This window comes from Brevibacillus borstelensis (genome assembly GCF_003710865.1).
GTDB lineage: Bacteria > Bacillota > Bacilli > Brevibacillales > Brevibacillaceae > Brevibacillus > Brevibacillus borstelensis.
Genome location: NZ_RHHO01000056.1, coordinates 1 through 57,671 on the forward strand (window position 1 = coordinate 1; position 57,671 = coordinate 57,671).

Genomic DNA, 57,671 nt, shown 5'->3' on the forward strand with positions numbered 1-57,671 from the left:
CCTCCCGTCGTCTGTAATGCCCAACAGGAGTGTATTTTGATAAGGGGATGTTGGCAAGTGGTTTTTTAATTTATGCAGCCCCTACGGGTCTGCATAAATTAACTGCCATAACCTACATTTTTAGTCTGCCATAAACACTTATGAACGCAGTTATATGTTGAGACCTCCGCATGTGGGAACAGAGAGTTTTTCACGCTTAGACAATCTTTACGTACACCTCTAATTTACCTTTATTTAAGGAGAATCATAATGTCAAAGGACTATGAAATCACAATTGATGCACATCCAAATATATACAATGACTTCTCACCGAGAAAGTTGAATATATATTTTTCTGAGCCGGACAAAGGAATTAATAATGAAACAGGACTTTTCCTGTTCATTCCAGGATTTGGGGCAAATGCGAATTCGAGAGTCTACAAAAAAATGCGTTCTGTTTTTTCTGATAAATATAATGTCGTTACGATACAATGTGACTATTTTGGCTGGGAGTTTATGCAACAGGAGAATTTGGAGGAAACATCCAAAAATTTTAATGATATGGGGATAATGCAAGCTCTTGACAACATAACTGCGGTAATCATTGTTTCTGAAATCATCAAGGATAATAAATACACCTTTAATAATAGTAAAATAATCGCTTACGGACATTCGCACGGTGCATATTTAGCGTATTTATGTAATGTTTTTGCACCTAACTTGTTTTCTTTAATTGTTGATAATTCTGCATGGATATTTCCTGCTTATTTAAAGGGAAACCGAGCCTTGAACATGAATGGAAAGATGACTTTATTTGATTACTATGCAAAGTCTATAATAAAAGATTTTGAAATACTGAATTTATCATCGTTATATAAAGATTTTAAAAACAATTGTATGATTCATTCGTTTCATGGAGAAAGTGATAGTTTAATATCCTTGGAAGAAAAGAGGAGCTTTTGTCTCTCGCTGGATAATTGTTTTTTACATGAGATAACGGAAGATAAAATTGATAATCATATCTTCAAATCTACCTTTCATGGTCTTAATGCAGATTTTTTATTACTTTTCGATTACCTATTATCCAATTTCAGCATTAGCTTTAATTACAAGAATGCTATTACATTGAAAGATCATCGATTAGACACAAAACTATATAGTTATGTTTTTGACTATAGTGGATTTGTACCAGTCTTAAACATATTTTCAAAATAAAAGGTAAAGGACATATCTGAGTAACGGAGCTAAGAAAGGAGGGCAGTTTCACGATGGAGGCGTCTGTGAAAGCTGTCCTTTGTTATTTACCAAACGCGGTCGAGGTTGAAACACTAAACGCCCTATTTTCATGGTTTTGTAAACTCCCTCTCGCATTCTGACGATAACAAAAGAGAGAAAGCTTCGTGCGATCCCGAGGGAGAGATGAACAATGAGAGTAAACTACCCCGCCTCTGCCAACCAAATTCAGCCCAATAGTGGTGTTCAGATACAAGAAAATAAAGGTGAATCCCAAGGGAGGACATTGGCGAACCGGCCTGCTATAGCCGGAGGGCAGCCTGACGTATCCAGCGTCTTGCGCGGCCTTGGAACCGATCCTACACCGGAAATGAAGCAGTCTGCAAAGATTCTGCTTGATGGCGGAATCTCTCTGAACGAGCAGGCAGTCCAGGATTTAAAGGAATTCATGGGGAAAGCTCCGGGAAGTCTGGATCAAAAGCTGGAAACAGTCCAAGCCTTGGCTGATAAAAAGCTGGATGTGTCGCTTGGGCAGCTGAAGGCTGTCCACGAAGCGCTGCACGGAAAGTCCGTGACCGGGGCTCTGAATGAGCTTGTTCAAAAGGGTGCTGGAAGTACGGATACCGAGATGGAATTTCAAGAAAGCTCTTTTTGTGAAAAAAAATCGGACTTCGACAAGACTGTGCAAAGGATACGCGAGCAAATGGCTGGGAGTCCGAAGGGAACGGCCGAAATGGGCGAGAAGCTCGGGAAAGTCCTGTATGAAGCGGTTCAACTTCATCAGTCGGGAAGAGAGCAGGAAGCCCGGCTGCTGCTCATGAACGCACTTGCCCAGCTAGGTGATGCGGACAGTGTCTTGAAGGTGGGACTGCCGGGAAATGCCTCTTTCGCAGCAAGCCCCGCGGAACTTCTTGCCCAGATGAAGGCAGCGTTGAATCAAGAGATGTCTTTGGATCAGTTGCTTGCAAAGTTTGGCGATCGCCTGCTCGATCTTTTGCAGAAAAACCAAGTGGCAGCCGGAACGCTTGAAAAAGGGCTTGATCAGGTGCAAAACCACATGTCCGGACATGCTGCATCGCCAGAGGAAACAGGCAATCCCGCTCCTTCTGCCGGAATTGCTTACGATGATCAAGCTGAGATGCACATGGCCTCATTTCTGACGACAAAGGATTTGGTCGTCACGGAAATTACGCAAAAGCTGAGTCAGGCCGCTGCCAACTTCCAAAGCGTAAAAAGGGAGATAGTCAGAAACATCGACAACATGCTGAAAGTTGCGGAAACCAATAAGGGGAACATTTTAGCCGGGGTAAAGCCTTTGTTGGAATCAACCATCGATGCGCTTGACAAAGCGATTTTGAAAAGCGAAATGATGATGCTGACGGACATGGAGACAGAAAAGCAGCTAATAAAGGCAAGCAGTGAATTGGCCGAAGCCAGAAGGTTCTTGGCGAAAGGGGAAAACAGCCAGGCGGCAGCAGTGTTAAAAGGAGTCCAAGCAAAGCTGGACGCACTAAACTGGAAGCCGTCCGATGTACGAGTCCAGCACTTTGCGACTGGCCAAAGCATCTTTGCAGAAAAAGTCCCGCATGCTTCCCGTCTGTTTAGCCAGATTGCAGAGACGGCTCAGCACTTTCAGAATCATCCGCCCTCTGCCCGCAATACGTTCGAATTTGTCCGTTCGCTCGGATTGAATTATGAAAGCGAGCTGGCGCAGTCGTTTACAGAGCGTCATCCGGGCGAACGGGGCCAGGGCCAGGGGCACGCTCAGGAGAATCTTCACAAGAACCTGAAGCATGCGCTTCTGCAGCTTGCCAAAGCGGGCGAAAAAGGCACGACCTCTGTCAGTGGCGGTCAAGCGGTAGAGCAAGCGCTGCAAAGCATAACGGGCCAGCAGCTGCTGAGCAAGCCGGATGCGGGCAACCAGCCCCAAAGCATGTTTATGCAGTTGCCGCTTTTGCTCCAAAACGGACTCGAAAATGTAAAGCTCTACGTTCAGTCAAAAAATGAGGGGCAAAAAGTCGATTGGGAAAACTGCAGTCTGTATTTTTTAATCGAGACAAAAAAACTGGGGCCGACAGGGATTCACATTACAGCGGTGGAGCGCAATCTGTCCATTGCGATTAAAAATGACCAGCCGCAAATCCGGGAGCGTTTGGATTCTATCATAGCCGGATGCAAGGAAAATTTGGCCCAGATCGGTTACAATGTAGTAGGTGTGTCATTTGCCAAGTTTACCGAGCAGAAAAAAGAAGAGCAAGTACCGGCAGGACAAAATACCGCTGCAAATACGATGCGACCAAATGAGCCTAACCCAGCCGCGAAAGGGTTTGATCTGAAGATATGATCCGCAAGTCTTTCAATCAAAAGCAGAGACAAGCTATAAATGGTCCCATGGCAGCAGTTATCCGCTATGATCAGGAAAACGATTTCGTTCCTGCCGTCATCGCGCAGGGAAGAGGCCACCTGGCTGAAAAGATCATCTCTATGGCCAAAGACAACGACATCCCTCTCCAGGAAGATTCTTTGCTTGTAAAGAATCTGATTGATATCGATCTGGGGGAAAATATACCGCCCCAACTGTATTCGGTAGTGGCCGAAATCCTTTTGCTCATCGAGGAAATGGAAAGATACAATGGGCGATAATGGGCGAGACAGACCAGATGCTGACAGAAAGGTACGGATATAAATGGAAGTAAACAAGATCGGGCAAATATCCGTTGAACAACGAAAGTCCAAGCAGGATGTACCAGCGGATCGCGTGGCTTTTTCGGAACTGATGAACAAGGGCCGGCAACAACTGAATACGGAACGTCTTCAAAAAATGATATCAGAGATTGAAGAGCAGGGAAAAATCCTTGCCGATACACGTACGGTAGGAGATCTTCGGAAATTTAAGTCACTGGTAAAGAGCTTTCTTGACGACGCGGTGAAAAACGGACTGAGCCTCGAGGAGCAGCAAGGCTACAACCGGAGAGGACGGTCCCGTATTTTCAAGATTGTCAAGGAAGTTGACAAGAAGCTGCTTGAACTGACCGATTCCGTCTTGAAAAGTCAGGAGCCCGGTTTGCGAATTCTGGAACGGGTAGGAGAAATCAAAGGATTGCTGATAAACACGTATGCGTAATGTCTTTCACAGGTAGAGAAGCGGGATCTGGCAGGTTATCCTCAGCAGGGAGTTACTCGTGATCCGCTCAAGGAAACGTACATTTCTGCATGCAGTGAAAAGCGATCCGCGAAGCGACAAAAACGGATATGGAGAACCAGTAGCCTAAAAACCAACCTCGCTTGCCAAAAGTAGGGTTGGTTTTTTGTATATCGTCGGCTCAACCGTATACAATCTGTTATCTGGCTTCTCCAACTTGTCGTCCAGACAGCTTATTCAAAACAGCATAACTCCATTACAAATTGAATAACAGCAAGACTCGGAAAGTAAAAGCTCATTTCATTTTTGTCTGCGCTTGTATTCACTATTGAATAAAAAGAAAAACCGCATATGGTTCAACAACGGCCATGCACCGCTGCAACCGCACCTATACCGTGAGAAAGCAACAAGCTCACTGCAAATGGCACAAAAATTGCAAGATAATTTGAAAAAATCAAAAATACGGAGGGGTCCATCTGATGAAAAAGAGCTTTTTTTCATTCTGCTCCACACTTCTGCTCATCGCGGCACTGGTCGGATGCAGCAGCAGTCCGCCTGCGCCGGCCGGTTCATCCCAGCAACCGGAAGCGTCCACAAAGCAAGAGGGAGGAAGCGGAGCGGAACAAATCCTGCAGATGAATGGCCGGGAGCCCAAAACGCTGGATGCGGGTCTTTCCAACGACGTCGCCTCGGGTGTCTACATCCGGGCCATTTACGATGCATTGGTCCGGTTGGACAAGGACGGCAAGCCGGTCAATTCCGTCGCATCCGACATCAAGATCTCGGAGGACAAAAAGACCTATACCTTTACCCTGCGAGAGTCGAAATGGTCCAATGGCGAGCCGCTGACGGCCAAGGATTTTGCCTACGCCTGGTTCCGGACACTTGATCCGAAGACGGCCAGCAGCTCCGCGTACAAATACTATCCGATCGTCAATGCAAAGGCTTTTAACCTGGGCAAAGCAAAGAAAGAGGATGTCGGGATCAAGGTCATCGACGACAAAACGATCGAAGTGCAGCTGGAAAACCCGACGCCTTACTTTTTGACGCTGGCAACCTTTTACTACCCCGTAAACCAAAAGGTCGTGGAGGGGAACGAGAAGTGGGCCAATGAAGCCGCCACCATCGTCACCAACGGTCCTTTCAAAATCGAGACCTGGGAGCACAAGAGCAAAATCGTCCTGGTGAAAAACGAGCATTACTGGGACAAGGAAGCCGTGAAGCTGGACAAAATCGAATTTTCTATGGTGGAGGATGCCAATACCGAGCTGGAGATGTTTAACCAGGGCGAGCTGGACTGGGCTGGCGGGCCGATCAGCAGTCTGCCGGTAGATGCGATTCCGGCGATGAAAGAAGAGGGCAAGCTGCAGGCGATGCAAAAGGCGCAGTCCTACTACCTGCTGTTCCAGACGGAGCAGGCGCCGTTTACAAACGAGAAAATCCGCAAAGCGTTTGCGTATGCCATCAACCGCCAGGAGATCGCGGACAATATTTTGCAGGGCGGACAGACAGCTCTGACCGGGCTGGTGCCGCAGTCGGCTTCCCTCAAGCCGGAGGGCTATTTCAAGGACAACGATGCGGAAACAGCCAAGCAGCTTTTGGCGGAAGGAATGAAGGAGCTGGGGATTGAAAAGCTGCCGGAAATTACGTACCTGTACTTTAATTCCGACGCCCAGAAGAAAATTGCCGAAGCTCTGCAGGGCCAGTGGAGAAAAGTGCTCGGCATTGAAGTGAAGCTGATCAACAAGGACATGAACGTGATGTTTGACGAGCAGGCCCAGGGGAAATACATGATCTCGGTAACAGCGTGGACGGCCGATTACAACGACTCTGTCAATTTCCTCGAGCTGCTGATGGAAAAGTACAGCGACAACAACTGTACACTGTGGCACAGCGAAGCCTACAACGACCTGATCAACCGCTCCTACAAGGAAACGGATGAAACCAAGCGGAATCAGCTTTTGCAGGAAGCGGAGTCGATTTTGATGAACGAGATGCCAGTCACGGGACTGTACAGCAATGTGAACGTCTGGGTGCAAAACGACAAGCTCAAAGGCGTGACCGTAGACCCTCTTGGCTATATCGACATGAAGTGGGGCTACAAGGAATAGAGGTGTAGAAAGCAGTGACAGAGAATGTTTTCCCTGACCAAATAGCTGCAAATAGAAGTGCAGAAAGGAGGTTTTCGATATGAATCATCAGGAGTGGAAACAGGAGTTTGAACCATTTGCCCAAGCTCGAATGGAGCAAGTCCAGGTGCCTGGAGGGGCGATCGGAATCTGCAAGGACGGAGAGCTGGTCTATTTTGGCTCGTTTGGCTTCAGCGATGTGGAGAAGCAGCAGCCGGTCACGCCGGATACGATATTTGGCATCGCTTCCGTGACCAAGTCGTTTACCTGTATGGCCATTATGCAACTGCAGGAGGCAGGCAAGCTGTCTGTTGACGATCCTGTCGTGGACTACCTGCCTCAGTTTCGCATGCCGCAAGACCAATTCACACGGGATGTGACGATTCATCACTTCATGACCCATACGCCGGGAATGCCGCCTTTGCCCTTTTTGACATCCGCCATGAAGCGGTCGATGGAAAAAGACCCCGCGGTTCTGGAGACGGAGCCGGAGTGTGTAGACGAGTCGGTCCCTGTCGTGGATACGTACGAGGAACTGATGGAGCAAATCGGCTCGTTTCCGGAGGAGGTACTGGGGCGGCCGGGAGAGGCGTTCAGCTACAACAACGATGTGTACGGGCTGTTGGGAGCTATTGTAGAGCGCGTCAGCGGCATGTCCTTTGAACAGTATGTGACGGAACACATCCTGCTCCCCGCGGGGATGAACCGCAGCGTGTTTACTCCGGAGCAGCTTGCAGCACATAGGGACGTAGCAGAGCTGTTTACCCGCAAGACGCGGAACGGAGCCAACGAGGTATTCCACGCCCCAGTCCTGCACGATGCTCCGGCGATGCGGGCCGCAGGCTTTTTGAAATCGAGCGTGGCCGATTTGCTCCGGTATCTGGACATTTTCCGTACAGGTGGAATGGCAGGAGAGACGCGCATCCTCTCTCCGGAGAGTGTGACCGAGATGACGACTCCCCATGTGAAATGCGATGCTTGCTGGCACTACGGGTACGGCTTGCAGATCGTGCCCGACTCCGTTGGCGGGCCGCTGATCGATCACGGAGGGTCGCTAAAAGGGGTCAGCTCGCAGATTTTTGTGTTGCCGGAAAAGGGCATCACCGGAGTCATCCTGACCAATGTCGACGGCGTGGAAGTGCGCGAGATAGCCGTAGGAGCGCTTAACCTGGTCCTGGATAGACCGCTTGAGACTCCGCTGTTTCGCTTTGCGGACCAGTCGCTGGCGGCAGAGAAGCTCGCTGATTATGCCGGAGAGTATACTTGTCAGGAATGGATGGAAATGAGTGTGGAAGCAAAAGACGGAGTATGCCAGATGACAATGGACGGTACGACTTATGCGCTGCGGCCGGTCGGGAATGATCTGTTCGTATTTCGCCGCAGAGGAGCGGATATCCCCGTGCTGTTCGTGCGAAATGAAGCAGGTGCGGTCCACCGGGCGGTATACGCGAAGCGCCAGCTGCGCAAGAAAGCGCAATGACTTTCGTTCTATTCAAAAGCATAACATGAAGAAAAAACGGACGCGGAGAAGATCCCTGCGTCCGTTGCTCTTTTCCTACACGCTGATGTCAATCGTTTTTCCGGCTGTCGGATGAGGCGCTGCTTGAGCGGCTTGCTGCACGCTTTGCTGCGCATTAGAAAAGTCCTGGATCATCGCTGTCGCACCTGCTGCCATCGTGTTCTGCGCCATTTTCATGACGCTGAGGCTGACAGTGTGTCTCAACTGGCTCAGTTGCGCGCTCATCATAGAACTCATATCCATTGTGGTTTCCCTCCTTTTTCATTTGGGTCCCTTCACTTTTTTATCGGATTGGAAAAGCTTTGGTATTATAATCAAACTGAACATTTCCGATAAAGGAAGAGAAGAAAGCAAGTGGGAAGGTGACAGGTTTGTCGACGAAACGACGCTCGCTCCTGCTGGTGGGAGCAGTAGTGCTTATTTTTACACATGCGGTTTACCTGAAAGGAAACCTGTCCGATCTGTTGAACCTGACGGCTATCGAGCTGGTTGGGTTGTCAGTGCTTATCTCGTATGCGATCAAGCGCAAGCATCTGGAGGTGCGCAAAATCGTCCGTCTGTTGATCCATGGGCGCGAGGGAAACGTGGAGGAGACGATCAAGCGGTTTTATTACTACGCACTGGTTCAAAAGGAACAAGGGTATCTTGAGCTGGAAAAAGAGCTGCAAAATGAAAAAGATTCCTTCGTCCGTCGGGGCAGTCTGCTTGCCATCGAAGGAGTACCGGAGGAGGAGCTCCGCATGATTCTCGAAAACGAGCTGAAGGGCGAACAGCATCGCTACCAGCAGGCGGCAGGCTTTTTCCGCCTGGTCAGCCTTTTGGCCCCCGGCATGGGTCTGGTGGGAACGCTCCTCGGAATGACGGGTGTTCTGGAGACGCTGAATGATTTGACCCAGACGGGATACAGCCTCAGCTCGGCGGTCGTAGCGACGCTGTACGGGGCGCTTTTGGCCAACATGTTTGCCCTGCCGTGCTACTACCGGCTGATGGACTTGTATGATCAGGAAATGTTTGAGAAGCGGCTCTATCTGGAAGGCTGCATCGGTTTGCAGCGAATGGAGACGCCGCGTGTCCTGTTTGAAAAATTGAACTCGTTTTTGCCCGGGGACAAAAAGCTTGTCCTCATCAAAACCCCTGGAAGCATGAAAGGGACGATCGAAAGGCAGGATCTCCATGCATGACGATCGCTTGTACGACGAAAAAGAGCTGGAAAAAAGCTGGCTGATCAGCTATAGTGACTTGTTTACCCTGCTGTTCGTGATCATCCTCATCGTTGCCGCCGCCCATTCGGCCAAGCTCAAGACCGATATGCAGGAAATCAAGCAAGAGGAGGCCCGCCAGCAGGAAAGTCTGCAAAAAGTGCACGAAAGCCTGGACCTGTTGAACATTCAGAAGCTGGAGCTTCAGCGCCAGGTCCACGAGCTGGAAGCAAGACGCGGAGTGCTGGAGGCTGCAGTAGGTGGAGAGACAGGGGAGACGGTGCCCAAGCCGGCCGTTCCGGTAGATATGGAGGACAAGAGTGACCGGGATATGGAGACAGTGCGAACAGCGCTTTCCGCGGCTCTGGAGGAGCAGAACATCGACTATGAAGAGACGGAAGAAGGCTTGAGGGTCCGCCTGCCGGAGAAGATTCTGTTTTCCAGCGGCTCCGCGGATTTGCGGGAGGATGGAAAGCAGGTGATCGATCATGTCGCACAGGTCCTGGAGCGCTTTTCTTACAAGGTCCGGATCGAAGGATATACGGACGACGTGCCGATTACGCACAGCTCTTTTAGGTCCAACTGGGAGCTGTCCTCTGCCCGGGCGATTGCGGTCATGCGGGAAATGGTGGACGGGCATGGGCTGGCCGCAGATCGATTCACCGTTGCCGGTTGGGGAGAGTATAAACCGCTTGTAGATAACACATCTCCCGAGAATCGCAGTCGCAACCGACGCGTAGAAATTGTCATTCTGGCAGACAAGAGCCAATAAATAAAATTTTCTGTAAATAAAATGAGTTTTCGGAAGGATTCCCGTGCATCAGAGAGAAGTATTTCTGATAGGAATCCTTCTTTCTTTTTGTACGAACCCTTGTTCTATTTTCTTGCCAAAAAACATATTTATTGGGGAGAACGAGCATAAGGGTGAGTTATGCCCAGCTTGTGCACAACGGCCTGTGGATAATGTGGACAACTCTGTGGATGACGCAAAATAAAAGGTGTGCCGATGTGGACAAAGGCTGGGGAAAAGGTTTTCAAGGTAGACACAGATAAGGGGGACATGAACAGATGAAGATGAAGAAGAAATGGTTGACGTCGCTTGTCTTGACTGTCGGGGTAGGGCTGTTGGTATCCGCCTGTGGAACGGGAGGGAATCAGGCTTCGTCCGGCAGCGGCACGGCAGGAGGAGGTACGGCGGAAAAGGTGTACGTGGTTGGTACCGACGCAGCGTATCCGCCGTTTCAAATGCTGGAGGCCGACAACAAGATCACCGGCCACGACATCGATGTGTTAAACGCGATTGCCGAAGCGGGCGGCTTCAAGGTCGAATGGAAGAATACCGGCTGGGACCCTTTGTTTGACGGTCTGGACAGAGGGACCGTAGACATCGGAATCTCGTCGATTACGATCACCGAAGAGCGCAAGAAAAAGTACGACTTTTCTGAACCGTATTTCGAAGCCAACCAGTTGATTCTCGTTGCCGAGGACTCACCGGTAAACAAGCTCGATGACTTGAAAGGCAAGAAAATCGGCGTGCAGGGCGCAACCACGGGCGGAGAAGTGGTAAAGAAAGCATTTGGCGACACGTATCAAGGGCTGAAGGAATACGACGACATGCCTTCCGCTGTGGATGATTTCTTTAACGGGCGCGTGGATGCCGTAGTCGGCGATAATGGCGTCATTCAATATTACGTGAAAAAAATCAAGGACAAGAAATTCAAACTGATCAAAGACGATTCTTTTGAAAAGGAGTATTATGGCATCATGGTCAAAAAAGGCAACACCGAGATCCTGAACAAGATCAACGACGGGTTGAAGAAGATCAAGGAAAACGGTAAGCTGCAAGAAATCTACAACCAGTATTTTAATAAAGAGTAAGAGGGAAGCGCGGACGGGTACGTCAACAGGCGTACCCTGCTGCTTTTTTCGTCCACAGCCAAACAACTTGGAGGGAGGATACAACTCTGGACTGGAGTGTCGTTTACGATTATCGGGAACTGTTCATTCGCGGAATTCTCAATACAATCCTGCTGACGGCCATCGCTACTGTCGTGGGAACGCTTCTGGGGCTGTTTATCAGTTTGGGGAAGCAATCGAGCAAGGCCTGGCTGCGGATTCCCAGCGCGATTTACGTCGAGCTGTTTCGGGGAACTCCGATGCTGGTGCAAATTTTGTTGATTCACTTTGCTGTTATCCCCTCCATTTGGGAGGTATTCTTCCCGGGCCAGAGCAGCCCGGAAGCCATTTATTCCGGTATGATTGCATTGTCCTTGAATGCAGCAGCGTATATCGCTGAAATTTTTCGCGCGGGGATTCAGTCCATTGACCCCGGCCAGATGGAGGCGGCCCGATCTCTCGGGATGACCAAAGGGATGGCTATGCGGCTGATCGTCATTCCTCAGGCGTTCACCCGCATGCTTCCCGCACTGGGAAATGAATTCATCTCGTTGTTGAAAGACTCTTCCCTGACTGCGGTCATCGCCACGCCGGAATTAAACTACGCGGCGATGAGCGTAGCCAAAAGCACCTTGGAGCGCTACCCTCCGTATTTGACGGAAGCAGCCGTCTATCTGGTGCTTACGCTGTTCTTGTCGAGAATCGTCGTCAGAGGACTGGAGAAAAAATATTCAACCAAGTGAGGGACTATTTGACTCTCGTTTTGGCGGATGATATAGTCATTCACATGGGATTTCAAATCCCAAGTTTTTACAAAAGAAAGGAATGTGCATCAGCATGCAAGGCAAAGTAAAATGGTTTAATGCAGAAAAAGGTTTTGGCTTTATTGAGCGTGAGGACGGCGGAGACGTTTTCGTACATTACTCGGCTATCCAAAAGGAAGGCTTCCGTACATTAGAAGAGGGACAAACCGTAGAATTTGATATCGTGGAAGGGGATCGCGGTCCCCAAGCAGCGAACGTTGTTATCGCGTAGCTTCTGATTGCAAACGCCAGCCACCGATAAAAGCAAATCCCCCTGTACCAAATGGTATGGGGGATTTTTTCATGTACGGCCTGTTGTCAGCCGATGATGCTCTGGATGTGCAGGGAACGGTGTTGACGCAAATCGAGGTACTCCCCTCTGCGGCGTACGAGAGGCCGCAGCGGCTCATCTGTATGAATCATGATGACTTCCACGCGATCACCTGAATTGAGGTAAGCTTCTGCCCCTACATACAGCATCACGACATAATGGATAAAGCGGGTGACAACCTGGGCGTTTAACTTGCCTGAGTAGGCCAAATCTTGTAACACGGATGCAGCTTCGAAAGGGGAGGTTCCCTTGCGATACACCCGGTCCGTGCAAATGGCGTCAAATACGTCTGCGACACTGACGATTTGGCATTCGATCGGAATGTGCTCCTGTGTGCGTCCTTCGGGATAGCCGCTGCCATCCAGCCGTTCGTGATGAAGAAGCGCACAGAGAGCAATCAGCTCGTCTGCTCCCTCCATTTGGCGAAGCAGATGCTCCCCGAGCCGGGCATGCTGCTTCATCACTTCGTATTCCTCGTCGGTCAGCCGCTCCGGTTTGAGCAGGATTTCTTCCGGTATCAGCATTTTGCCTACGTCATGCAAAAGGCCCGCCTGCCCCAGCAACACAATGTTTTCCTGCGTGTGTCCCATCAGCTTGCCGATTAATGCAGCCAAAATGCCCACATGCAGGGAGTGGCGGTAGGTGTATTGGGCGGTTCCTTCCTTTACGTAAATAAAACGCTGAACTCCGCAACGCTGCAGAATTTCGTCCAGCAACGGATAAAACACATGATTGAATTGATGCAGAGGAGGAATGGAACCGGTCGCGATCCGGATGAACAACTCCTCTGTTTGTTTGACAGCTTCCATGTATTCACGAGCTGCTTCCACTTCATTCCAATGGAGCAGGGGAGAAGGTGGGTCTGGTAAGTCGCCATCCTTGGCTACATATACCCGTTCGACCTGGTGTGCACAAAGCAAGCGGATATCGCTTTGGTGCAAGACCGCGCCAGCCGGCAGGAGCAAAAGCCCCTTCTCGTTGTATACGTCTTGTGCCAGCGTCTTTCCCGTAATGGAATGCGAAGGGTTTACCTCTTCCATGAGGATTCCTCCATTCAGTTGTCTTGCGCGGTAATTATTCCCTAATGATCGTAGTATATCATAGCTGTTTTTGAAAGCTTTACTAGAAAATTGTCGTAACTTGTAGAGATGTAAACATTTTGTAAAGGTTTTTTTAAGCTGGCGGGGAGGATTTTTTACATATGTAAGGAATAGGTATTAGGAAAGACGGAAGGAGGTTTGAACCATGAAATTTCAAATTCGTGGAGAAAACATTCAAGTTACCGCAGCACTTCGAGAGTATGTAGAAAAGAAAGTGGGCCGTCTTGCAAAGTACTTTGAAAACTCTAGCCCTGCAGATGTACAGGTTACGATGAGAGTTCTAAAGGGAGAAGGGACCATCGAGGTGACGATCCCTCTCAGCGGAGTAATCCTTCGCGCCGAAGAAACGCATGAAGATATGTACGCCTCCATTGATTTGGTGGTAGAAAAGCTGGAAAGACAGATTCGTAAGCATAAAACCAAATTAATACGCAAGCTCCGTACCGAATCGACCAACAAGGCAGCGGGGAATAGCCGCCAGGCGGTCGCCGTATTGACAGAAGACCTGGAGGAGGGGGAAGATGTCGACATCGACATTGTTCGGACCAAACGCTTTAACTTAAAGCCGATGGACGCCCAGGAAGCAGTCATGCAAATGGATATGCTAGGTCACAGCTTCTTCGTTTTCCAAAACAGCGACACGAACGACGTCAACGTCGTTTACCGCCGAAATGATGGTCGCTACGGATTGATTGAACCGAAATAAAGCCCGTCAAACAGGGAGTTGCTTATTCTGGCAACTCCCTTTACTTGTGCACTCCTATTCTCATTTGATAAAATATCAATTTAGGGAAGACGCATATGTAAAAGTGTCTTTTTATGGAAGTGGAAGTAGGAATCGCCCCTGAAGGCCTATAATGGTTTTTCGGCGGGAGGGTACATGAAATAGAAAGCAGATTGCCACTGGGAAGCCTCCGTTCGAGGACCCTGATGTGGCTGCGCAAGGGAAGTTATTCGAAGCAGTTTTGCCACTAGGAAGCCCCCTGACGGGGACTGCAGATGTGGCTGCGCAAGGGAAGCATAATCGAAGCAGTTTTGCCACTAGGAAGGGGTGTCCTTATGCTGGGACTCGTAAAAAAGATTTTTGGCGACAGCAACGAGCGTGAAGTCAAAAAGATGTTTAAGCGCGTAGAAAAGATCAACGCGTTGGAACCGACTGTACAAGCACTGTCCGATGAGCAGTTGCGGGCGAAGACGGAGGAATTTAAAAATCGGCTCGCGAAGGGCGAGACACTGGACGACATTCTAAACGAAGCGTTTGCGGTCGTCCGTGAAGCATCCAAGCGAGTTCTGGGCATGCGTCACTTTGACGTGCAGCTGATCGGCGGTATGGTCCTCCAGGAAGGACGTATTGCCGAGATGAAGACAGGGGAAGGGAAAACCCTCGTCGCGACGCTGGCGACCTACCTGAATGCGCTGCAGGGCAAGGGCGTACACGTCGTAACCGTCAACGAATACTTGGCTGAACGCGACTCTACCATCATGGGTCAGCTCTACAATTTCCTCGGACTTACAGTCGGTCTGAACAAAAACGGTCTGACTGCGGAAGAAAAGCGTGAAGCTTATAACTGCGATATTACGTACGGTACCAACAACGAGTTTGGCTTTGACTATTTGCGCGACAACATGGTGCTGTACAAAGAACAGATGGTTCAGCGCCCGCTTTACTTTGCGATTATTGACGAGGTGGACAGCATTCTGATCGACGAAGCGCGTACGCCGTTGATCATTTCCGGTGCTGCCAACCGCACTACAGAACTTTACTACATCTGTTCGCATTTTGTGAAGCGTCTGGAGGCGGAAACAGACTATACGGTGGACGAAAAATTAAAAATCGTTTCATTGACCGATGAAGGCGTGGCCAAGGTCGAGCAGGCATTCAACATTGAAAACCTGTACGATACCGCGCACATGACTCTCAACCATCACATCACCGCCGCCCTGAAAGCGCAAGTGCTCTTTAAGCGCGACGTGGACTACGTGGTGCAGGATGGCGAGGTTGTCATCGTCGATGAATTTACCGGCCGTCTGATGGTAGGACGCCGCTACAGCGAAGGTCTGCACCAGGCGATTGAAGCCAAGGAAGGGCTCCGTGTTCAGAGCGAGAGCATGACGCTGGCGACGATTACTTTGCAAAACTACTTCCGCATGTACCAAAAGCTCTCCGGTATGACCGGTACAGCCAAAACAGAGGAAGAAGAGTTTAAAAAGATTTACGGCTTGGATGTAGTCGTGATCCCGACCAACAAACCCGTTATCCGTCAAGATTTGCCGGACCTGGTTTTCAAAACCGAAGCGGCCAAGTACCGTGCGGTCGTGGCCGATATCGTCGAGCGTCATAAAAAAGGCCAGCCGATCCTGGTCGGTACGATTTCCATCGAAAACTCCGAGATGCTCTCGCAGCTGCTCAAGCAAAAGGGCGTACCGCATAACGTGTTGAACGCGAAGCAGCATGCGCGCGAAGCGGAGATTATCGCTCGTGCGGGTCAGTACGGCGCTGTCACCATCGCGACGAACATGGCCGGCCGCGGTACGGACATTCAGCTGGGCGAAGGCGTAGCCGAGCTGGGCGGTCTGCACATTATCGGTACCGAGCGCCATGAGAGCCGCCGGATTGACAACCAGCTCCGCGGACGTGCAGGACGTCAGGGCGACCCGGGTTCTTCCCAGTTCTTCCTCTCCATGCAGGATGAGCTGATGAGACGCTTCGGAGCGGACAACATCATGAACATGATGGACCGCCTCGGAATGGAAGAGGACATGCCGATCGAAAGCAGACTCGTTACGCGTGCTGTCGAATCCGCGCAAAAACGGGTGGAGGGCTCCAACTTTGACGCCCGTAAAGTGGTTCTCCAGTACGACGATGTCATGAACCAGCAGCGCGCAGTAATTTACAAGCAGCGCCGCGATATTTTGGAGCAATCGGATTTGAGCGAAGTTGTCCTGCCGATGATCTACAGCGTCATCGACCGTACTGTGGAAAACTTCTGTCCGAAGGAAGAGGTACCGGAAGAATGGAACCTCGAAGGCTTGGCCGAAGCAGCCAACAACGGCTTCCTGCACGATGAGATCATGACTGCGGACAAACTGAAGGGCAAAGAAGCCGAGGAAATCGTCGAGCTTCTGAAAGAAGAGGTCCTGAAGCAGTTCAAGCAGCGCGAAGTGGAAATCGGCGAGATGATGCGCGAGTTTGAAAAGGTCGTTGTACTCCGCGCTGTCGACAGCAAGTGGATGGATCACATCGACGCGATGGAACAGCTTCGACAAGGTATCCACCTGCGCGCTTACGGACAAAACGATCCGCTGCGCGAGTACCAATTCGAAGGCTACGAAATGTTCCAGTCGATGGTCGCTGCCGTCGAAGAGGAAGTGGCCATGTACATCATGAAAGCAGAGGTCAGCCAAAACCTGGAGCGTCAGGAAGTGATCCGCGGTCAGGCTGCAGATCAGTCTCAACTGAAAACGTCCGGTCCATCCGAGCGTCCTGACAGCGAGACCTCCGGTGACGCCGATCCGAAAAACCGCGCTCAGCGCCGCGCCGAGGAACAGGAGCGCCGCCGTCAGATGAAACGGAATCAATAAAAACGATAGATTCACTGTCATTTTTGCTAGAAAACAACGAAACCCACTCTTTTCCGAAGCCGGAGAGAGTGGGTTTTTTTCGTTATTCTTCCTGACCGTCAGACAGGCTTCGTCCCTTTCCCGCTTTCTTCGTTGGAAAAATGATCGCTGTTTGTCTGACACTGCAGGATTGTATCGAACGATTTTGATAGAAAAAATAGGGAAAATCTTTACAATCGGTAGTACAACAAATTTTCGATGGAGGATGATAGCGATGAATAGAGCAGTGAGAATGGTACTAAGCACAACACTGGTATTGGGCTTGGCAGCTTCCGCCCTCTCTGTGGTACAGACCCCGGCTTCGGGGAAAAGCAAGGAAAGGGCCTATCTCATCGCTTATAAAAACGACATCCCGAGTGATTTGGAAGAGAGAATCGAAGAATCGGGAGGATCAGTGGAGACTGTCATCGATGAAGTCGGCATCGTATCCGCCACCTCTGATGATCCGGACTTTTTAGAGAAGATCAGGGAAGACAAGGAAGTGCTGGCAGCGGAGGAGGAGCTGGAAATCTTCCTCGACGAGGAGGAGCCGGAAGCGGCGGACGGACAGCCGATTACGGATATACCTCAGCCAGACTGGGATGATCCCGATCAGAATTATTACGATTTGCAATGGGATATCAAGCGAATCACCAATAACTTCAAATCCCATGAGATCAGCAAAGGAAACTCAAGAACGGTTGTCGGGATTATCGATACCGGATTGGACTTCGACCATCCGGACCTGCGGGACAATGCGGATGAAGAGGGCAGCAAGACATTTGTGCCGGGGACGAAGGACGCATGGGACCAAAACGGACATGGCACGCATGTTGCCGGTTCCATCGCAGCCAATGGCAAGATGCTCGGGGTGGGCCCCAACCTGACTGTGCGAGCCTACCGGGTGTTCGGGGCAACAGGCGGCGCCCAGCAGTCCTGGATTACGGACGCATTGGTGGAGGCAGCCAATGATGGGGTGGACGTTGTCAATATGAGCCTCGGCGGCTGGAGGTGGATGGCTCACAACTACGGTGAAAAAGGAGACTCCGCCTCGATGGTGGCTTACCACAGGGCTGTCCAGTACGCGGTGAAAAAAGGTGTCACAGTCGTCGTCGCTGCCGGCAACGACTCAAGAAACCTGGGAAGTCTGCACGATATGCAGGAATATTGGAAGGAAACCTACGGCCTCGATATCAAAGGGCCATCCCGGGTAGTACCGGCACAAATCCCAGGGGTGATCACCGTATCGTCGTCCAATGAATGGTCCGAAGACGAAATCGCCTTTTACTCCAACTACGGCAACCCGATCGATATAGCTGCACCGGGCGGAGACAATGGACCGGAATACGACAGACTGTACCGCCAAGACCCGAAAGGAGACTATCTGGATAAACGCGACTTCCGCTATCGCGCCTTCTCCACCTATCCGACGTACTTGCCGCCTTACTTTACCTCTAATCTGAAGGGGTACGCATTTATGCACGGCACGTCGATGGCAGCGCCCAAGGTGGCCGGAATTGCAGCCGTGATCAAATCGGAACATCCGGATATGAAGCCGTCCCAGGTGGCAGCGTTGATCAAGAAAACAGCGGAGGACTTCGGGAAGCGAGGACAAGACAAGTACTTCGGGGCTGGGGAAGCAAATATTTACAACGCGCTGACGGAGTAAACAATGGTTTACATCAGCTTGAAAAACTAGATGCTGAACGGGGGAATGAAGCATGAGAACGACAGGAAACGTAATGGGTGTTCAGGCGCAATTCATCCTCGAGAGAATCGACGAGACGTGGAAGATACTAAAGCGGAGAATGCAGGACGCTCAAGGGGGGTACCTGTTTACAGACAAAGCGCATGCGGCTGCAACAGCAGCAGAGGATGCTTCGGCTGAGGGGGGCGGGGAAGCAGATGCTCACAATCAGGTGCTGGTCGGTGTCCAAAGCCCGGTCTTTGACGATCACAGGCTGACAACCGAGCTTCCCGAGCCCAACTGGGGCATTGAGCTGCCTTTGCAAGCTGCATTCATCACGGACACGGGAAGAGGCAGCCAGATGGGGAACGGATTATTCTCCCGCAGCACAAACAGCGTGAGAACAAGGCAAAAGAAGAAGCGTGCAGGGTTGTCGATCCTCCATTTGCTAGGCAGGATGGCTCGACCGGAAAAAGCGTCTGCAAGCCCGAACGAGCCGCAAGAGACAAGATCCGCTCCGGCACCGCCAAATCTGCCGGGAAGCCAAGGCTTCCGTTATTTGGGTCCCAATTCGTGATCACCGGTCATGTTGCGAATCCGCCGAATTACGGTACAATGATACATAGCATAATGAAGAGTAGGTGATTCGCACATGGCATTAATTGATATTGCGGACATCAAGCAAGAGATGTCGAGCATGGCTAAACGTTTAGCGGATATTAGGGGGTCTCTTTGACCTCCCAGTCAAGCAAGAGAGGATCGGTGAGCTGGAGGAGCGCATGCTGGCTCCGGACTTCTGGGACGACAACGACGCTGCCCAAAAGACGATCAGCGAGCTGAACGCCTTGAAGGGTCTGGTCGAGACCATGGGCAAGCTGGATGCCCAATACGAGGATTTGCAGGTCATGCTGGAACTGATCATCGAAGAAGGCGACGATTCGATGATTCAGGATGTGTACGACAGCACCCAGGCGCTGAAAAAGGAATTTGAAAGCTTCGAGCTGGAGCTGCTGCTCAGCGACCAGTACGATAAAAACAACGCCATTCTCGAGCTTCATCCGGGTGCAGGCGGTACGGAATCCCAGGACTGGGCGTCCATGCTGCTGCGCATGTACACACGCTGGGGGGAATCCAAGGGCTTCAAGGTGGAGACGCTGGATTACCTGCCAGGGGATGAAGCGGGGGTTAAAAGCGTTACGCTCTTGATCAAGGGGCATAATGCATACGGCTACCTCAAATCGGAAAAAGGCGTCCATCGTCTGGTCCGAATCTCCCCGTTCGATTCGTCGGGGCGCCGTCACACCTCCTTTGTTTCCTGCAATGTCCTGCCTGAGATCGAGGATGACACAGAGGTGAACATCCGTACGGAAGATTTGAAGATCGACACCTACCGCTCCAGCGGTGCGGGAGGTCAGCACATCAACACGACCGACTCCGCTGTCCGGATCACGCACCTTCCGACCGGCATTGTCGTGACCTGCCAGACGGAGCGCTCCCAGATCAAAAACCGCGAGCGGGCGATGAAAATGCTGGCAGCCCGTCTGTTTGAAAAGAAGCGGGAAGAGCAGGAGAAAACACTGCAGGCGATTCAGGGGGAGCAAAAGGATATCGCCTGGGGCAGCCAGATTCGCTCCTACGTGTTTCACCCATACAGCCTGGTCAAGGATCACCGCACCAATGTGGAGGTTGGAAACGTGCAGGCTGTCATGGACGGGGACATCGATTCGTTTATCGATGCATATCTCCGTTCGCAAATCAACCGTCCGGAACAGGCATGACTCTTTTCGGACAGCAAGAAGCGGGGGAGGCTTCCATGAAGGGAAAGCCGTTGATTCTCGGTCATCGCGGGGCATCACATGATGCCCCGGAAAACACCTGTGCTGCCTTTTCCATGGCCATGGAGCAACAAGCAGACAAGGTAGAACTAGACGTCCAACTGACAACAGACGGGCGTCTTTGTGTTATTCACGATCACACTCTGGAGCGGACCACCAGCGGCTTTGGCCCCGTTGGCGAAAAGACAATGGCCGAGCTTTCCGCACTGTCGGCAGGAGCCTGGTTCAGTCCCGAGTTCTCGGAACAAAAGGTTCCGGAGCTGGCAGACGTGTTGGCGCTTCTGCCCGAGGGAGCCACTGTGAATGTAGAGATAAAAAACGGTCCTGCATGGTACGAAGGAATCGGCACCGCAGTGGCCGAACAATTATGCATGTGGAAAAACAAGCTCTCGTTGATCGTATCCTCCTTTGACCATCAGGTTCTGGAAGAGGTGCATCGGCGGGAGCCTGCCTTGTATCTGGGGCTGCTGTACGAAGCGAGGCTGTACGACCCGGTTGCCTACGTGCGGTCGCTGCCGTACCCGGTATATTCGCTGCATCTCTGGCATGGTCTGATTACGGCGGAAATCGCCCGGCAGGCACACGCGGCTGGCCTTCGCGTTTTTGCCTACACCGTCGACGAGCCGGAGGATGTGGCCAGGCTGACGGCGTTCGGCATCGATGCGATCATGACCAACAAGCCTCGCGAGGTGCGGCAAATGAGCGGGCATCGGGTTTCACCTCGGATCTAATGCGCTTCTGCATGGAAAGAGACAAGCAAAAGGAAGAAGGAGAAAAAAATGCTCTACGTCGCTATGCTGTCCATCATCGATCAGGATTTGAACGCAAAAGTGCGTCCGGCCCACTTGGACTACATCAACGATTTGTACAAGCAGGGAAAAGTAGTGATGGCCGGCCCATTTACGGACAAGCAGGGAGGTCTGGTCATCTATAAAGCGGATACGCAGGAAGAAGCGCTTCGATTGGCTCAGGCTGATCCGGTGGTGAAGGAAGGAGCTCGAACGCTGGAATTGCGCGAATGGAGTCCTTTAAATTTTCCTCTGGGATAAGTTGACCAAATGGAGAATGAATAGAGCGCAGCAGAGGCATACTTAGCGAAGAAATATTCTTCAATAAGGAGGGAACAGCCATGAAGCGCTTCCCAATATCTGTCCTTACTGTTGCGCTTGTTCTATTTTTGAGTGCTTGTGGCGGAGGAGGCAACCAAGCCCAGCCGCCTGCCAATCAGCCAGCCGGAGAGACGACCCCAACCGCTCCTACTGGCGGGTACGATGCGGCGACGGCTGAAACGCTGTTTAAAAACAATTGCGCCAGCTGCCATGGACAGGATTTGTCCGGCTCAGTCGGTCCGAATTTGACCCAGGTTGGCGGCAAGTACACCAAGGAGCAGATTCTGGAGATCCTGAAAAACGGAAAAGGCGGCATGCCCGGCGGCCTAGTCAAGGATCAAGACGCCGAGACGGTGGCTGCTTGGCTCGCCGACAAGAAATAGCTGTCATATCAATCAGAACGTGCGCTTCACTCGGCACACGTTGTAGCGCTGCATGGCGGTAGTCGAACATATGCATCGCTCGGGACCTGCAAAAACATGCATGGAACAAAGCGTCCGATAAATTGTCGGGCGCTTTTTCTATGGCAAGGGTTGTTTTTTGGATGAATGTTTATTATTATTTTTGTATAAAAATACAGATGGGGAGAGGGACTATGATCCGGGTCGGAATTGTCGGGGCAACTGGTTACAGCGGTGTCGAGCTGATACGTCTTTTGGCCGGCCATCCTCACGTGCAGGTGGCCAATTTATATTCCAGTACGTCAGAAGGAGAGTCGCTGGCAAGCGTGTTTCCTCACGTGCAGGCACTGGAGCTTCCCGTCCTGGCGAAAATAGATGCCGGGCAAATGGGAGCGGACAACGACGTCATTTTTCTCGCTACGCCTGCAGGGGTCAGTGCTGAGCTCTCGCCAGAGCTGGTCAAGAACGGCGCAAAAGTGATTGACCTGTCCGGTGATTTCCGTTTGAAGGACGGTGCTGCCTACACGCAATGGTACAAGCGGCAGCCGGCGGCGGACGAATGGCTGCAGAAAGCAGTTTACGGCTTGTCCGAATGGAAAAAGGAAGAGATTGCAGGAGCAGAGCTGATCGCCAATCCGGGCTGCTATCCGACTGCTGCACTGCTGGGAATGATTCCGCTGGCAAAATCGGGCTGGGTCAACCCGAAAAGCTGGATCATCGACGCCAAATCAGGTGTTTCCGGGGCAGGACGGGGTGTTTCGCTCGGGGTTCACTACAGTGAAATCAATGAAAGCATCCATGCATACAAGGTCTCGTCCCACCAGCATACGCCCGAGATTGAGCAGGAGTTGACGGGGCAGGCAGAGCTGGAGCAGCTCATCCAGTTCACACCCCATCTCGTGCCGATGACGCGGGGAATCCTGGTGACGGCCTATGGACAACTGGAGAAGGCAGCCGCTCTTTCCGAGCTTCAGGAGCTTTACCAGTCCTCCTATGCGGGAAAGCCGTTTGTCCGCCTTCGTCAGCCGGGCAGTCATCCGCGCACCAAAGAGGTGTATGGTTCCAACTATTGCGACATCGCGCTGCATGTAGATGATAGAACCGGCCGGGTCATTGTGCTTTCCGTAATCGATAACGTCGTCAAAGGAGCGGCAGGTCAGGCGGTGCAAAACATGAACATCATGCTTGGGCTGCCGGAGACAGCCGGTTTGCCGCTCGTACCGCTTTTCCCGTAGAGGAGGTATAAAATGCAGGGCATTGTCGTCATAAAATGCGGGGGCAGCACGATGGAGCAGCTACCCGGGAGCTTTTTTCAAACAATTGCACGGCTTCAGAAAATGGGGAAGCAGCTCGTGATCGTCCATGGAGGGGGACCCGCCATCAACAGCATGCTGGAGCGGCTGGCGATATCTTCCGTATTCGTGGACGGCCTCCGCGTGACCTGCGAGGATACACTGGAGGTTGTGGAAATGGTGCTCTGCGGCCAGATCAACAAATGGCTGGTCAGACGCCTGACAGAACACGGAGCGAGAGCGTGGGGCGTGAGCGGGATGGATGGAAGCATGCTCACGGCGGTACGGACGGAAAAGCCGCTGGGCTGGGTAGGCGAAGTGAAGGCGGTAGATGCCGCGATCCCGCGGACCATTCTCGGTCAGGGGTACGTGCCGGTGATAGCTCCGCTTGCCGCAGGAATTGACGGGGCAGAGAGGTACAATGTAAACGCCGATGTGTCGGCAGGAGCGATTGCCGCTGCATTGAGAGCCGAAAGCCTGATCATGGTGACGGACGTTCCGGGCATTTTAAAGCCGGAGGCGGATGGCACCAAAGCGCTTGTTTCCAAAACGGATGAGGCTGAAATCGGACGCATGATCAGCGAGGGAATGATCACAGGCGGAATGATCCCCAAGGTGCAGGCTGCGCTCGATGCGCTTTCCGCCGGGGTAGCGCAGGTCGTCATATGCCGCGGCACAGCGGAAGATTTGCTTAAGGTTTGTCAGGGTGAACCGGCCGGCACGGCAATCGTGGCTGCCGCAGCCGAAAAAAATCAAGCAGCACGTTGAGGAGGAGAAACCATGAGTACGACGACTGCTCCACTCCATTTGATGAATAACTATGCAAGATGGCCGATACACCTCGTAAAAGGGAAGGGAAACCGGGTCTGGGACGAGGCGGGCAAGGAATATTTGGACTTCATCTCGGGGATTGCCGTTACGTCCTTGGGACATGTGCCGACAAAAGTAGCCGGCAAGCTGCATGAACAGCTGGATATGCTCTGGCATTGCTCCAATCTGTTCCACGTTCCCGGCCAGGAGAAGCTGGCGGCAAAGCTGAGCGAGCTGTCGGGTCTTTCACGGACACTATTTTGCAACAGCGGCGCCGAGGCGAACGAAGGCCTGATCAAGCTGGCACGCCGCTATGCACAGAAGGTGAAAGGGACAGACCGCTACGAAATCATTACGTTTGGCCAGTCGTTTCACGGGAGGACGCTGGCGACCCTGACCGCCACAGGCCAGGAGAAGGTAAAAGACGGCTTCCTGCCGCTTCCCGAGGGATTCGTAACTATTCCCTACAATGATCTGGCGGCGGTGCATGAAGCCGTAAATGAAAAGACATGCGCCATCATGCTTGAGCTGGTGCAAGGGGAAGGCGGCGTGCATCCTGCATATGAGAAATTTGTCAAAGGGCTCCGCCAGATTTGCGACGAACACGGCCTGCTGCTTTTGATCGATGAGGTGCAGACCGGCATCGGACGGACCGGCACCTGGTTTGCTTTTCAGCAATACGGCATTTTGCCCGATGCGATTTCGCTTGCAAAGGGACTTGGCAGCGGATTCCCGATCGGCGCCGTTCTGGCTACCGAGGAAGCGGCTCAGGCATTTGCCCCCGGCACCCACGGGACGACCTTCGGCGGCAATCCGCTCGCTATGGCTGCAGGTTTGGCCACGCTGGAAACCATCGAGGAAGACGCAATGCTGGAGCGGGTGAACGAGCTGCATCAGCTGCTGGTAAGCAGCTTGCAGCAAATCAAGGCAGCCTTTCCGGACAAAGTGGTCGAAATCAGAGGCAAGGGCCTGCTTTTGGGGATGGAGCTTTCGATCCCGGCAGCTCCTGTACTGGATTACGCGCGGGAAAAAGGGCTGCTGCTGTTGCTCGCGGGACCTCAGGTCATACGGATGCTGCCGTCGTTTATTACAACGGAAAATGAAGTGGCACAGGCAGCAGCGGTGCTAAAGGAAGCGATCGCCCAAGCGTAGCTTTCAAATAGAGGGGACGGTGGGCAAGACGTGTACGCGTGCCAGTGAAGAGAAGCTTTATGGCCACGCAAAAGACAGCAGGAAAATAGTTGCAACGAGTAGGAAAAGATAAAAAACTCGTTGCATTTTTATAATCATAAATGTATATTAATACAGTAAGTTGCATAAATTTTCGCAAGTGAGTGCCCTTTGGAGAGGAGTGGCTTTCATAGATGGATAAAGAGAAACAGGGATTGGGACCAGGTTATTTGACGCTGGAGACAGGTGAAGTATTCGCCGGAACGCTGTATGGAGCGCCGCTGGAAGGAATCGGGGAAGTGGTTTTTCATACAGGAATGACAGGGTATCAGGAAGTGATGAGCGACCCGTCCTTCGCCGGTCAGATCGTCACGTTTACGTATCCGCTGATCGGCAATTACGGAGTCAACGACAACGATTACGAGGCAGCCAAGCCCGCTTTGGCCGGGATGGTCGTCAGTGAGCTGTGCATGGAGCCCAGCCACTATCAATCGGTTCGCACACTGGCGGAAACGGCAGAGGATTTCGGCTTTCCGATCCTGGCGGGTATCGATACGCGGACGATTACGAAGCGAGTGCGCCAGGACGGGCCGCTGTGGGGAGCCATTTCCGATCAACCCCTGGCAGCGGAAGAAGTAGCCGCACTCAAGACCAAACACATCAAAAAGTCGCTGGTCGCAGAAGTATCCTGCCAAGAGATAAAACGCTACCCGGGCTCGCAGGAGCATGTGGTGCTGGTCGATTTGGGGATGAAGCAATCGATTCTGGACGCGCTGCTGGAGCTTGGCTGCCGGGTGACGGCGGTGCCGTTCGACACGCCGTACGCCCAGATTCAAGCGCTGCAGCCGGACGGACTGCTCTTTTCCAATGGACCCGGCGATCCGGAAGATCTGCATGCCTATTGCAGTGAATGGAGAAAAGCGGCTGAGCAGTATCCGACGCTCGGTATCTGCCTTGGTCATCAGGTTCTCGCGCTGGCGTTCGGAGGAAAGACGGAGAAACTGAAATACGGCCACCGCGGAGGAAACCATCCGGTCAAGGAGCTTGCGACCGGCAAAGTATACATGACCTCGCAAAATCACGGCTATGTCGTAAAGGAAGAGTCGCTGGACAAACGGCTGCTCACGGTTACCTACCGCAATGTAAACGACGGATCGGTAGAGGGCATTCGCCATCAATTGCTGCCGGTCATGAGCGTCCAGTTCCATCCGGAAGCCCATCCGGGGCCAAGCGACACCTCACATATTTTTCAACAATTCTTGCAGTCGATGCGTGTAGTGGGAGCGAAGAGATATGCCTAAATTGCCGCACATTCAAAAAGTGTTAGTCATCGGGTCGGGACCGATCGTGATCGGTCAGGCGGCGGAGTTTGATTATGCCGGAGCACAGGCCTGCCTTTCCCTGAAGGAAGCGGGGGTCAAGGTCGTGCTTGTGAACAACAACCCGGCCACGATCATGACAGATGAACAAGTTGCCGACAAAGTCTATTTGGAGCCGCTGACGGTAGAGTCCGTGACAGCAATTATCGCCAAGGAGCGTCCGGACGGCCTTTTGCCAACGCTGGGCGGTCAGACGGGATTGAACCTAGCCGTGTCCCTGGCGGAAGCGGGCGTATTGGAAAAGTACGATGTAGAGCTGCTGGGAACTCCTTTGGAAGCGATCCAAAATGGTGAAGACCGCGAGCTGTTCAAGAAGCTGATGCAAAAAATCGGCGAGCCTGTGCCGGAGAGCGCCACTGTCGAATCTGTCGAGGCTGCGGTCGCCTTTGCCGACTCCATCGGCTATCCCGTTATCGTCCGTCCTGCCTATACGCTGGGTGGAGCGGGCGGCGGCATCGCGGACAGCGAGCAATCCCTCCGGACAGTAGCGGCAAACGGAATCGCCGCAAGCCCGATCGGTCAGGTGCTGATCGAACGCAGCGTCAAAGGCTGGAAAGAAATCGAATACGAAGTGATGCGGGATGCGAGCGATACGTGCATCATCGTCTGCAACATGGAAAATCTGGACCCGGTGGGTATCCACACGGGAGACAGCATCGTTGTCGCGCCTTCCCAGACGCTGACCGACAGGCAGTACCAGATGCTCCGCAGTGTATCCACCAAGGTGATCCGCTCGCTGGGCGTGGTAGGCGGCTGCAATATCCAGTTCGCCCTCGACCCGAACTCGGACAGCTACTACCTGATCGAGGTCAACCCGAGAGTGAGCCGCTCCAGTGCGCTCGCATCCAAAGCGACCGGCTATCCGATCGCCCGGATCGCGGCCAAACTGGCGCTTGGCTACAATCTCGACGAAGTGTTGAATCCGATTACCGGCTATACGTATGCCAGCTTTGAGCCGACGCTGGACTATATTGTAGTGAAAATCCCGCGCTGGCCGTTTGACAAATTTCCGCTGGCGGACCGGCAGCTGGGGACCCAGATGAAAGCGACCGGTGAAGTGATGTCGATCGCCCGCAATCTGGAAGCGGGACTGCTCAAGGCTGTGCGCTCCCTGGAGCAGGGCTGCACGCATCTGAGCCGTCCCGATCTGGCAGCGTGTGATCGGGAGACATTGGTCCAGCTCGTTCAGGAAGCGACCGATGTGCGGCTGTTTGCACTAGCCGAAGCGATCCGAAAAGGCTTTACGGAAAGCGAGCTGCATGGATTGACAGGGATTGATCCGTTTTTCCTGCGAAGCCTCGCAAAGATCGTGTCGTTGGAAAAAGAGCTGGCTGCATGCGAAACGCTGACCCCCGAACTGCTGACGGAAGCGAAGCGACGCGGATTTGCCGACGAGACGATCGCCGGGCTGATCGGCTGCACGGCAGCGGAAGTAAAGCAGCTCAGAGTGCAGTACAACATCAAGCCGACGTATAAAATCGTCGATACCTGCGCCGCAGAGTTCGATGCGCAAACGCCGTACTACTATTCTGATTGGCAGGGTGCCGATGAGGTCGAGGAGCTGACCGGCAAAAAAGTGCTGGTGCTCGGCTCAGGGCCGATCCGGATCGGACAGGGGATTGAATTTGACTACTGCTCGGTACACGCCGCAAAAGCACTGCAGGCAAAGGGGATCGCGGCCATCGTCGTCAACAACAACCCGGAGACGGTGAGCACCGATTACGAGACAGCGAACCATCTCTACTTCGAGCCGCTTCACGCGGAAGACGTGCTGCACGTAGCGGAGCGGGAGCAGGTGGACGGAGTCATGGTGCAGTTCGGCGGACAAACGGCGATCAATCTGGCCGCCAAGCTGGAAGCAGCAGGTTTGACTGTGATGGGAACGAAGCTCGAAGCGATTGAGCGGGCAGAGGATCGCGAGCTCTTTTACGCCATGCTCAGAGGGCTGGATATTCCGCATATCCCGGGGCAGGGTGTATCCACGCTGGAGGAAGCGGCTGCAGCAGCGTCTACCGTAGGGTACCCGGTCCTGCTGCGTCCTTCCTACGTCATCGGCGGGCAGGGCATGGTCGTGGCACATGACATCGATGAGCTGTCCGCCACGATTGAGGGATGGTTGAGCCAGCCAAACAGCCAGGACTTTTTCCCGCTTCTCGTCGACAAATACGTACCGGGCATGGAAGCGGAAGTAGATGCCGTCTGTGACGGCCAATCGGTATTGATCCCGGGCGTCTACCAGCACGTGGAGAAGGCCGGGATTCACTCAGGCGACAGCGTTGCCCTTTTCCCGGCACCGTACCTGACTGACGAAGTCAAAGCCACGATCGCACGCTACACCGAAGCCATTGCCCGCGAGATGGGAGCGGTAGGCCTGATCAACATTCAATTTGTCATCAGCGGCGATACGGTATACGTGCTGGAGGTAAACCCTCGCGCTTCCCGTACCGTGCCGATTACGAGCAAGGTGACGGGCGTTCCGATGGTCGAGCTGGCCGTCCGCGCCCAGTTGGGAGAGAAGCTGGCGGAGATGGGGTACAAAGCAGGTCTTTTGCCTGACATTCCGTTTGCCGTAGTGAAAGCGCCTGTTTTCTCGACCGTAAAGCTGACCGGTGTGGACCCTGCGCTCGGCCCGGAAATGAAGTCGACGGGAGAGGTGCTCGGTCTGGGCCATAGTTTCGCTGAAGCGGCAGGAAAGGCGTTTGCTTATAAAGACAGCATTTTTTCAAGCTGGCAAGCAGGACAGATTTGCCTGGTATCTTTGGCGGACGGAGACAAAACGGCAGAGGTGCTGCCTGCGCTGAAGCGATTGCAGGAGCAAGGCGGCGTATTGGCAGGAACGCCAGGAACGGCCGCATGGCTCAAGGAAAACGGCTTGAGCGTCGCTCACGTGATCGGGGATGAGCAGGAGCTTGTGGAGCTGGTTCAGACCGAGGGTGTGGCCTTTGCCCTGATTACGGCGACCAAAGGAAACAGTCGCGGGCGCAGCGGTTTTGCCCTCCGCAGCCGGGCCGTCCAACAAGGATTACCGTTGTTTACTTCCAGTGAGACATTCGCTTTGTATGTGCAAGCCATTTCGGAGAAAAGAGGTGACGGGCATGCAGCCTGTGAAGATATTGGATCGCTTTCCAAACGCACAGTGGGCCAAATTTAAGGGGAAAGACCTTTTGCGGGTCGATGAATTCAGTGGAGAAGAGCTGATGCAGCTTTTGGAGCTGGCGGCTCACATCAAAAAGCTGCAGAAGAACGGTCAGCCGTACCAGCCCCTGCAAGGGAAAACGCTGGGAATGATTTTTGACAAGTCATCCACCCGCACCCGCGTTTCCTTTGAAGTCGGCATGTACCAGCTCGGCGGCATGGCGATGTTTTTGAGCGGCAAAGAACTGCAGCTCGGACGGGGGGAGCCGATCAGCGATACGGCGAAAGTCATGTCGCGCTATGTTGACGCGATCATGATTCGGACGTTTTCCCATGCCGGTGTGGAGGAATTGGCGGAGCACGCCTCGATCCCGATCATCAACGGACTCACGGATGACTTCCACCCGTGTCAGGCATTGGCCGACATGCTCACGATCTGGGAGCACAAGGGCAAGCTGAAGGGGATCAAGCTGGCCTACGTAGGAGACGGAAACAACGTGGCCAATTCGCTCGTGCTGGCGGCTGTGCTGCTGGGTATGGACGTTCGCGTCGCCACGCCGCCGGGATATGAAATGAATGCGGCCATCGTCGAGCAGGCAAAAGGATATGCGCAGGCAAACGGTGGAAAGCTGCTCGTGACCCACGATCCCGTCGAGGCAGTCAAAGACGCTGATGCCGTGTACACCGATGTCTGGACCAGCATGGGCTTCGAGGCGGAAAACGAGCAGCGGCTGCAAGCGTTCGCTGCTTATCAGGTGAACGAAAAGCTGGTCAGCCACGCCAGCCCGGAATACCTCTTTCTGCACTGCCTGCCTGCTCACAGAGGGGAAGAAGTATCTGCCGGCGTGATCGACGGTGCAAACTCCGTCGTCTTTGATCAGGCGGAAAACAGGCTGCATGCGCAGAAAGCAGTGTTGGCTGCTGTTGTGTGAATATAGTTCTAGGTACAAATTCCTATTTATAATTGAAGCTTATAGACTATGAATCTATTATTGCCGAATTTTGTCACTTATGTGTAAAATATAGGCATGAAAGCGCGAAGAAGTACAGACTGTATCTGGTCGCTTGGTCTGTATGGAGCCAGTAGCGAATCCGCCTTTTCCCTCGGGAAAAGGGAAGCTGTACAGGCTGTATTTGGTCGCTTGGCCTGTACGTTAGAGCTAAGTAGCGAAACTAGCTTTCTCCACTATTTATTTAAGGAGGGGAATGGCATGAAAAAATGGTTTGGAGCACTTCTGTTGGTAGCAGGTATCGTTGCTGCAACTTCTGCTAACTGGTACGTTGGCTAAAGGTAGGAAAACTAGAGAAACACCGCTTGTTCAAAGTGGTGTTTTTCATTGCTTTTTCGGAGGTAACGAAACATGCTGCTTGACGTGATAGCCTTCTCGTTTTTAATCGCTTTCCTCAGGGGCGGACGGGTGAAGAGCATTCCTACCTTTAACGGATTGGCCTTTCTGGTGATTTGTATTTTGCTCCAGATTACATCAGGCTTTTTCCCGTCGATTGGTGGAATATTTGTATCCGTTGCCTATCTGGCACTGCTGCTCTTTTTTTACTTCAACAGGGAGCATGAAGACATCAGGATTTTTATGATCGGGTGGTTTTTGAACGCGCTGGTCATCTGGCTGAATGGAGGGCGCATGCCTGTCGATATCGAGCAGGCAAAACAGCTTCCTTACCCGATAGAGCCTTTGTTGAATGGCACGGATTTCAAGCACTCGCTTTTGACGGATCAAACGGTGTTCCCTTTCCTTGCAGATATTATGCATATGCCGTTCCCTATTCCGAGGCTGATCAGTATTGGCGACCTGTTTATTATGTTGGGGACGTTCCTTCTTGTTCAGCGCATTACAAACAAGCCTATCTCTTTAATACGATTGCGCGAAGGTAAAAATTATGCAGAAAAATATTGACCTCACCCGTTTTTTCAAACATCTGTTTATTCAGTTTTTTCTCCCTCTTGCAGCGATCGCCGTATTTGTTTCGGTGCTGCCGGATTGGGAGCCACGCAATCACTGGAGCGTCTTGTTCATCTTTACGCTTTTGACCATCGTAGGGGCTTTTGCCCCTATTAGCACATTTAACGCGAGACTGACTGTCAATAATGCATTGTTTTTTTCGGGAATTCTCTTGTATGGCACATGGGTTGCGGTCTGGGCCGCAGTCGTTGAATTATTGATTGTGACCGTACTGAGCCGTTCTTCCTTGAAGAAGGCCATGTTTAACTGCGGGCAAATCCTGCTGACTCTCTGGCTGGTAGGATTTTTACATCATGCCGCCGACTCGGCCGGTATCCCGTGGATGTTTTCGGACCTGTTGCTGATTCTTGTTTATTGGTTTGTCAACACGTCACTGGTGGCTTCGGGAATCTCCTATTTCTTTCATGTAAAGTGGCTGGACACCTTTGCGAGCATGGTCAAAGGTGGGTCAAACACGTACATTATGCTCATGATTATCGGCGGTATTGGAGCCAGGCTGGTAGCACAATACGGATGGCTTTCGCTCATTCCGTTGCTGGCTGCGTTTATCTCCTTGAATATTGTATTCCGCCAATATTTTCGCAACATTAACAAGCTCCAACAAAAAATGGACGAAATCCAAACCTTTAACCACAGCTTTCTGACGACAATGGCAGCTTCGATCGATGCCCGTGACCACTACACGAGCGGCCATTCGCAGCGTGTGGCCCACTGGGGACGGGAAATTGCGCGTGCTATCGGGATGCCACCGGATAAAGTGGATGAAGTCTATTTTGGCGGCATCTTGCATGACATCGGAAAAATCGGTATCGAGGATCACATTCTCAATAAAAAAGGAAAATTAACACCGGAAGAGTACGACAAGATCAAGCAGCATACGGTGATTGGATATGAAATTATCTTGCAGGCAGGGATGTTTCACGAACTGCTGCCCGCCATTCGCTCCCACCACGAACGGATCGACGGGAAGGGCTACCCGGATGGCTTGAAGGGGGACGAGATCCCGCTGATGGCCCGTATTTTGGCCATCTCCGACGCATTTGACGCCATGGTTGCGGATCGTCCCTACCGGAAAGGACTCCCGGTCGAAGACGCACTTCAGGAGATCAGGAAAGGGGCAGGGACACAGTTTGATGCAGAACTGGCCTACCAATTCATTCGCGTGGTCAGTCAGTTGTCCCGGGAAGAGCTTGAAAAAATAATCCAGCAAGATAACCAAACGCAGTTACAGGAGGTGCTTCAGTAAGAACACCTCGCTGTAACTGTTTTTATTTTCCCGCGTTGCCATCCGGTAACGGTCAGCCGGCAAGCTCGTTCCAGATTCGTTTGATCGTCCACACGCCTTCCTGGCAAGAAATCCGGTAGACGTCCGGGTTGGTCAGGGCTTCCCAGTCGGCAAAGCCGTATGTATCGTCGAGCTGCTTCAGGAGGAGGGCCATCAGACAGCCATGGGTGACCAGTACGGTATGAGAGAAGGGAGCGGAAAGCGCATCACGGAGCAAGGATAACCCGCGATTCATGGCTTCCTGGCTGCTTTCACCGCCTTCGTAGCACAGCGTCAGATCAGAAAACGTGTCTCGCAGGCGCTCGTACCAGTCAGGCATCGAATATGCGGAAAGGACTCTCTCTTCGAGCCGGCTGTCAGTCTCGATCTCCAGTCCGAAATGCCGGGCAAGCGGCTCCGCAGTAGCTTGTGCACGCAAATAAGGACTTGCGATGATCCGTTCAACCGGTATGTCCGTAAAAAAGGCAGCCAGCGCGGCAGCTTGCTGGCAGCCCAAAGGCGTGAGTGCCGCGTCAGGGTCCTGGCCCTCTGCTTTACAGTGTCTGACGAGGTAAAAATGTTTCATAGAGAAACCTCCCGTTGCGAGTGAAGTGGACAAAAGCGCAAAGCCGAGTGTAAAAAAGCTTGGACAAGAACATGTGTTTTCTAGATAATAGTGGGAATGGAAAATTCTTTTCCCCGAATCCAAACAGGAGTGTGAAAGTTGATGATTCCTACCTACCAGGACGCCGACATTATTTTGAAGCTGTACCAGCAGTACGAATCGGAGCGAATGCAAGAAGCGAAAAAGTGGTTCTCCCATACGATCGCAAATAAAGAATGGAGCTACGATACGTTCATCGGGCGCTATCCCCGCGGGAGCGAGGAATTTGCCCGTTTTGTCACGCTGTATGGCTTTTTCGAGATGATCGGTGTTCTCCACAAAAATGGTCTCGTCCACCCCGATCTGCTGTTTGACATGTGGTATATCAACGGTTTTTATGTGCCGATGTACCCGATCATCGCAGGGTGGAGAGCGGAGGGCGATATTCACATAGCTGAAAATTTCGAGCGCCTGGCCGCAGCCGAGCTGGCATGGATCAGAGAGCACAAGGGAGAGGAATACGTCCCGCAGGTTCCATACAAAATTCATGCATAACGATGTTGAAACAATTAACCGGAATAGTCTGGACCAGTTGGCGGAACCTCCTCCAGGGTGTATTTGACCTCGGAAAAGTTGCGGATCGCCAGTTCTTCTCTGGTCCGCTTTCCGGTTTTTTTGTCGATCACGAGCCTCCAGATTTCATTGCGTCTGTAATTTTTTCCACCCCGGCGCATAAACTTGTGATTCCGCTCTTCGAGATGATAGGAGAGCGGCCACTCGCGATCTGTGTAAATCGCTCCCTTGAGATGCTTATCTGTCAGATTGACGCGCAATTGAAAGGTTTGCTTTGTCGGGTTGTAGAGGCGAAGATCGACATAGTTGTAAAAAACGCTGGCACCGCTGCCAAAAGGCAGGACGCGCTGATCGTCCGGAAAAGGATCAAACTGATGGTGGTGCCGTTCCGCAATCTCGAGCGGCGTGTGAAGCGCCATCCAGAAGAGCAGGTTGGCAAGCTGGCACAGGCCGCCGCCAACACCTGTTCGCACCTCTCCTTGTGACAAAAGCAGTCCTTCCACGTAGCCTTTTTCCTTTGTCGTCTTGCCTACCCGGTTCCAGAAGGAGAAGGTTTCCCCGGGCCTGATCAGCAGTCCGTCAATGGACGGAATCGCAATCCGCAAATTGATGATTTTGTTTTCCTGCAGATGTGGATCGGAGCTTCCCAGCTTTCTCCGAAGCAAGGACTGATGCTTTTTGCACGTGAATGAAAAAGAGGGGGCTTGCTGCTGGCGGGCAAAGCGAACCCCGGAAACGCGGTCAGACAGCATTCGGCCAATTCTCTTTTGGCTGACCCGCAGGTGATAGAACAAGGGATGAAGGCGAGACAGTGTCAGGGAAGTCACATCCTTTACTCAAGAGATAGTCAAAGCGAGAAGGCAGGAGAGCAGGTAAATCCATTGCCAGCTTCAAACAGGCACCGCTTAGCGGGGCGCGGCGGGAGAGGCATGCGTTCAAACATCGGAAGCCGGTCAATTCAGAATCGTCTGATATGATCATACACGAGTGATTCACATTTTAAAAATGAACAGATAAAAACGGGCTGTACCTGGTCTTGCCCCTTGGTACAACCCGTTTTTCAGCCTTTCGCACTACCGCGGCATTCGGCTAAGTCTATTGTTTCATGCCTGTGGCACTTTTCAGCAGGTTTACTGTTTTATGCCTGCGGCACTTTTTGGCAAGACCTACTGTTTCATGCCTGTATAGATGTGGATCGCGTCTCTCAAAAATTCGGCCATGCCTGGCTGATTCTGATCGTAGTACGCTTTGAACCGCTCGTCATCTACATACATTTGAGCAAGCCCTGCATGTGCCTCTTTGCTGTACTCGCTCCAGGAGTGCATCAGCCACTGCTTATGCAAATCCGCCGCTTTTTGGGCGAGAGCGCTTCCCGGATCGCCGGTTTTGAACGCCTCAGCCAATGTGGTGGCAACTTCACTCTCCAGGCGCTTTACTTCCGCAAGCTGCTCCTGTGTCATGTTCTTCAGCTTTTGATTGGATTTGTCTACAACGTCGTCTCCGTACTTTTTGCGAATTTCTTCTCCGTACGTTTTCTCGTTATCGTCAATCAGCTTTTGTTTAAGCCCTTCGAACTTCTCTTGATCGGTCATGGTCATTCTCCCTTCCATAGAAGCGATTGTCTTTTCAACATTTTTGATCAGCAGATCGAGCTGCTTTCTTCTGTCGAGGAGCTGCTCACGATGTTCTTTTAGCGCCTGGGCCCGGCTGAAGGACGGGGAGGTCACGATCTCCTTGATCACGTCCAGCGTAATCCCCAATTCTCTGTAAAACAGAATTTGCTGCAACCGATCGACCTCCGCCTGACCGTAAATCCGGTACCCTGACGAGTTGATTCTCGCCGGCTTAAGAATCCCGATCTCGTCATAATACCGCAGCGTTCTCGTACTGACTCCCGCCAATTGGCCCAGCTTCTGCACCGTATATTCCATGTGCTCACCTCCTGACACCATCACTGTACACCTTTACGTATGCGTCAAAGTCAACGGGATTTGTAAAAAAAATTTCCGGAAAAGCTTGTCTGCTTCTCAAAAACGTCAGGGCGACCTCCGCTTGCCTTGATATGGCTAGGGAGAGAAGCGAAAGGACCAGGCTCTGACGAACACGGAGTATCTTCTCGGATCGGCAAACCCCAACGGCCTGTATGCATTTTCATGAAAGGAAAAAGCATATCTATGCAATTGGCGGATCATGTGCCTGTTATGAACGGAGTAGGCTAAGGCGGGGTACACTTCTTTGCCTCTTCTTTATATTCATTATTTCCAACAGGTTGGCATGCGTCTGCTTTATCTATAGTCCTCTCATTTGGTGAAGACCTCGCCTGACCGTGGCAGCAGCTTTGACCGTTTGGATTCGCGGATGATAGACTCCGCTTCACCGAAGGAATCAAAGCTGTGCAGGTCCAGGCAGCCCGTGCTCGATCGCTTGAAGGCTTCGGGGAAACCTCTGCCTAGGATCGAGGCTGCTGCTCTAGTTGTAACATGAAAAAAAGAAGGAGGAAACAAAAAAGGCGTTGTATTTTTATAAGTTAGTATGTATAATTACTCATAAATAATTTTTCTACACGGGGAGAGAAAGAACGATGGCAAAAGATAAAATTGTTTTGGCCTATTCAGGCGGTTTAGATACATCTGTAGCGATCAAATGGCTGCAAGACACATACAATTACGACGTCATTGCGGTAGCGCTGGACGTAGGAGAAGGAAAGGACCTTGATTTTGTCCAGAAAAAAGCGCTGCAGGTCGGTGCACTGAAGTCGATCGTCGTCGACGCGAAAGAAGCTTTTGCCCAGGAATACGTGCTTCCGGCGCTGCAGGCAAACGCCATGTACGAAGGCAAATATCCGCTCGTGTCCGCTTTGTCCCGCTACCTGATCTCTCGCGTTCTGGTAGAGATTGCTGAAAAAGAAGGCGCTGTCGCTGTCGCGCACGGCTGCACAGGCAAAGGAAACGACCAGGTTCGCTTTGACGTTTCCTTTACGGCTCTGAATCCGAATCTCAAAATCGTAGCGCCTGTCCGCGAGTGGGGCTGGACGCGTGACGAAGAGATTGAATATGCGAAAAAGAACAACATCCCGATCCCGATCGATCTGGACAATCCATACAGCATCGACCAAAACCTGTGGGGCAGAAGCTGCGAGTGCGGCGTTCTGGAAGATCCTTGGGCCGCACCGCCGGAGGGCGCGTACGATCTGACCAAATCCATCGCCGATGCGCCTGATCAGCCGGAGGAAATCGAGATCACCTTTGTCAAAGGAGTGCCGACTGCGCTGAACGGCGAAGAGCTGCCACTCTCCGAGCTGATTCTGAAGCTGAACAAAATCGCCGGAAACCACGGCGTCGGCCGCATCGACCATGTGGAAAACCGTCTGGTCGGCATCAAGTCCCGGGAAGTGTATGAGACTCCTGCCGCGACGACATTGATCCTGGCGCACCGTGAGCTGGAGTTCCTGACCCAGCCGAGGGAGGTGGCCCAGTTCAAGCCAATCGTCGAGCAAAAAGTGGCGCAGGTCATCTACGAAGGACTTTGGTATTCGCCGATCCGCAATGCCCTGCAAGCCTTCATCGAAGAAACGCAAAAATACGTTACCGGCGTGGTGCGCGTGAAGCTGCACAAGGGGCATGCCATCGTCGTTGGCCGCAAATCGGATTCGACCCTCTACAGTCACGAGCTGGCTACGTATGCGGCGGGTGACCAATTCGACCACAAAGCGGCGATCGGCTTTATCAAGCTGTGGGGCCTGCCGACCAAAGTGTACGCGCAAGTAAATGAGGGCGTGCTGCATGAAAATATGAAAACGCCGATCAAGATTTTGGACGAAAAGGATGCGATTGTGCAATGAAACTGTGGGGAGGACGCTTCACGAAGCCGACGAATCAGCTTGTAGAAGAATATACAGCTTCCATCTCTTTCGACCAGCAGATGTGGCGGCAAGATATCGTCGGCAGCCTGGCTCACGTGGCGATGCTGGGCAAGTGCGGCATCCTGCCGATGGATGAGGTCAGGCAGATTATTGCCGGCCTGAAGAAGGTAAAGGAAAAAATCGAACGGGGCCAGGTGCAATTTCTCGTGGCCCACGAAGATGTGCATATGAACATAGAAAAGATGCTGATCGAAGAGATCGGTCCGGTCGGCGGCAAGCTGCACACGGGACGGAGCCGCAATGATCAGGTAGCTCTCGATATGCACTTGTATTTGCGGGAAAAGCTGATGGAGATCATCCAGCTTTCCATGTATCTGCAAGAGGCGCTGTTGGAGCAGGCGAGCAGCCACCTGGATACGGTGATGCCGGGCTACACACATCTGCAGCGGGCCCAGCCGGTCCTCTTCGGCTACCATATGATGGCGTATGTGTCCATGCTGCAGCGCGACATCGAGCGGATGCGCGACTGCTGGAAACGGGTAAACGTGCTGCCGCTCGGGGCGGGTGCGCTGGCTGGCACCACATTCCCGATCGACCGCGCTTTCGTCGCCGAGCTGCTGCAGTTTGACGGCATTTACCTGAACAGCATGGACGCCGTGAGCGATCGCGACTTCATCGTGGAGTTCCTGGCAAGCGCCTCCCTTTTGATGGCGCATCTCTCCCGCTTGTGTGAGGAGCTGGTGATCTGGAGCAGCCAGGAATTTTCCTTTGTGGAGCTGGACGATGCATTCTGCACCGGCTCCAGCATCATGCCGCAGAAAAAGAACCCGGATGTGGCGGAGCTGGTCCGCGGAAAGACGGGGCGGGTGTACGGCAACCTGTTTGGTCTTTTGACCGTGCTGAAAGGACTGCCGCTCGCGTACAACAAAGACATGCAGGAAGACAAGGAAGGCATGTTCGATACGGTTGCGACTTTGCATGGTGCGCTGGCTCTGCTCACGCCGATGATCCAGACGATGCAGGTCAAGACGGACCGGATGCGCCAGGCCGTGACGCAGGACTTTTCCAACGCCACGGACCTCGCCGACTATTTGGTTCGCAAGGAAATGCCGTTCCGCCAGGCGCATGAAGTGGTGGGACGCGCCGTGCTCTACTGCATCGAGCAGCAGAAATACTTGTTGGACCTGTCGCTCGACGAGTTTCGGATGTTCTCCGCTGACATTGACAGCGACGTGTATGAAGCACTGGCAGTGGAGACTGTCGTCAATGCCCGCAATGTTCTCGGGGGAACAGCGCGTGGCCAGGTGGAAGCGCAAATCTCCGCATACCGCGAGCTGCTCAAAGACACACACGCCTGGGTCGACAAAAACAGCCAAAAGGTTATGATCGAATCATTGATTGATGTAGGGTCGCCGGCGTAAGTCCGGATGAACAACCTCCAAGTCCGCTATTACAGTGGCACTTGGAGGTTTTTTGTCGTTTCCGTCAAGGCTTCCAACAGTTTTTCCGGATTGTCCGAGCTGACTACGGCCTGCTCTTGCAGCTTCCTATAAAATAGCAGGGAAGGATGCGTTATACAAATTGAAAAAAACACAAATTTTTTTTGAACCAAATTTGGTTGAGCGGTGAATATAGAGCAAAAGAACCTGCGAGGAGGACAAGTTGTGAAGGAAGCGGAGTTATCCGTCAAGTACCGAAAAGGCGATAGTGCCGGCTTCGAAGAGCTGGTACGGCCTCACTTGGCGATGGCATATCGTACAGCCTTGCTGATCATCCACGATCGGCAGCTGGCTCAGGATGCTGTACAGGAGGCTTTGTTTGAGCTGTATCAGTCTCTGGATCGCTTTGATCCCGACAGAGGCGTGTCGTTTCGGACCTGGTTTGCCAAAATCGTCACGCATCGGGCACTCAACGCCGTTCGCAGACACAAACCTGTCAGCGAATATCAGGAATGGGCCGATGAGTCGACCAATCCTCTGAATAGCGTGATCGAAAGAGAGGAGCAGCAGCAGATTTGGAAGGCCATTTGCGAGATGAAGGTAAAACACCGCACCGTCGTGATTTTGTACTACTACGGAGATTTCAGCGTTGCGGAGATTGCCGAGATGCTTGGCGTATTTGAGGGAACCGTGAAATCCCGGCTGCACCACGCCCGGAAGCTGATTGCCGCCAAACTGCAAGGGCGAGATGACGCACCTCATTTGTCAAAGATAGGAGTGAGTGCAAATGAGTAAGCACGATCAGGAGATTTCTGCCGTATTGCATCGCGTGGCTGAGCAGGAGAAGATTCCGGATTTTGTGATGCCGACAGCAGCGATCCGCCCCAGACCGCGCCAAAGCAAGCGGCATTGGTATCGCTGGGCCTCCATGTCAATCGCCACAGCGGGGGCGGTCTTGTTTGCAGCGGGAGTCGGCACATATGTGTCACCGGATTTTTCCGCCCAGGTAAAGTCATTGATCGGACAGGGAGTTTCGAACAAGACGCATCCGGAGGGAGCTGCACAAGCGGCGCAAGAGAAGGTTCGAGCATTGTTTGGACAGGGAAGCCTGGACAAGGGTATCGAGAGGGCAACGATTGAGGGGCATGCCCGATCGGTCAATGCCTCTGTTACCGACCAAGGCATTACGATTGAAGTCCAGGCGATTATGGCTGATCCTACCCGGGTGTTCGTATCCTACCAAATCAAAAAGACGGACGGGACTCTGATCGATCCACAGGAGATTTGGAAGAACCTTGAGAAAGTCATCGCACTGACGGACGAGAAAAATCAGCGGCTGACCAGCGGAGTCGGTGGAGGAGGGGACAGGGAGAGACATCTCGGTTACCTCAGTTTTACCTTGGAGGATTTGGATAAGCGGCCGGTTCCTGATCAGATGAAGCTGCTCATCGATGTGCGGAAAATCGGAACAATAAAAGGCCACTGGAAGCTGGAGGTGCCGTTTTCCATGAAGGAAGCGATCGCCGCCACCCGCATTATTCCCGTCGATGGCCGGTACACAACGCCGCAAGGGCTGCAAATCTCGCTTCACACGGTAACAGAAGCTCCCTCGTCTACAGTGCTGGGGATTGAAACCAAATGGGATGAAGGAGCGAAAAAGAGGCTTTCACAATATGCCCGGGAGATGACGGGAAAAACGCAAAACCCGGATTACGCTCCTTATGTCCCGTATCAGCAGTATCGCCTGGAGTATCGGATACTGGACAAAAACGGCAATGACGTAACTGCCTATAAAAATGAAGGCCAGGGTCTCGAGCAGGGAATGCTGACGGAGGGACGGGGTTCCGGCGACCGATACGGACACTTTACGTGGAATACTGCCTACGTGCCATTTGGAGAAAGCGGTCCGTTTACGTTTGTGTTGGACGCCGTACATGTGACAGAACCGGCAGACCTGACGTTTTCATTCCAGCCGGAGAAGCTGGCGGCTGAGCCGAAGAGCGTCGAGTACAAGGGAAGTCTGTTTACGGTGAAAAGCTTGAAAGCGGAAGACCCTCGGGTCCGCGAAAACAGTACGGTTCTTACGGTGGAAGCAGCTCTCCGGGACATTTCCTCCATTGAGTATGTTTGGTGGGTAATTACGGATGAGAGCGGGAAGTCCTATCCGATTAACGGCGCTTCCTACGACAGCATCGGGAAAGATGCCCAAGGCAGAGAAATTATGAGGTTCGGTCTGGATGTGGGAGAGATGGAGCAAATCCCGAAACAGCTGACGATTTCCTTATCGGCCGTGACCAAAAGGTATGCGGATGTCGACTGGAGCGTCGAATTGCCGGTCAAGCAAACGAGCAAGACACCGGAGAAATGAGCCTTTTCTGACATGGGGGCATACGTCTTCCCGCAGCCCAAAAAAGCAAAAAAGGGATAGAAGCCCGTGTAATGGCTCCTATCCCCTTTTTTTGTTCCTGAATGCTTAGAGGCACATCCGCAAAATCTCGGCCACATCTTCGCTAGCCAGCTTTTTAAAGCGTCCAATCGGCCCGAACGGCGTTGCCTTCTCGGCCATCAGTTGAAGCTTTTCATCACCGATCTGATAGTCAGCCAGCCTGGTAGGTGCACCGATGCGGGCGAAGAATGCCTCTGTCGCCTCAATCCCGGCGAGGGCAATTTCGTCATCCGTTTTGCCTGCCGGATCGACGCCCCATACCTCTGTCGCGTAGCGCTTGAAGCGCTCCACATTTTCGCGGTAGACATAACGCATCCATTTCGGGAAAATAATCGCCAGACCGCCGCCATGCGGAATGTCGTAGACGGCGCTGACCGCGTGCTCGATGGAGTGGGTAGCCCAGTCGGTTTCCACTCCGACCGGCAGTGTGCCGTTTAATGCCATCGTTCCGCAGTAGAGGATGTTGGCGCGGGCGTCGTAATCTTCCGGATTGGCCAGCACGCGCTCGGCATTTTCGATGACTGTCTTCAGGATGGCTTCCGCAAAGCGCGTTTGCAGCGGGATTTCCGGGGTGTGGCTGAAATACTGTTCAAATACGTGGGACATGATGTCGCACATGCCGTAGATCGTCTGGTCCCGTGGTACGGAGAAGGTATTCTCCGGATCGAGGATCGAGAAGGTCGGGAACGTGGTAGTGCCGCCAAACTTCTCTTGCGTCTCCCAGTTTGTCACCACGCTGCCGCGGTTCATTTCGGAGCCCGTTGCGGCGAGCGTCAGAACGGTGCCGATCGGGAGCGCTTTTTGCGGTGTCGCCTTGCGGGTGTAGAAATCCCAGACGTCCCCTTGGTACGGTACGCCGACAGCGATTGCTTTGGATGCGTCGATCACGCTTCCGCCGCCGACAGCCAAAATCCAATTGACACCCTGCTCTCGGCAAATGCCGATGCCTTTTTTTACAGTCGACAGGCGAGGGTTCGGCTCTACGCCTGCTAGCTCATGAACCTGGCAGCCTGCCTCCTGAAGCAGGGAGATAATTTTGTCGTACAGACCGGTGCGCTTGATGCTGCCGCCTCCGTAAACGAGCAGGACGGAAGCTCCGAGCTTGGCGGCCTTATCCTTCAAATGAGACAATTGTCCCTTTCCGAAAATCAATTCGGTCGGGTTATGGTAAATAAAATTATTCAACGCAAAAAGCCTCCTTTACGAGTCGTACTCTTTTATTGTAGCCAAGGGAAATCAAACAAACCAGGTGACGATGGGCAGCAAAGTGCAGGGAAAAACCGCAAATCCAGCCGAAGGAAACCGATCAAAAACAAAAAGAGATATCGATTCGACAAGAAATGAGAGATTTAGTGGATACCATCCTCGAAACACGGTGGTATAATAGAACGGATGGCTATATGCGCTGTCGTATTTTACCATCTCGCGGCAGCATAAGACGGATGGATGCAAGCTTTGTCGGATAAGGACGGTTATTCATTTATTTGCGTGTGTACATAAAAACGAGGATCTAGAGAGCATAGACATATGGATCTGACAATGTAGGATGTGATTTGCTTGATCGAGATGTTTGACGTCTGGAAAACCTATCCCAATGGCACGAATGCCTTGAAAGGGATCAATATTCGCATCGAAAAGGGCGAATTCGTGTATGTAGTAGGACCGAGCGGTGCGGGAAAATCGACCTTCATCAAGCTGATGTACCGCGAGGAAAAGCCGACGAAGGGGCAGATTTTTCTCGGGGGATTCAATGTTAGCCGGATCAAGGAGCGCCAAATTCCGATGGTGCGGCGCAGTATCGGCGTCGTATTCCAGGATTTCAAGCTGCTCCCGACCTTGAGCGTTTTCGAAAACGTGGCCTTCGCCATGGAAGTCATCGAAGCTTCGCCGAAACAGATCAAGCCGCGCGTCATGGATGTACTGGGGCTTGTCAAGCTGAAGCACAAGGCAAAAATGCTGCCGAGCGAGCTGTCCGGCGGCGAACAGCAGCGTGTCGCGTTGGCGCGGGCGCTGGTAAACAACCCGGGGATCATCATCGCGGACGAACCGACGGGCAACCTGGACCCGGAAACCTCGTGGGAGATCATGAAGCTGTTTGAAGAGATCAACCAGCGGGGAACGACGGTCGTCATGGCTACGCATAACCGGGAGATTGTAAACACCATGAGAAAGCGGGTAGTTGCCATCGAGGCGGGACAAATTGCCCGCGACGAGCAGAGAGGGGAATACGGTTATGAAGATTAGAACGCTGGGACGCCACGCCCGTGAAGGGGTTAAAAACCTCGTCAGAAACGGCTGGATGACCTTCGCTTCCATCAGCGCCGTGACCATTACCCTGCTGATTTTGGGCGTGTTTCTGATTTTGGCGATGAACGTCAACTTCTTCGCCCAAAACGTCGAAAAGCAAGTCGAGATTCGCGTATTTATCGACACCCTTGCGACAAAAGACAACATCGCGTCGCTGGAACAAAATATTAAGTCGATTCCCAAAGTGGCGTCCGTTCAGTTTATTCCGAAAGACGAGGGACTGAAGCAACTGAGGGAGAGCATGGGCGAAAAGGCGTACCTGTTCGAGGGAATGGACAAGGAGAATCCTTTGCCTGACGCCTTTGTCGTCAAGACCAAGCTGCCGCAGGAAACGGCCGCTGTCGCGAGCGAGCTCAAGAAGCTGGAGTTCGTCAGCAGCATCAACTACGGCGAAGGAACGGTGGAAAAGCTGTTTGCCGCCACCGGGGCCGTCCGCAACGTGGGGATCGGCTTCATCATCGGCCTGGGCTTCACCGCGATGTTCCTGATCGCCAATACGATCAAGCTGACGATTGTAGCTCGTCGCAGGGAGATCGAGATCATGAAGCTGGTCGGTGCGACCAACTGGTTTATCCGTTGGCCGTTCTTTGTCGAAGGACTTCTGATGGGCATCATGGGCGCCCTGATTCCGATCGTCATTCTGATTATCAGCTATCACTATCTGGTAGACGCGATCAATGGAAGCCTGATCGCATCGCAAATGTTCCAACTGCTGCCGCTGTTCCCGCTCGTCTATCAAGTGGCATTGGCGCTGCTGGCCATCGGGGCCTTCATCGGCATTTGGGGCAGTCTGGTGTCCGTACGCCGCTTTTTGCGGGTGTAATCACTTACTAGGGAGGAGAACTATGAGGAAGAAGATACTGCTATCCATACTGGTGACAGGCCTTCTGGCTGTCTCCGCCGCACCTTCAACCGTCAGTTGGGCAGCAAGCAAGTCATCCCTAGACAAAATCAATCAGGAATTGAAAGCTATTCAACAAAAAACGAGAGCACAGAAAAAGAAGGTAGAGGCGACCAAGCAACAAATCGCTTCGGTCCAGAAGCAGACAAAAGACCTGGAAACAGAGCTGATGGCGATTGACCTTCGCCGCAACGAAACCCAGAAAAAGCTGGACAAGCTCGAAAACGAGATGGAAGTGACCAAGGTAAAGGCAGCAGAAGCACAGGACCAGCTCGACGAGGCCATCGACCGGGTCGCCAAGCGGGATGCCCTGCTGAAGACGCGTGTCAAGGTTATGTATGAGCGCGGCAACGTCTCTTATCTGGACGTATTGCTGGGCGCGTCCGATTTTGGCGATTTTCTGACCCGCATGCAGGGATTGAAGCTGATTTTGGAGCAGGATACCAAAATTCTCGAAGACAACAAGCGGGACAAAGACACGATTGAAAAGAAGAAAAAAGAGATCGACCACCAGCTCACCGTGTACGCAGGAATGTACGAAGAGGCGGAAGATTTGAAAGCCGAATTGGACAAGCAGTACAAGCGGAGCGTTGTCGTGAAGGCCGAACTGCAAAAGCAAGAAGAGCAGCTGAATGAGAGCCTGGAAGAATACGGCCAGCAATTATTGGCCCTTGTAAAACAGGAAGAGGCAAAGTACGCTGAAAGAGTACGTGCGCTCAGCTCCAGCAGCAACGGCTACAAGGGCGGGCAGCTTGGACTGCCGATCGACGATGGGCTGTTCCGCTGGTCCTCCGGCTTCGGAGTGCGCAGAGACCCGTTTACCGGCCGCTCTGCTGGGCATAATGGAGTAGATATGGCAGCCCCGAAAGGAACTCCGATCAAGGCAGCTGCTCCGGGCATTGTCGTCTTCGCCGGCTACTACGGAGGCTTCGGCAACGCGGTGATGATCAAGCACAGTCCCGAGATTACCACGCTTTACGGGCACATCCGTGAGGGCGGCATCAAGGTGTCGGTGGGACAAAAAGTAGATAAAGGCCAGAAAATTGCCGAGGTCGGATCGACCGGCCGTTCTACAGGCAACCATTTGCATTTCACCGTGTACAAAAACGAAGTGGCTGTCGATCCGATGCCGTACCTTCGCTAGCGCGTTCCGGAGACGTTCAGGCAAATATTGCCTGACAGATTTGCATACACTAGCTGCATACCTTTTCCACCGGGGAGCACAAAGGATGGTGTCGTGACGATGAAATGGAATGGACGTTCCGTGTTTGCCCTCGTGATCGTCACCATGGTCGCGAGCAGCTTTTTGACCATGGGTTTGATGAAGACGTCCGCCGGTTCGAGTAACGCTACGGCTGTTACCGCAGCGGCAGGCTCTCTGTTCACCGGGAGCCAGGAATACCCGAAAGAATTCAAAAAGCTGCTTGATGCGTTTTCGGCCATCAAGCAGGAGTACATTCAGGATGTGACGACGGATCAATTGGTTGAAGGGGCTATCGGCGGCATGGTCGGTTCCCTGAAAGATCCGTACAGCGATTACATGGACCCGACATCGGCGGAAGAATTCAACTCTACGCTGCATTCGACGTTCCAGGGAATCGGTACGGAGGTGACGATGCAGAACGGACGTGTGACCGTGGTATCGCCCTTTAAGGGCTCCCCGGCCGAACGTGCGGGCTTGCGTCCCAACGACCAGATTCTCAGCGTAAACGGCGAGTCGCTCGAAGGGCTTGATCTCCATCAGGCCGTTACCAAAATCCGCGGTCCGAAAGGTACGAAAGCGGTCCTGAAGATCGCCCGTCCGGGAGTAGCAGAGCCGCTCACGGTCGTCTGCGTCCGCGACGATATTCCGATTGAGACAGTGACGAGTCAAATCATGGAGAAGAACGGAGTCAAGGTGGGAGTCATCAGCCTGACGCAATTCTCCTCCGACACATCCAAGCATTTTACGGATCAGTTGACTGATCTGGAGAAAAAGGGAATCGGCGGTTTGATCATTGACGTCCGCGGAAATCCTGGCGGCTATTTGCTGGCTGTGAAGGAAATCGGCGAAACGTTGATACCAAACAAGGGCAAGATCGTCGAAATTGAATACGGTTCTGCCAACAAACAGCGCGAAGAGTATTTTTCCAAGACAGACGCTGCCAAGCCGTACCCGATCGCGGTCCTGATCAACGGCGGCAGCGCGAGCGCGTCGGAGATTCTTGCCGGAGCGATGAGCGAAAGCGGAGGCTACAAGCTCGTCGGGGAGAAATCCTTTGGCAAAGGAACCGTCCAAAGTACGATGGAAATGGCCGACAAGAGCCAGTTGAAGCTGACCATCGCCAAGTGGCTGACGCCAAAAGGCAATTGGATTCACGAAAAAGGCATCGAACCTGACGTGAAAGTAGAGCAGCCTGCGTACTTCAACGCGACTCAATTGCCGACAGACAAAGTGCTTTCTAGGGACATGGCGGGCAGCGATGTCAAGAACCTGCAGTTGATCCTGACCGGGCTGAAGCTCTCTCCGGGCCGTGACGACGGTTACTTTGACGAGAAGACGGAGCAGGCCGTGAAGAAATTCCAGACTGCCCACAAGCTGCCGGCGACCGGAAAGGTTGATCAGGCGACGCGGACAGCGATGGAAGACAGTCTGCGTGAAGAAATACGCAAACCGGAAAATGACCTTCAACTGCAAAAGGCGCTCGAAGTAGTTGCTCAGCAGAACAAGGCAAAATAATCCAGGCGGAAAAGGCAGGGAATCTCCTGCCTTCCGTAGAAATGGTTACCACGGCTATGAATGGCCGTGGTTTCTTTTTTGACTGAAGCTGACAAGAAGAGTGCTGCGATGACGTTGCCAATAGCTTGGCACCGTCACGTTTTCGAAAGCTGTTTATGCGAGGTGAGGCATATGGCGTTGCAAGGTGATGTTCTATCGGTGCTGGCCGGGTTTGGCGGTTTTCTTTTTAACCCTGTTTTTTACGTGTTTCTGCTGTTTATTTATTTGCACTACCGGCGCCAGATGCTGCTGGAAAGACAACTGTTTGCCGTTCGCATTCAATTCCCCCTCCAGCAGACGATTCGCTCTCTCGGCATGGGCATCGTGGGAGGATTGCTGATTTCTCTTTTGGCGGCCGTACTTGGGGTTGCCGTACAAATACAGGATCTCTGGCTGCTGTGGGGTTTTGCGGCAGTTTTGGCCCTAATCCGGCTGCGCTTTCTCTGTTTTGCCTATGGTGCAGGGCTGTTGACGCTTTTTCACGCAGTTGCCAAGGTCTTTCCAGACGTCTCTTCCGTACCCGGGATCGGGCTGCTCTGGGGCATGCTCGTCCAGGCTAAGCCGGTGCCGCTTTTGGCGCTCGTAGCCATCATGCACTTGATTGAGGCCTTTCTGGTCCGTTGGAACAGGGGGCGGGATGCGTCGCCGTTATTCGTGGAGGGACAGCGTGGACGGATTGTCGGGGCTTATCTGCTGCACTCGTTTTGGGTGACGCCGCTTGCGCTGTTCGTGCCTGTAGAGGCGGGAAGCTTTAGCGGATCGCTGTATCCGGGCTGGCCGTTTTTTGCCCCCGGCGCTGCATCCTTTGCGTTGCTGCTGCTCCCTTCGGTCACCGGTTTTTCTGCTTTGACGCAGACGGAGACGCCAGCTCAGCGGGCGGGGCAAATATCCAGGCAATTGGCGCTGTATGCGGTTGTGCTGCTCGGATTGACTGCGCTGGCAGCATTGTGGATGCCGCTGATCCTTCTGGCTGCAGTGTTTGCACTCATCGGCCACGAAGGTCTATTCTGGCTGAGCCAGTGGCAGGAGCGGCAAAAGGCTCCATATTTTATCCAATCCACGCGGGGAATCAAGGTAATGGCAGTTCTTCCGGGGACTCCCGCAGAGGAGATCGGGATCAGGCCGGGAGAAATTATCGTCAAGGTAAATGGCGTATCCGTGCGAAACAAAGAGGATTTGTACCCTGCCTTGCAAGTCAATCCCGCCTTCTGCAAGATGGAAGTGCTCACCCTGGATGGCGAGGTCAAATTCGTCCAGTGCGCCGTATACGCCGGCAACCACCATCAGTTGGGGATTATCGTGGTGCCGGATGCAAATACGAGAGTGTTTGTCGATATGCAGCAAGCAAGCGTTGTTCAACTAGTGAAGCAGAAGCTGGAAAAGATCAATCTCGGAGCGTAAAGGCAGCTTCCAAGGGAAGGCTTATTATCCAACAAAAAAAGCGCGGGAAAAGGCTCTGCGCTTTTTCTATTGGGAGAAAGCAAAAGTGAGCAGACTTCCCGGTTTTTTTATACACTCGCTTTGTAACAAGACAGCCCCTTCACGCGTCTTTTTAGAATAGTGGATAAAGGGGGATACAATCTGCATGAACCGATATAGAAAACATGCGCTGCGCTTATGCGCCGGAACTGTCATAACAGCCAGTCTGCTTTCATTCCCGTTCGCCTCTCCAGGCCAAGCGTCAGCAGCAAAAGCGGCGGCAGCGGTCACTCCTGTACCGGTAGCGATATCCAAGGGGATTCAAAATGTAACCCGGCTGATTCCTGAGCTGCGAAACGGCTCAGTCGTTTACGATGGTCCGGTTGACGGTCCCGGCGTCAGCGGCGATCGAGTCTCGTTTATCATGGCAGGAAATAAAGATGGGGAGCCGCAAGATCAGGCGATATTTGACAGTCAATCAGGAAATCTGCTGGTGCTGGAGCTGAAGCCGTCGGGTGCTTCAACCCACCAAACAGGGCTGCTGACCGAGGAGGTCGTCAGGTCGAGGGCTGCCGCCTTTCTGTATGGCCTTCATCCTTTTGGAAAATCATACGAAGCACGAGACGTCACCCGTCAGGACGGAACTCGCCAAGGCGGAATTCGCCAAGACGAAATGGATCAAGACGGTACGTTTACGGTTCGGTTTGTCCGCAAGCATAACCAAGTAGCGCTGAATGATGCGTACGACTGTTTGGTCACGGTCGATGCGACAGGGCGGATCATTGGCTTTCGCACGCTCAACGGTGCCCTTTATGAACCGATCGATCACAAGGAAATGCCGTCGCCGCAGCGCGTGCTGTCAATGACCACGGCTCACCAGCGCTTTGCAGAAAGCAAGCCGCTGGAGCTGATGTACATGCTGCCGGACCAAGCTGCGCCAGTGTCAGAAGCAGAAGCTCGCCAACCTCAGGCTAGGCTGGTTTATGCCATCAAGGGAGGAATCGTGGAAGGCCCGCATACCGGCAGTGCCATCGATGCCTTTACGGGAAAACGAATGCAGGCCCCTCAGAAAAAGCCGCAAATGGTCTCCTTAGCAGGAAAAGGCAGCTACGCCGCTTTGAAGACTGAGGCGGAGGTAAAAGCATTCGCCAAGGAAATCGCCCGCGCAGACGTAGATAAATGGCCGTTGTCGGTTATTTCAAAGGACATGGAAAACGGAGAACAGCACCGCTTCTATATCTGGGGGATGTTTAACAAAGATGTCGCTGATCAGGAGAAGCCGTACCACCTGGGGAATTTTCCGGACGATGCAAAGGGAGAGAACAGATATCATCTGCTCGTAGAGGTTGAGGCCAAGACGGGCAAGCTGATCAGCATGAAACAAAACGATGGGACGTCTCCCCGGAAAAAAACAGACAAGAGCAGAGACCTCAAATCAGCTGTTTCCTTGATCGAAAAGCTGCTGCCAGCAGGAACTCGGCAGTTCCGGGTTGTTGATGCGGGGAACGAAGAACGGAGCATTTGGCTGGCAGATCCGGTGGTTGGGGGACTGCCTGTGGCAAAAAGCGGGCAAACCGCAGAAGAAGGAGCATACGTCGTTGAGGTCAATCCTTTGGACGGCTCCATCCGCGAGCTGAGAACAGAACCTTACGATCAGGTGAAATTTCCCGAGCGGACCCAAGCCATCTCCGAACAGGCAGCTTTAAATGCCCTGCTGCAAGCATATCCGCTGGAGCTTGTGTATGTGAAGCAGCAGTCAAAGCGGGAGGACAAACCGGAGTGGAAGCTGGTGTATGATCTGTCGTTCCGACAATCGCGTGCCCACTGCTTCTGTGGACCGGACCTCCGGGTGGATACGACCGTTTATGTTGACGCTTTGACCGGAAAAGTAATCGTGGATGAATAAAAGCAGGGTGCACAAAAGGAAAAGCCGTTCGGAAATGGAATCCGAACGGCTTTTGGCTTGTTGCTTGCAACGGTTCGCTGATGCGTTTGCTAGCATCCACAGTTTGCTTGCATCCACACAATAATCTGTTTACGCATATGCCTGCGCTTCGTACCCGATGATTTGGTTCAGCTTTACCTTCTTGTCGTCGTCGAGAACGAATTCGATCAGGCCATTTTTCATGCTGACCGCTTTGATCACACCTGTGAGCTCGCTGGTCGATGCCGTTCCGTCTGGTTGGGTGGACGAGTCCGTATAGGTGATTGTATAGCCGATCATCTGGGCATATTGGAGGGTATTGTCCATTCGCACATTGTCCGGCTTGACCGACATGCCCTTGATGTTTTCCAGCTTGATCGAGGTTCCGTTGTCCAGCTGGAATTGCACGGCATTGTCTTTCATCGTGAATCCGACAATGACTCCGTTTTTGACTTCATCGACGGAAGTGACGTCGTCCGTGGTGTCAGGGTTTCCATCCTTGTCCACCTGCTTCGACTCCGTATAGGACACTTCTTTTCCGATCATCTCGGCGTACTTCAGGCTGTTGTCCAGACTGTTTCCGGACAAGCCTTTCGATTCCAGACCCTCGATCCATTCGCGGGGGACTGGCGTTTGTTCGCCCTGGATGCGGAAGTAGATTTTTCCTTGATCGAGGTATACGGCGTCGATGACTCCCGATTTTTTCTCATGGGTCACTTCGCCCGTCATTTCGTCCTTTTTCTGCATGTCGTAGCTGGCTGTTCTGCCGACCAGCGCTTCGTATTCCCGCAGGGTCAGCATGCTGTTGTTGGACTGCTCCATCAGGCTGGCCATCTTGGTCAGCTTCTCAACCATGGTCATCATGCTCGTTTGCTGCAGGAATTGCGAATTGTCCATCGGAGAGAGCGGGTCCTGCTGTTTCAACTGCTCCAGCATCAGCTTCATAAAGGCATTCTGGTCCAGCTCGGTGGAAAACTCCTTTTTGCCTTTATAGCTCAAATGGGGCTGTATGTGAGTGCTGTTATTGACGGTGTTTGTATCTGACATGGCTGTCCTCCCTGTCTCTGACGGGTACTTCAGTACGTTCACATTCTTCTTTACAATGTATCGGTAAAATCTGCTTGAGAGTAAAGACAAACATTTGTTCGAATTTGCGGCTTATTTTTTGAATGATTGTGTTATAATGGAAATGAGATGTGACAAGGAGATGAACGAGGGAATGGACCGTTTTGAATTGGTATCGGAGTTTCAGCCGTCCGGAGACCAGCCGACAGCCATTGCCGGACTGGTGGAGGGTGTGCTCGCCGGAAAGCGGCACCAGACATTGCTGGGCGCGACCGGTACGGGAAAGACCTTTACGATTGCTCAGGTAATTGCCCAGGTAAACAAGCCGACGCTGGTAATGGCCCACAACAAGACGTTGGCTGCCCAGCTTTGTGCCGAGTTCAAGGAGTTTTTCCCGAACAACGCGGTGGAATACTTCGTCAGCTACTACGATTACTATCAACCGGAAGCGTACATTCCCCAATCGGATACGTATATCGAAAAAGATTCCAGCATCAACGACGAGATCGACAAGTTGCGCCACTCCGCGACCAGCGCGTTGTTTGAGCGGCGTGACGTGATTATCGTGGCGTCGGTGTCGTGCATTTACGGCTTGGGTTCGCCCGAGGAATACAGAGAGCTGCTGCTGTCGCTTCGGGTCGGGATGGAAAAAAGCCGCGACGAAATCCTTCATCGCCTGGTGGACATCCAGTACGACCGCAACGATATCAACTTCGTTCGCGGGACGTTCCGCGTACGGGGAGACGTCGTGGAAATTTTCCCGGCTTCGCAAAGCGAGCAGGCGATCCGCGTCGAGTTTTTCGGCGATGAAATCGAACGGATCACAGAGATTGATGTCCTGACCGGGGAAATCCTCGGGCAGCGCGATCATGTAGCGATTTTCCCAGCTTCCCACTACGTAACGCGCGAAGAAAAAATGAAGCGCGCCGTCCAAAGCATCGAGATGGAGCTGGAGGCGAGGCTCGCGGAGTTTCGCGCGGCAGGCAAGCTGCTGGAAGCGCAGCGTCTGGAGCAGCGCACCCGCTACGACATCGAGATGATGATGGAGATGGGCTTCTGCTCCGGGATTGAAAACTACTCCCGCCATCTGACCGGCTTGCCGGAAGGACACGCGCCGTATACACTGATCGATTATTTTCCCGACGACTTTCTCGTCGTTATGGACGAGTCGCATATGACCCTGCCCCAGGTACGTGCCATGTACAACGGTGACCGGGCACGCAAGGATGTTCTCGTAGAGCACGGCTTCCGTCTGCCGTCAGCGAGAGACAACAGACCGCTGAAATTCGAGGAATTCGAAGCGAAGCTGAAGCAGGCGATCTACATTTCCGCGACCCCGGGTCCCTACGAGCTTGAGCACTGTCCGGAAGTCGTCCAACAGGTTATTCGCCCGACGGGTCTGGTGGACCCGACTGTGACCGTCCGCCCGATCAAGGGGCAAATCGACGATCTGATCGGCGAGATTCAGGCCACTATCGCCAAGGACGAACGGGTTTTGGTGACGACCTTGACGAAAAAGATGGCGGAAGATCTGACCGATTACCTGAAGGATATCGGCATCAAGGTTCGCTATTTGCACTCCGACATCAAGACGATCGAGCGGATGCAAATTTTGCGTTCCTTGCGTCTGGGGGAATTTGACGTGCTGATCGGGATCAACCTGCTGCGGGAGGGGCTCGACTTGCCGGAAGTTTCGCTCGTCGCCATCCTCGACGCGGACAAAGAGGGCTTCCTGCGCAACGAGCGCTCCCTGATCCAGACGATCGGACGCGCTGCCCGGAACGCCGAGGGACGCGTCATCATGTACGCCGACCGAATAACCGATTCGATGAAGGCAGCGATCAGCGAGACGGAGCGGCGCCGCAAAATCCAGACAGAATACAACGAAAAGAACGGAATTACCCCGCAAACGGTCAAGAAGGCTGTCCGCGAAGTCATCGAAGCGACCAAGGTGGCGGAAGAGAAGGCAGATTACCTGCCGCATGCCGACTTTAAAAAGATGCCGAAGAAGGATCGCATCCAGGTGATTGAGCGGATGGAAGAAGAAATGAAGGAAGCGGCACGCAACCTCATGTTTGAGCGAGCAGCCGAATTGCGTGATTTAATTCTTGAGCTGAAGGCAGAGCTCTAAGGAGAGGGAATTGCATGCCATTGGAACATATTGTGGTGAAAGGTGCCCGTGCCCACAACCTGAAAAACGTCGATGTCGTCATTCCTCGCGACAAGTTTGTCGTGCTGACGGGGTTGTCGGGCTCAGGGAAGTCATCGCTTGCATTTGATACGATTTACGCCGAAGGACAGCGGCGGTATGTGGAGTCGCTGTCCGCCTATGCCCGTCAATTTCTCGGGCAGATGGACAAGCCGGACGTCGACTCCATCGAAGGCTTGTCCCCTGCCATTTCGATCGACCAGAAGACGACGAGCCGCAACCCGCGATCTACAGTAGGGACTGTTACCGAGATTTACGATTACCTGCGCCTTTTGTACGCGCGCATCGGGAGAGCGATCTGTCCCGAACACGGCATCGAGATTCAGTCCCAGACGGTTGAGCAGATGGTCGACCGCGTGATGGAGTACCCTGAGCGTACCCGGCTGCAAATCTTGGCCCCGATGGTTCAGGGACGCAAAGGAGAGCACGTCAAGCTCCTGGAGGACATCCGCAAGCAGGGCTTTGTCCGCGTGCGGGTAGATGGCGAGATTCGCGATTTGTCCGAGGAGATCAAGCTGGAGAAAAACAAAAAGCACAGCATTGAGGTCGTCGTGGACCGGATTGTCGTCAAGCCGGACGTTCAGGCGCGGCTGGCCGATTCGCTGGAGACCGCGCTTCGTCTGGCCGATGGAAAGGTGATCGTCGATGTCATGGAGCAGGAAGAGCTGTTGTTCAGTGAAAAGCACTCCTGCCCGATCTGCGGATTTTCCATCGGCGAGCTGGAGCCGCGCATGTTTTCGTTCAACAGCCCATTCGGCGCCTGCCCGGAGTGCGATGGTCTGGGCGTCAAACTGGAAGTGGACCCGGACATGGTTGTACCCGACGTCACCAAGTCGCTTGCCGACGGTGCCATCGGAGCCTGGGAGCCGAAGTCCTCGACGTACTATCAGCAGCTTCTGGAGTCCGCTTGCCGTCATTTTGACATTCGGATGGACATTCCGTACGAGGAGCTTCCAGAGGAGCACAAGCAAATCCTGATGTACGGCAGCCAGGGAGAAAAAATCCAGTTCCGCTACGAAAACGAGTTTGGCCAGGTCAGAGAGGCGACCGTTCCTTTCGAGGGAGTCGTGATCAATTTGCAGCGCCGCCATCTGGAGACCAGCTCCGACTATATTCGCGAACAAATCGAAGGCTTCATGAGCCAGAAGCATTGTCCTGTCTGCAAAGGACATCGCCTTCGTCAGGAAAGTCTGGCCGTCCGGGTGGGCGGTCGCAGCATTTCCGAACTGACCGATTTGTCCATCACCGACGCGTACGAGTTTATCGACACACTGGATCTGACTGAGAAGGAAATGAAGATCGCCAACCTGATCGTCAAGGAAATCAAGGCGCGCCTCAACTTCCTGATCGACGTCGGACTGGACTACCTGACGCTGAGCCGTGCGGCGGGAACCCTTTCCGGAGGGGAGGCGCAGCGCATCCGGCTTGCTACCCAGATCGGTTCCAGTCTGATGGGCGTTCTCTATATCCTGGACGAGCCGAGCATCGGTCTCCATCAGCGCGACAACGCCCGCCTGATCAAGACGCTGGAGCATATGACCAAGCTGGGCAATACGCTGATCGTCGTAGAGCACGACGAGGATACGATGATGGCTTGCGACTACATCATCGACATTGGACCAGGTGCCGGTATTCACGGCGGCAAAGTCATCGCTGCAGGTACACCGCAGGAAGTGATGGAGAACCCCGATTCTTTGACGGGCGCTTACTTGAGCGGACGCAAGTTCATTCCGGTTCCGATGGAGCGCCGCAAGCCAAACGGCAAATGGCTAACCATCGAGGGAGCAAAGGAAAACAACCTGAAAAACGTCACCGTGAAAATTCCGCTCGGCCTGTTTGTCGCTGTCACAGGCGTTTCCGGTTCTGGAAAGAGCACGTTGATCAACGAGATTTTGCACAAGGCGCTGGCACGCGAGCTCAACCGGGCCAAGGCAAAGCCGGGCGAGCACCGTCGGATCACGGGTCTGGAGCACCTCGACAAGGTGATCGATATCGACCAGTCGCCGATCGGACGCACGCCGCGATCCAACCCTGCCACGTATACCGGCGTGTTTGACGATATCCGCGACCTGTTTGCCTCGACCAACGAAGCGAAGGTCCGCGGCTACAAAAAGGGCCGCTTCAGCTTCAACGTAAAGGGCGGCCGCTGCGAAGCGTGCAGCGGTGACGGGATCATCAAGATTGAAATGCATTTCCTGCCCGACGTCTACGTACCCTGCGAGGTTTGCCACGGCAAGCGCTACAATCGGGAGACGCTGGAAGTGAAGTACAAAGGGAAAAGCATTGCCGACGTCCTGGAAATGACGATTGAGGATTCGCTGGAGTACTTCCGCAACCTGCCGAGGATCGAGCGGAAGCTGCAAACCTTGCTCGACGTGGGGCTGGGCTACATGAAGCTGGGACAGCCGGCCACTACGCTCTCGGGCGGGGAAGCGCAGCGCGTCAAGCTGGCGTCGGAGCTTTACCGCCGCAGCTCCGGCCGTACCCTTTATATCCTGGATGAACCGACGACCGGGCTGCACACTGACGATATTGACCGCTTGCTGAAAGTGCTTCAGCGGTTGGTGGAAAACGGGGATACGGTGCTGGTAATCGAGCACAACCTGGACGTTATCAAGACAGTGGATCACATCATCGATTTGGGACCTGAAGGCGGTACCCGCGGCGGACAAATCGTAGGGACGGGAACGCCTGAGGAGTTGGCGGAGGTACAGGGCTCTTACACGGGCCAGTTCCTGAAGCCCATCCTGGAACGCGACCGCGCTCGTACAGTCGCAAGATGGGAGGAGCTCGTCTCCAAGTAAGCGCAACTGACATGAGCGGGAGTGCTTGTGAGTATAATGGACTATAAGTGCGTCATCCAAGATTGCGCAAAGATATCAGCAAAATATGCTTATATTTCCAAGCTGGCACATACAGGCGAAAACGAAATAAGAACGCTCTTCAAGAGATGCACGATACAGCCCGGAGTAATCGCTCCGGGTTTTCTTTCCGATGAAGTAAAGAGGATTCCATTCAAATGATCGATTGTTTTGTCACTGGTCAAAACACTCAACCAGTTGATGGATGTAAAGGGAGAGTGCAAAGAGATGGAGCTCGTGAAAGAAGCGCTGGCTTCCTTGCCAGAGGGTCTGGTAAAAAAAGCGGAGCGATTTTTCGACGGCCAGGACCC

48 protein-coding genes (1 of these 48 running past the window's edge) are annotated in these 57,671 nt (G+C 52.9%); 41 read left to right on the forward strand and 7 right to left on the reverse strand.

The annotated features are described in order from the left end of the window. The first annotated feature begins 249 nt into the window (after positions 1 to 249). The 6 genes from EDM54_RS23355 (at position 250) to EDM54_RS23380 (ending at position 7,963) form a co-directional block, all read left to right on the forward strand. Positions 250 to 1,194 carry a DUF2920 family protein gene (locus tag EDM54_RS23355; protein ID WP_122958870.1) on the forward strand — a complete coding sequence of 315 codons (945 nt, stop codon included), beginning with the start codon at positions 250 to 252 and terminating at the stop codon, positions 1,192 to 1,194. A 211-nt stretch (positions 1,195 to 1,405) separates the two neighbouring features. Continuing rightward, positions 1,406 to 3,556, forward strand: a complete 2,151-nt coding sequence (locus EDM54_RS23360; protein ID WP_122958871.1) for a flagellar hook-length control protein FliK — start codon at positions 1,406 to 1,408, stop codon at positions 3,554 to 3,556. Then, on the forward strand, positions 3,553 to 3,855 hold the full coding sequence (locus EDM54_RS23365) for an EscU/YscU/HrcU family type III secretion system export apparatus switch protein (protein WP_003388308.1): 303 nt from the start codon (positions 3,553 to 3,555) through the stop codon (positions 3,853 to 3,855). The genes EDM54_RS23360 and EDM54_RS23365 overlap by 4 nt, the downstream gene beginning before the upstream one ends. 43 nt (positions 3,856 to 3,898) lie before the next feature. Next, a complete protein-coding gene (locus EDM54_RS23370; RefSeq protein WP_003388307.1) occupies positions 3,899 to 4,336 on the forward strand; it encodes a YaaR family protein in 438 nt (145 codons plus the stop codon). 497 nt (positions 4,337 to 4,833) lie between these two features. Next, complete coding sequence (locus EDM54_RS23375; RefSeq protein ID WP_122958872.1) at positions 4,834 to 6,465, forward strand: peptide ABC transporter substrate-binding protein; 1,632 nt, start codon at positions 4,834 to 4,836, stop codon at positions 6,463 to 6,465. Between the two features lie 79 nt (positions 6,466 to 6,544). Next, positions 6,545 to 7,963 (forward strand): serine hydrolase domain-containing protein, encoded by a 1,419-nt coding sequence (locus tag EDM54_RS23380; RefSeq protein ID WP_122958873.1) that lies wholly within the window; start codon positions 6,545 to 6,547, stop codon positions 7,961 to 7,963. 75 nt (positions 7,964 to 8,038) lie between these two features. Here EDM54_RS23380 and EDM54_RS23385 read toward each other — a convergent pair whose 3' ends face one another. Beyond that, positions 8,039 to 8,245, reverse strand: a complete 207-nt coding sequence (locus EDM54_RS23385; protein ID WP_003388303.1) for a hypothetical protein — start codon at positions 8,243 to 8,245, stop codon at positions 8,039 to 8,041. 128 nt (positions 8,246 to 8,373) lie between these two features. Between EDM54_RS23385 and EDM54_RS23390 the strand changes: the two genes are divergently transcribed. The 5 genes from EDM54_RS23390 (at position 8,374) to EDM54_RS23410 (ending at position 12,132) form a co-directional block, all read left to right on the forward strand. Continuing rightward, positions 8,374 to 9,183 (forward strand): motility protein A, encoded by an 810-nt coding sequence (locus EDM54_RS23390; RefSeq protein ID WP_003388302.1) that lies wholly within the window; start codon positions 8,374 to 8,376, stop codon positions 9,181 to 9,183. After that, positions 9,176 to 9,973, forward strand: coding sequence for an OmpA/MotB family protein (locus EDM54_RS23395; RefSeq protein ID WP_024984023.1), 798 nt, complete (start codon positions 9,176 to 9,178; stop codon positions 9,971 to 9,973). The genes EDM54_RS23390 and EDM54_RS23395 overlap by 8 nt, the downstream gene beginning before the upstream one ends. 296 nt (positions 9,974 to 10,269) lie before the next feature. After that, entirely contained in the window at positions 10,270 to 11,079 is an 810-nt protein-coding gene (locus tag EDM54_RS23400; protein ID WP_003388300.1) for a basic amino acid ABC transporter substrate-binding protein, read from the forward strand. Positions 11,080 to 11,165: 86 nt separating this feature from the next. Next, positions 11,166 to 11,840: an amino acid ABC transporter permease gene (locus EDM54_RS23405; RefSeq protein ID WP_024984022.1), complete on the forward strand. Its 675-nt coding sequence runs from the start codon at positions 11,166 to 11,168 to the stop codon at positions 11,838 to 11,840. Positions 11,841 to 11,934: 94 nt separating this feature from the next. Then, positions 11,935 to 12,132, forward strand: coding sequence for a cold shock domain-containing protein (locus EDM54_RS23410; protein ID WP_003388298.1), 198 nt, complete (start codon positions 11,935 to 11,937; stop codon positions 12,130 to 12,132). A gap of 86 nt (positions 12,133 to 12,218) precedes the next feature. Here the strand turns inward: EDM54_RS23410 and EDM54_RS23415 are convergent, their stop codons facing one another. Continuing rightward, positions 12,219 to 13,271 carry an HD-GYP domain-containing protein gene (locus tag EDM54_RS23415; RefSeq protein WP_122958874.1) on the reverse strand — a complete coding sequence of 351 codons (1,053 nt, stop codon included), beginning with the start codon at positions 13,269 to 13,271 and terminating at the stop codon, positions 12,219 to 12,221. Between the two features lie 205 nt (positions 13,272 to 13,476). Between EDM54_RS23415 and hpf the strand changes: the two genes are divergently transcribed. From hpf to EDM54_RS23495, 16 genes are all read left to right on the forward strand, one after another. Continuing rightward, positions 13,477 to 14,037 (forward strand): ribosome hibernation-promoting factor, HPF/YfiA family, encoded by a 561-nt coding sequence (gene hpf / locus EDM54_RS23420; RefSeq protein WP_003388296.1) that lies wholly within the window; start codon positions 13,477 to 13,479, stop codon positions 14,035 to 14,037. A 353-nt stretch (positions 14,038 to 14,390) separates the two neighbouring features. Next, entirely contained in the window at positions 14,391 to 16,913 is a 2,523-nt protein-coding gene (secA2, locus tag EDM54_RS23425) for an accessory Sec system translocase SecA2 (RefSeq protein WP_003388295.1), read from the forward strand. Positions 16,914 to 17,166: 253 nt separating this feature from the next. Continuing rightward, positions 17,167 to 18,600: a S8 family serine peptidase gene (locus tag EDM54_RS23430; RefSeq protein ID WP_003388293.1), complete on the forward strand. Its 1,434-nt coding sequence runs from the start codon at positions 17,167 to 17,169 to the stop codon at positions 18,598 to 18,600. 52 nt (positions 18,601 to 18,652) lie between these two features. Then, a complete protein-coding gene (locus tag EDM54_RS23435; protein WP_003388292.1) occupies positions 18,653 to 19,195 on the forward strand; it encodes a hypothetical protein in 543 nt (180 codons plus the stop codon). A gap of 75 nt (positions 19,196 to 19,270) precedes the next feature. Then, a protein-coding gene (gene prfB / locus EDM54_RS23440; RefSeq protein ID WP_122958876.1) for a peptide chain release factor 2 occupies positions 19,271 to 20,396 on the forward strand; the annotation gives its coding sequence in 2 pieces (ribosomal slippage) (positions 19,271 to 19,351 and positions 19,353 to 20,396; 1,125 coding nt in all). Between the two features lie 35 nt (positions 20,397 to 20,431). Then, positions 20,432 to 21,184, forward strand: a complete 753-nt coding sequence (locus EDM54_RS23445; protein ID WP_122958877.1) for a glycerophosphodiester phosphodiesterase — start codon at positions 20,432 to 20,434, stop codon at positions 21,182 to 21,184. Positions 21,185 to 21,232: 48 nt separating this feature from the next. Then, positions 21,233 to 21,502: a YciI family protein gene (locus tag EDM54_RS23450; protein WP_024984017.1), complete on the forward strand. Its 270-nt coding sequence runs from the start codon at positions 21,233 to 21,235 to the stop codon at positions 21,500 to 21,502. 80 nt (positions 21,503 to 21,582) lie between these two features. After that, positions 21,583 to 21,945 (forward strand): cytochrome c551, encoded by a 363-nt coding sequence (cccB, locus tag EDM54_RS23455; RefSeq protein WP_003388288.1) that lies wholly within the window; start codon positions 21,583 to 21,585, stop codon positions 21,943 to 21,945. A 212-nt stretch (positions 21,946 to 22,157) separates the two neighbouring features. Continuing rightward, entirely contained in the window at positions 22,158 to 23,198 is a 1,041-nt protein-coding gene (argC, locus tag EDM54_RS23460) for an N-acetyl-gamma-glutamyl-phosphate reductase (protein WP_122958878.1), read from the forward strand. Between the two features lie 12 nt (positions 23,199 to 23,210). Further along, on the forward strand, positions 23,211 to 24,023 hold the full coding sequence (argB, locus tag EDM54_RS23465; RefSeq protein WP_003388286.1) for an acetylglutamate kinase: 813 nt from the start codon (positions 23,211 to 23,213) through the stop codon (positions 24,021 to 24,023). Positions 24,024 to 24,035: 12 nt separating this feature from the next. Next, positions 24,036 to 25,217 carry an aspartate aminotransferase family protein gene (locus EDM54_RS23470; protein ID WP_003388285.1) on the forward strand — a complete coding sequence of 394 codons (1,182 nt, stop codon included), beginning with the start codon at positions 24,036 to 24,038 and terminating at the stop codon, positions 25,215 to 25,217. A gap of 212 nt (positions 25,218 to 25,429) precedes the next feature. After that, on the forward strand, positions 25,430 to 26,536 hold the full coding sequence (locus EDM54_RS23475) for a carbamoyl phosphate synthase small subunit (RefSeq protein ID WP_122958879.1): 1,107 nt from the start codon (positions 25,430 to 25,432) through the stop codon (positions 26,534 to 26,536). Continuing rightward, positions 26,529 to 29,765, forward strand: a complete 3,237-nt coding sequence (carB, locus tag EDM54_RS23480) for a carbamoyl-phosphate synthase (glutamine-hydrolyzing) large subunit (protein ID WP_122958880.1) — start codon at positions 26,529 to 26,531, stop codon at positions 29,763 to 29,765. The genes EDM54_RS23475 and carB overlap by 8 nt, the downstream gene beginning before the upstream one ends. Beyond that, positions 29,710 to 30,681 carry an ornithine carbamoyltransferase gene (gene argF / locus EDM54_RS23485; RefSeq protein WP_003388282.1) on the forward strand — a complete coding sequence of 324 codons (972 nt, stop codon included), beginning with the start codon at positions 29,710 to 29,712 and terminating at the stop codon, positions 30,679 to 30,681. Before carB ends, argF begins: the two co-directional genes overlap by 56 nt. A 429-nt stretch (positions 30,682 to 31,110) precedes the next feature. After that, positions 31,111 to 31,662: a DUF5317 domain-containing protein gene (locus tag EDM54_RS23490; RefSeq protein WP_003388280.1), complete on the forward strand. Its 552-nt coding sequence runs from the start codon at positions 31,111 to 31,113 to the stop codon at positions 31,660 to 31,662. After that, complete coding sequence (locus tag EDM54_RS23495) at positions 31,646 to 32,974, forward strand: HD-GYP domain-containing protein (protein WP_003388278.1); 1,329 nt, start codon at positions 31,646 to 31,648, stop codon at positions 32,972 to 32,974. Before EDM54_RS23490 ends, EDM54_RS23495 begins: the two co-directional genes overlap by 17 nt. Before the next feature lie 52 nt (positions 32,975 to 33,026). Here the strand turns inward: EDM54_RS23495 and EDM54_RS23500 are convergent, their stop codons facing one another. Next, positions 33,027 to 33,578: a histidine phosphatase family protein gene (locus tag EDM54_RS23500; RefSeq protein ID WP_122958881.1), complete on the reverse strand. Its 552-nt coding sequence runs from the start codon at positions 33,576 to 33,578 to the stop codon at positions 33,027 to 33,029. Between the two features lie 141 nt (positions 33,579 to 33,719). Here EDM54_RS23500 and EDM54_RS23505 point away from each other — a divergent pair, with 141 nt between their 5' ends. Continuing rightward, positions 33,720 to 34,151: a DUF4760 domain-containing protein gene (locus tag EDM54_RS23505; protein WP_003388275.1), complete on the forward strand. Its 432-nt coding sequence runs from the start codon at positions 33,720 to 33,722 to the stop codon at positions 34,149 to 34,151. A gap of 14 nt (positions 34,152 to 34,165) precedes the next feature. On the opposite strand, the gene EDM54_RS23510 is transcribed toward EDM54_RS23505, so the two are convergent. After that, positions 34,166 to 34,921 carry a VanW family protein gene (locus EDM54_RS23510; RefSeq protein ID WP_122958883.1) on the reverse strand — a complete coding sequence of 252 codons (756 nt, stop codon included), beginning with the start codon at positions 34,919 to 34,921 and terminating at the stop codon, positions 34,166 to 34,168. 414 nt (positions 34,922 to 35,335) lie between these two features. After that, entirely contained in the window at positions 35,336 to 36,100 is a 765-nt protein-coding gene (locus EDM54_RS23515; protein WP_122958884.1) for a MerR family transcriptional regulator, read from the reverse strand. A 650-nt stretch (positions 36,101 to 36,750) separates the two neighbouring features. On the opposite strand from EDM54_RS23515, the gene EDM54_RS23520 reads away from it, so the two are divergent. The 4 genes from EDM54_RS23520 (at position 36,751) to EDM54_RS23535 (ending at position 41,838) form a co-directional block, all read left to right on the forward strand. Beyond that, positions 36,751 to 38,010 (forward strand): argininosuccinate synthase, encoded by a 1,260-nt coding sequence (locus EDM54_RS23520; RefSeq protein WP_003388272.1) that lies wholly within the window; start codon positions 36,751 to 36,753, stop codon positions 38,008 to 38,010. Then, positions 38,007 to 39,452 (forward strand): argininosuccinate lyase, encoded by a 1,446-nt coding sequence (gene argH, locus EDM54_RS23525; RefSeq protein ID WP_003388271.1) that lies wholly within the window; start codon positions 38,007 to 38,009, stop codon positions 39,450 to 39,452. The genes EDM54_RS23520 and argH overlap by 4 nt, the downstream gene beginning before the upstream one ends. 243 nt (positions 39,453 to 39,695) lie before the next feature. Next, entirely contained in the window at positions 39,696 to 40,265 is a 570-nt protein-coding gene (locus tag EDM54_RS23530) for an RNA polymerase sigma factor (RefSeq protein WP_031932636.1), read from the forward strand. Next, on the forward strand, positions 40,258 to 41,838 hold the full coding sequence (locus tag EDM54_RS23535) for a DUF4179 domain-containing protein (RefSeq protein ID WP_122958885.1): 1,581 nt from the start codon (positions 40,258 to 40,260) through the stop codon (positions 41,836 to 41,838). The genes EDM54_RS23530 and EDM54_RS23535 overlap by 8 nt, the downstream gene beginning before the upstream one ends. Positions 41,839 to 41,943: 105 nt before the next feature. Here the strand turns inward: EDM54_RS23535 and EDM54_RS23540 are convergent, their stop codons facing one another. Continuing rightward, positions 41,944 to 43,101 (reverse strand): iron-containing alcohol dehydrogenase, encoded by a 1,158-nt coding sequence (locus tag EDM54_RS23540; RefSeq protein WP_024985323.1) that lies wholly within the window; start codon positions 43,099 to 43,101, stop codon positions 41,944 to 41,946. 372 nt (positions 43,102 to 43,473) lie between these two features. Here EDM54_RS23540 and ftsE point away from each other — a divergent pair, with 372 nt between their 5' ends. The 6 genes from ftsE to EDM54_RS23570 all read left to right on the forward strand — a co-directional run bounded on the left by ftsE (position 43,474) and on the right by EDM54_RS23570 (position 51,207). Then, the gene (ftsE, locus tag EDM54_RS23545) at positions 43,474 to 44,160 is read left to right on the forward strand and encodes a cell division ATP-binding protein FtsE (RefSeq protein WP_003388266.1); all 687 of its coding nucleotides are present in this window, start codon (positions 43,474 to 43,476) and stop codon (positions 44,158 to 44,160) included. After that, a complete protein-coding gene (ftsX, locus tag EDM54_RS23550; RefSeq protein ID WP_003388264.1) occupies positions 44,150 to 45,046 on the forward strand; it encodes a permease-like cell division protein FtsX in 897 nt (298 codons plus the stop codon). Before ftsE ends, ftsX begins: the two co-directional genes overlap by 11 nt. A gap of 22 nt (positions 45,047 to 45,068) precedes the next feature. After that, positions 45,069 to 46,268, forward strand: a complete 1,200-nt coding sequence (locus EDM54_RS23555) for a murein hydrolase activator EnvC family protein (protein ID WP_003388263.1) — start codon at positions 45,069 to 45,071, stop codon at positions 46,266 to 46,268. A 99-nt stretch (positions 46,269 to 46,367) separates the two neighbouring features. Next, positions 46,368 to 47,843 carry a S41 family peptidase gene (locus EDM54_RS23560; protein WP_003388262.1) on the forward strand — a complete coding sequence of 492 codons (1,476 nt, stop codon included), beginning with the start codon at positions 46,368 to 46,370 and terminating at the stop codon, positions 47,841 to 47,843. A 171-nt stretch (positions 47,844 to 48,014) separates the two neighbouring features. Beyond that, on the forward strand, positions 48,015 to 49,283 hold the full coding sequence (locus EDM54_RS23565; RefSeq protein WP_003388261.1) for a PDZ domain-containing protein: 1,269 nt from the start codon (positions 48,015 to 48,017) through the stop codon (positions 49,281 to 49,283). Between the two features lie 184 nt (positions 49,284 to 49,467). Next, positions 49,468 to 51,207: a hypothetical protein gene (locus EDM54_RS23570; protein ID WP_122958886.1), complete on the forward strand. Its 1,740-nt coding sequence runs from the start codon at positions 49,468 to 49,470 to the stop codon at positions 51,205 to 51,207. 129 nt (positions 51,208 to 51,336) lie between these two features. Here the strand turns inward: EDM54_RS23570 and EDM54_RS23575 are convergent, their stop codons facing one another. Further along, the gene (locus EDM54_RS23575) at positions 51,337 to 52,272 is read right to left on the reverse strand and encodes a flagellar hook assembly protein FlgD (RefSeq protein WP_003388259.1); all 936 of its coding nucleotides are present in this window, start codon (positions 52,270 to 52,272) and stop codon (positions 51,337 to 51,339) included. Positions 52,273 to 52,444: 172 nt separating this feature from the next. On the opposite strand from EDM54_RS23575, the gene uvrB reads away from it, so the two are divergent. The 3 genes from uvrB to EDM54_RS23590 all read left to right on the forward strand — a co-directional run. Next, positions 52,445 to 54,421 (forward strand): excinuclease ABC subunit UvrB, encoded by a 1,977-nt coding sequence (uvrB, locus tag EDM54_RS23580; protein WP_003388258.1) that lies wholly within the window; start codon positions 52,445 to 52,447, stop codon positions 54,419 to 54,421. Positions 54,422 to 54,435: 14 nt separating this feature from the next. Continuing rightward, on the forward strand, positions 54,436 to 57,303 hold the full coding sequence (gene uvrA / locus EDM54_RS23585) for an excinuclease ABC subunit UvrA (RefSeq protein WP_003388257.1): 2,868 nt from the start codon (positions 54,436 to 54,438) through the stop codon (positions 57,301 to 57,303). A 285-nt stretch (positions 57,304 to 57,588) separates the two neighbouring features. Continuing rightward, positions 57,589 to 57,671, forward strand: partial view of an HD domain-containing protein gene (locus tag EDM54_RS23590; protein ID WP_031932632.1) — the start only. Its footprint extends 547 nt past the window's final position; only the first 83 of its 630 coding nucleotides appear in the window; its start codon is at positions 57,589 to 57,591; its stop codon lies off the right edge, out of view.

Coding starts and splice junctions, on each gene's coding strand:
- EDM54_RS23355 (WP_122958870.1), top strand. CDS start 250: ATGTCAAAGGACTATGAAATCACAATTGATGCACATCCAAATATATAC.
- EDM54_RS23360 (WP_122958871.1), top strand. CDS start 1,406: ATGAGAGTAAACTACCCCGCCTCTGCCAACCAAATTCAGCCCAATAGT.
- EDM54_RS23365 (WP_003388308.1), top strand. CDS start 3,553: ATGATCCGCAAGTCTTTCAATCAAAAGCAGAGACAAGCTATAAATGGT.
- EDM54_RS23370 (WP_003388307.1), top strand. CDS start 3,899: ATGGAAGTAAACAAGATCGGGCAAATATCCGTTGAACAACGAAAGTCC.
- EDM54_RS23375 (WP_122958872.1), top strand. CDS start 4,834: ATGAAAAAGAGCTTTTTTTCATTCTGCTCCACACTTCTGCTCATCGCG.
- EDM54_RS23380 (WP_122958873.1), top strand. CDS start 6,545: ATGAATCATCAGGAGTGGAAACAGGAGTTTGAACCATTTGCCCAAGCT.
- EDM54_RS23385 (WP_003388303.1), bottom strand. CDS start 8,245: ATGGATATGAGTTCTATGATGAGCGCGCAACTGAGCCAGTTGAGACAC.
- EDM54_RS23395 (WP_024984023.1), top strand. CDS start 9,176: ATGCATGACGATCGCTTGTACGACGAAAAAGAGCTGGAAAAAAGCTGG.
- EDM54_RS23400 (WP_003388300.1), top strand. CDS start 10,270: ATGAAGATGAAGAAGAAATGGTTGACGTCGCTTGTCTTGACTGTCGGG.
- EDM54_RS23410 (WP_003388298.1), top strand. CDS start 11,935: ATGCAAGGCAAAGTAAAATGGTTTAATGCAGAAAAAGGTTTTGGCTTT.
- EDM54_RS23415 (WP_122958874.1), bottom strand. CDS start 13,271: ATGGAAGAGGTAAACCCTTCGCATTCCATTACGGGAAAGACGCTGGCA.
- hpf (WP_003388296.1), top strand. CDS start 13,477: ATGAAATTTCAAATTCGTGGAGAAAACATTCAAGTTACCGCAGCACTT.
- secA2 (WP_003388295.1), top strand. CDS start 14,391: ATGCTGGGACTCGTAAAAAAGATTTTTGGCGACAGCAACGAGCGTGAA.
- EDM54_RS23430 (WP_003388293.1), top strand. CDS start 17,167: ATGAATAGAGCAGTGAGAATGGTACTAAGCACAACACTGGTATTGGGC.
- EDM54_RS23435 (WP_003388292.1), top strand. CDS start 18,653: ATGAGAACGACAGGAAACGTAATGGGTGTTCAGGCGCAATTCATCCTC.
- EDM54_RS23445 (WP_122958877.1), top strand. CDS start 20,432: ATGAAGGGAAAGCCGTTGATTCTCGGTCATCGCGGGGCATCACATGAT.
- EDM54_RS23450 (WP_024984017.1), top strand. CDS start 21,233: ATGCTCTACGTCGCTATGCTGTCCATCATCGATCAGGATTTGAACGCA.
- cccB (WP_003388288.1), top strand. CDS start 21,583: ATGAAGCGCTTCCCAATATCTGTCCTTACTGTTGCGCTTGTTCTATTT.
- argC (WP_122958878.1), top strand. CDS start 22,158: ATGATCCGGGTCGGAATTGTCGGGGCAACTGGTTACAGCGGTGTCGAG.
- argB (WP_003388286.1), top strand. CDS start 23,211: ATGCAGGGCATTGTCGTCATAAAATGCGGGGGCAGCACGATGGAGCAG.
- EDM54_RS23470 (WP_003388285.1), top strand. CDS start 24,036: ATGAGTACGACGACTGCTCCACTCCATTTGATGAATAACTATGCAAGA.
- EDM54_RS23475 (WP_122958879.1), top strand. CDS start 25,430: ATGGATAAAGAGAAACAGGGATTGGGACCAGGTTATTTGACGCTGGAG.
- carB (WP_122958880.1), top strand. CDS start 26,529: ATGCCTAAATTGCCGCACATTCAAAAAGTGTTAGTCATCGGGTCGGGA.
- argF (WP_003388282.1), top strand. CDS start 29,710: ATGCAGCCTGTGAAGATATTGGATCGCTTTCCAAACGCACAGTGGGCC.
- EDM54_RS23490 (WP_003388280.1), top strand. CDS start 31,111: ATGCTGCTTGACGTGATAGCCTTCTCGTTTTTAATCGCTTTCCTCAGG.
- EDM54_RS23495 (WP_003388278.1), top strand. CDS start 31,646: ATGCAGAAAAATATTGACCTCACCCGTTTTTTCAAACATCTGTTTATT.
- EDM54_RS23500 (WP_122958881.1), bottom strand. CDS start 33,578: ATGAAACATTTTTACCTCGTCAGACACTGTAAAGCAGAGGGCCAGGAC.
- EDM54_RS23505 (WP_003388275.1), top strand. CDS start 33,720: ATGATTCCTACCTACCAGGACGCCGACATTATTTTGAAGCTGTACCAG.
- EDM54_RS23510 (WP_122958883.1), bottom strand. CDS start 34,921: ATGCTGTCTGACCGCGTTTCCGGGGTTCGCTTTGCCCGCCAGCAGCAA.
- EDM54_RS23515 (WP_122958884.1), bottom strand. CDS start 36,100: ATGGAATATACGGTGCAGAAGCTGGGCCAATTGGCGGGAGTCAGTACG.
- EDM54_RS23520 (WP_003388272.1), top strand. CDS start 36,751: ATGGCAAAAGATAAAATTGTTTTGGCCTATTCAGGCGGTTTAGATACA.
- argH (WP_003388271.1), top strand. CDS start 38,007: ATGAAACTGTGGGGAGGACGCTTCACGAAGCCGACGAATCAGCTTGTA.
- EDM54_RS23535 (WP_122958885.1), top strand. CDS start 40,258: ATGAGTAAGCACGATCAGGAGATTTCTGCCGTATTGCATCGCGTGGCT.
- ftsX (WP_003388264.1), top strand. CDS start 44,150: ATGAAGATTAGAACGCTGGGACGCCACGCCCGTGAAGGGGTTAAAAAC.
- EDM54_RS23555 (WP_003388263.1), top strand. CDS start 45,069: ATGAGGAAGAAGATACTGCTATCCATACTGGTGACAGGCCTTCTGGCT.
- EDM54_RS23560 (WP_003388262.1), top strand. CDS start 46,368: ATGAAATGGAATGGACGTTCCGTGTTTGCCCTCGTGATCGTCACCATG.
- EDM54_RS23565 (WP_003388261.1), top strand. CDS start 48,015: ATGGCGTTGCAAGGTGATGTTCTATCGGTGCTGGCCGGGTTTGGCGGT.
- EDM54_RS23570 (WP_122958886.1), top strand. CDS start 49,468: ATGAACCGATATAGAAAACATGCGCTGCGCTTATGCGCCGGAACTGTC.
- EDM54_RS23575 (WP_003388259.1), bottom strand. CDS start 52,272: ATGTCAGATACAAACACCGTCAATAACAGCACTCACATACAGCCCCAT.
- uvrB (WP_003388258.1), top strand. CDS start 52,445: ATGGACCGTTTTGAATTGGTATCGGAGTTTCAGCCGTCCGGAGACCAG.
- uvrA (WP_003388257.1), top strand. CDS start 54,436: ATGCCATTGGAACATATTGTGGTGAAAGGTGCCCGTGCCCACAACCTG.